The 54412-nt window shown below is 72.8% G+C and carries 47 protein-coding genes and 2 pseudogenes (1 of these 49 cut by a window edge); 12 read left to right on the top strand and 37 right to left on the bottom strand.

The features are described from left to right. Positions 1-12 precede the first annotated feature (12 nt). Positions 13-1227, bottom strand: a complete 1215-nt coding sequence (locus AB0J10_RS07760) for a hypothetical protein (protein ID WP_363058864.1) — start codon at positions 1225-1227, stop codon at positions 13-15. A gap of 150 nt (positions 1228-1377) precedes the next feature. Here AB0J10_RS07760 and AB0J10_RS07755 point away from each other — a divergent pair, with 150 nt between their 5' ends. The 4 genes from AB0J10_RS07755 to AB0J10_RS07740 all read left to right on the top strand — a co-directional run bounded on the left by AB0J10_RS07755 (position 1378) and on the right by AB0J10_RS07740 (position 4571). After that, positions 1378-2367 carry a metal ABC transporter substrate-binding protein gene (locus AB0J10_RS07755; protein ID WP_363058862.1) on the top strand — a complete coding sequence of 330 codons (990 nt, stop codon included), beginning with the start codon at positions 1378-1380 and terminating at the stop codon, positions 2365-2367. A gap of 50 nt (positions 2368-2417) precedes the next feature. Then, entirely contained in the window at positions 2418-3188 is a 771-nt protein-coding gene (locus tag AB0J10_RS07750) for a metal ABC transporter ATP-binding protein (protein WP_363058860.1), read from the top strand. After that, positions 3185-4096, top strand: a complete 912-nt coding sequence (locus tag AB0J10_RS07745; RefSeq protein ID WP_363058858.1) for a metal ABC transporter permease — start codon at positions 3185-3187, stop codon at positions 4094-4096. Before AB0J10_RS07750 ends, AB0J10_RS07745 begins: the two co-directional genes overlap by 4 nt. 64 nt (positions 4097-4160) lie before the next feature. After that, positions 4161-4571: a transcriptional repressor gene (locus AB0J10_RS07740; RefSeq protein WP_363058856.1), complete on the top strand. Its 411-nt coding sequence runs from the start codon at positions 4161-4163 to the stop codon at positions 4569-4571. Positions 4572-4783: 212 nt separating this feature from the next. Here AB0J10_RS07740 and AB0J10_RS07735 read toward each other — a convergent pair whose 3' ends face one another. From AB0J10_RS07735 to leuA, 9 genes are all read right to left on the bottom strand, one after another. Next, on the bottom strand, positions 4784-5623 hold the full coding sequence (locus AB0J10_RS07735; protein WP_363058854.1) for an isoprenyl transferase: 840 nt from the start codon (positions 5621-5623) through the stop codon (positions 4784-4786). Between the two features lie 11 nt (positions 5624-5634). Continuing rightward, entirely contained in the window at positions 5635-6396 is a 762-nt protein-coding gene (gene recO / locus AB0J10_RS07730) for a DNA repair protein RecO (protein ID WP_138055314.1), read from the bottom strand. 90 nt (positions 6397-6486) lie between these two features. Beyond that, on the bottom strand, positions 6487-6819 hold the full coding sequence (locus AB0J10_RS07725) for a metalloregulator ArsR/SmtB family transcription factor (protein WP_363058851.1): 333 nt from the start codon (positions 6817-6819) through the stop codon (positions 6487-6489). A gap of 147 nt (positions 6820-6966) precedes the next feature. Next, positions 6967-7341 (bottom strand): hypothetical protein, encoded by a 375-nt coding sequence (locus tag AB0J10_RS07720; RefSeq protein ID WP_269730475.1) that lies wholly within the window; start codon positions 7339-7341, stop codon positions 6967-6969. A 603-nt stretch (positions 7342-7944) separates the two neighbouring features. Next, positions 7945-9375: a hypothetical protein gene (locus AB0J10_RS07715; protein WP_363058849.1), complete on the bottom strand. Its 1431-nt coding sequence runs from the start codon at positions 9373-9375 to the stop codon at positions 7945-7947. 247 nt (positions 9376-9622) lie between these two features. Beyond that, complete coding sequence (locus tag AB0J10_RS07710; protein ID WP_363058847.1) at positions 9623-11875, bottom strand: tetratricopeptide repeat protein; 2253 nt, start codon at positions 11873-11875, stop codon at positions 9623-9625. Positions 11876-12039: 164 nt separating this feature from the next. Beyond that, a complete protein-coding gene (gene bla / locus AB0J10_RS07705; protein ID WP_363058845.1) occupies positions 12040-13014 on the bottom strand; it encodes a class A beta-lactamase in 975 nt (324 codons plus the stop codon). A gap of 1078 nt (positions 13015-14092) precedes the next feature. Continuing rightward, complete coding sequence (locus tag AB0J10_RS07700) at positions 14093-14812, bottom strand: TerB family tellurite resistance protein (RefSeq protein ID WP_363058843.1); 720 nt, start codon at positions 14810-14812, stop codon at positions 14093-14095. Between the two features lie 158 nt (positions 14813-14970). Beyond that, the gene (gene leuA, locus AB0J10_RS07695) at positions 14971-16734 is read right to left on the bottom strand and encodes a 2-isopropylmalate synthase (protein WP_363058841.1); all 1764 of its coding nucleotides are present in this window, start codon (positions 16732-16734) and stop codon (positions 14971-14973) included. A gap of 321 nt (positions 16735-17055) precedes the next feature. Here leuA and AB0J10_RS07690 point away from each other — a divergent pair, with 321 nt between their 5' ends. Both AB0J10_RS07690 and AB0J10_RS07685 read left to right on the top strand, forming a co-directional pair. Further along, the gene (locus tag AB0J10_RS07690; RefSeq protein WP_363058839.1) at positions 17056-18108 is read left to right on the top strand and encodes a M4 family metallopeptidase; all 1053 of its coding nucleotides are present in this window, start codon (positions 17056-17058) and stop codon (positions 18106-18108) included. A 25-nt stretch (positions 18109-18133) separates the two neighbouring features. Continuing rightward, positions 18134-18400, top strand: coding sequence for a protealysin inhibitor emfourin (locus AB0J10_RS07685; RefSeq protein WP_363058837.1), 267 nt, complete (start codon positions 18134-18136; stop codon positions 18398-18400). 197 nt (positions 18401-18597) lie between these two features. On the opposite strand, the gene era is transcribed toward AB0J10_RS07685, so the two are convergent. The 10 genes from era to AB0J10_RS07635 form a co-directional block, all read right to left on the bottom strand. Next, positions 18598-19545 (bottom strand): GTPase Era, encoded by a 948-nt coding sequence (era, locus tag AB0J10_RS07680; protein WP_363058835.1) that lies wholly within the window; start codon positions 19543-19545, stop codon positions 18598-18600. Positions 19546-19824: 279 nt separating this feature from the next. Then, positions 19825-20808 (bottom strand): DUF916 domain-containing protein, encoded by a 984-nt coding sequence (locus AB0J10_RS07675; RefSeq protein WP_363058833.1) that lies wholly within the window; start codon positions 20806-20808, stop codon positions 19825-19827. 61 nt (positions 20809-20869) lie between these two features. Beyond that, the gene (locus tag AB0J10_RS07670) at positions 20870-22207 is read right to left on the bottom strand and encodes a beta-xylosidase (RefSeq protein WP_363058831.1); all 1338 of its coding nucleotides are present in this window, start codon (positions 22205-22207) and stop codon (positions 20870-20872) included. Between the two features lie 292 nt (positions 22208-22499). Then, complete coding sequence (locus AB0J10_RS07665; RefSeq protein ID WP_363058829.1) at positions 22500-22862, bottom strand: hypothetical protein; 363 nt, start codon at positions 22860-22862, stop codon at positions 22500-22502. A 1-nt stretch (position 22863) separates the two neighbouring features. Beyond that, positions 22864-23217: a cytidine deaminase gene (locus tag AB0J10_RS07660; protein WP_363058827.1), complete on the bottom strand. Its 354-nt coding sequence runs from the start codon at positions 23215-23217 to the stop codon at positions 22864-22866. A 95-nt stretch (positions 23218-23312) separates the two neighbouring features. Then, positions 23313-23666 carry an MmcQ/YjbR family DNA-binding protein gene (locus tag AB0J10_RS07655; protein ID WP_363058899.1) on the bottom strand — a complete coding sequence of 118 codons (354 nt, stop codon included), beginning with the start codon at positions 23664-23666 and terminating at the stop codon, positions 23313-23315. Positions 23667-23674: 8 nt separating this feature from the next. Then, positions 23675-24943: a hemolysin family protein gene (locus AB0J10_RS07650; protein ID WP_363058825.1), complete on the bottom strand. Its 1269-nt coding sequence runs from the start codon at positions 24941-24943 to the stop codon at positions 23675-23677. Continuing rightward, complete coding sequence (ybeY, locus tag AB0J10_RS07645) at positions 24940-25437, bottom strand: rRNA maturation RNase YbeY (RefSeq protein ID WP_269732583.1); 498 nt, start codon at positions 25435-25437, stop codon at positions 24940-24942. Before ybeY ends, AB0J10_RS07650 begins: the two co-directional genes overlap by 4 nt. 14 nt (positions 25438-25451) lie before the next feature. Continuing rightward, positions 25452-26474: a PhoH family protein gene (locus tag AB0J10_RS07640; RefSeq protein ID WP_363058822.1), complete on the bottom strand. Its 1023-nt coding sequence runs from the start codon at positions 26472-26474 to the stop codon at positions 25452-25454. 335 nt (positions 26475-26809) lie between these two features. Beyond that, positions 26810-27916, bottom strand: coding sequence for a PfkB family carbohydrate kinase (locus tag AB0J10_RS07635; protein ID WP_363058820.1), 1107 nt, complete (start codon positions 27914-27916; stop codon positions 26810-26812). A 335-nt stretch (positions 27917-28251) separates the two neighbouring features. Between AB0J10_RS07635 and AB0J10_RS07630 the strand changes: the two genes are divergently transcribed. Then, positions 28252-29538 (top strand): MFS transporter, encoded by a 1287-nt coding sequence (locus AB0J10_RS07630; RefSeq protein WP_363058818.1) that lies wholly within the window; start codon positions 28252-28254, stop codon positions 29536-29538. A gap of 268 nt (positions 29539-29806) precedes the next feature. On the opposite strand, the gene AB0J10_RS07625 is transcribed toward AB0J10_RS07630, so the two are convergent. From AB0J10_RS07625 to hrcA, 8 genes are all read right to left on the bottom strand, one after another. After that, positions 29807-30808 (bottom strand): adenosine deaminase, encoded by a 1002-nt coding sequence (locus AB0J10_RS07625; protein ID WP_363058816.1) that lies wholly within the window; start codon positions 30806-30808, stop codon positions 29807-29809. 29 nt (positions 30809-30837) lie between these two features. Beyond that, on the bottom strand, positions 30838-31746 hold the full coding sequence (locus AB0J10_RS07620) for a ribonuclease Z (RefSeq protein WP_363058814.1): 909 nt from the start codon (positions 31744-31746) through the stop codon (positions 30838-30840). 28 nt (positions 31747-31774) lie between these two features. Continuing rightward, positions 31775-32134 carry a histidine triad nucleotide-binding protein gene (locus AB0J10_RS07615; RefSeq protein WP_363058812.1) on the bottom strand — a complete coding sequence of 120 codons (360 nt, stop codon included), beginning with the start codon at positions 32132-32134 and terminating at the stop codon, positions 31775-31777. A gap of 231 nt (positions 32135-32365) precedes the next feature. Beyond that, the gene (locus tag AB0J10_RS07610; protein ID WP_363058810.1) at positions 32366-32893 is read right to left on the bottom strand and encodes a hypothetical protein; all 528 of its coding nucleotides are present in this window, start codon (positions 32891-32893) and stop codon (positions 32366-32368) included. A gap of 340 nt (positions 32894-33233) precedes the next feature. Continuing rightward, entirely contained in the window at positions 33234-33965 is a 732-nt protein-coding gene (locus AB0J10_RS07605) for a 16S rRNA (uracil(1498)-N(3))-methyltransferase (RefSeq protein WP_363058808.1), read from the bottom strand. After that, the gene (locus AB0J10_RS07600; RefSeq protein WP_363058806.1) at positions 33962-35035 is read right to left on the bottom strand and encodes a nitronate monooxygenase; all 1074 of its coding nucleotides are present in this window, start codon (positions 35033-35035) and stop codon (positions 33962-33964) included. The genes AB0J10_RS07605 and AB0J10_RS07600 overlap by 4 nt, the downstream gene beginning before the upstream one ends. A 217-nt stretch (positions 35036-35252) precedes the next feature. Further along, entirely contained in the window at positions 35253-36389 is a 1137-nt protein-coding gene (gene dnaJ / locus AB0J10_RS07595; protein WP_269730439.1) for a molecular chaperone DnaJ, read from the bottom strand. Further along, positions 36390-37406, bottom strand: a complete 1017-nt coding sequence (hrcA, locus tag AB0J10_RS07590) for a heat-inducible transcriptional repressor HrcA (protein ID WP_363058803.1) — start codon at positions 37404-37406, stop codon at positions 36390-36392. Positions 37407-37595: 189 nt separating this feature from the next. Here hrcA and AB0J10_RS07585 point away from each other — a divergent pair, with 189 nt between their 5' ends. Continuing rightward, positions 37596-38318: an MBL fold metallo-hydrolase gene (locus AB0J10_RS07585; RefSeq protein ID WP_363058801.1), complete on the top strand. Its 723-nt coding sequence runs from the start codon at positions 37596-37598 to the stop codon at positions 38316-38318. Positions 38319-38346: 28 nt separating this feature from the next. Further along, complete coding sequence (locus AB0J10_RS07580; RefSeq protein WP_363058799.1) at positions 38347-39147, top strand: DUF3097 domain-containing protein; 801 nt, start codon at positions 38347-38349, stop codon at positions 39145-39147. A 129-nt stretch (positions 39148-39276) separates the two neighbouring features. On the opposite strand, the gene hemW is transcribed toward AB0J10_RS07580, so the two are convergent. The 4 genes from hemW to lepA form a co-directional block, all read right to left on the bottom strand. Next, complete coding sequence (gene hemW, locus AB0J10_RS07575) at positions 39277-40509, bottom strand: radical SAM family heme chaperone HemW (protein ID WP_363058797.1); 1233 nt, start codon at positions 40507-40509, stop codon at positions 39277-39279. 151 nt (positions 40510-40660) lie between these two features. Further along, on the bottom strand, positions 40661-42583 hold the full coding sequence (locus tag AB0J10_RS07570) for a SpoIIE family protein phosphatase (RefSeq protein ID WP_363058897.1): 1923 nt from the start codon (positions 42581-42583) through the stop codon (positions 40661-40663). A gap of 327 nt (positions 42584-42910) precedes the next feature. Next, entirely contained in the window at positions 42911-44800 is a 1890-nt protein-coding gene (locus AB0J10_RS07565; RefSeq protein WP_363058795.1) for an AMP-binding protein, read from the bottom strand. A gap of 239 nt (positions 44801-45039) precedes the next feature. Then, positions 45040-46911: a translation elongation factor 4 gene (gene lepA / locus AB0J10_RS07560; RefSeq protein ID WP_363058793.1), complete on the bottom strand. Its 1872-nt coding sequence runs from the start codon at positions 46909-46911 to the stop codon at positions 45040-45042. Positions 46912-47194: 283 nt separating this feature from the next. Between lepA and rpsT the strand changes: the two genes are divergently transcribed. Then, entirely contained in the window at positions 47195-47461 is a 267-nt protein-coding gene (gene rpsT, locus AB0J10_RS07555) for a 30S ribosomal protein S20 (protein ID WP_017944951.1), read from the top strand. 421 nt (positions 47462-47882) lie between these two features. On the opposite strand, the pseudogene AB0J10_RS07550 reads toward rpsT, so the two are convergent. Beyond that, positions 47883-48482 (bottom strand): annotated as a pseudogene (locus AB0J10_RS07550) (TetR/AcrR family transcriptional regulator); the annotation flags it as partial. A 31-nt stretch (positions 48483-48513) separates the two neighbouring features. Here AB0J10_RS07550 and AB0J10_RS07545 point away from each other — a divergent pair. Next, the gene (locus tag AB0J10_RS07545) at positions 48514-49065 is read left to right on the top strand and encodes a GNAT family protein (protein WP_363058790.1); all 552 of its coding nucleotides are present in this window, start codon (positions 48514-48516) and stop codon (positions 49063-49065) included. A 502-nt stretch (positions 49066-49567) separates the two neighbouring features. Here the strand turns inward: AB0J10_RS07545 and holA are convergent. The 3 genes from holA to AB0J10_RS07530 all read right to left on the bottom strand — a co-directional run bounded on the left by holA (position 49568) and on the right by AB0J10_RS07530 (position 51992). After that, positions 49568-50554 carry a DNA polymerase III subunit delta gene (gene holA / locus AB0J10_RS07540; RefSeq protein ID WP_363058788.1) on the bottom strand — a complete coding sequence of 329 codons (987 nt, stop codon included), beginning with the start codon at positions 50552-50554 and terminating at the stop codon, positions 49568-49570. Between the two features lie 363 nt (positions 50555-50917). After that, the gene (locus tag AB0J10_RS07535) at positions 50918-51163 is read right to left on the bottom strand and encodes a hypothetical protein (protein ID WP_283296363.1); all 246 of its coding nucleotides are present in this window, start codon (positions 51161-51163) and stop codon (positions 50918-50920) included. Beyond that, positions 51156-51992, bottom strand: a complete 837-nt coding sequence (locus tag AB0J10_RS07530; protein ID WP_363058785.1) for an arylamine N-acetyltransferase — start codon at positions 51990-51992, stop codon at positions 51156-51158. The genes AB0J10_RS07535 and AB0J10_RS07530 overlap by 8 nt, the downstream gene beginning before the upstream one ends. Positions 51993-52116: 124 nt before the next feature. On the opposite strand from AB0J10_RS07530, the pseudogene AB0J10_RS07525 reads away from it, so the two are divergent. Next, positions 52117-52278 (top strand): annotated as a pseudogene (locus AB0J10_RS07525) (pyridoxamine 5'-phosphate oxidase); the annotation flags it as partial. Positions 52279-52585: 307 nt separating this feature from the next. Here AB0J10_RS07525 and AB0J10_RS07520 read toward each other — a convergent pair. Further along, a protein-coding gene (locus AB0J10_RS07520) for a ComEC/Rec2 family competence protein (protein WP_363058783.1) crosses the window boundary here: on the bottom strand, positions 52586-54412 show its 3' portion. Its footprint extends 678 nt past the window's final position; the window shows 1827 of its 2505 coding nt (coding positions 679-2505); the start codon falls outside the window, past its right edge; its stop codon occupies positions 52586-52588.

The following is a 54412-nucleotide window of genomic DNA, read 5'->3' as shown; positions in this document are numbered from 1 at the left end:
CCACCCCCCAGGTCATCCGTTCGACAGGGGGCAACAGTCATGCCGGGCCCGGAGGCCAGCGGCCCTCTTGCAGGACCGCGAAGAAGATAACGGGGTGAGGGGGGTTGCGGGGGTGGGGGCGGTGTGGCGGGGCATGCCGAGCAGGGCTGTGGCGGGGTAGTCGGCGAGGGTGGCGCGGACGGTGTCGGGGGTGAGGGTGTGGAGGAAGGTCCGTAGGGAGTGGATGTCGAGGTGGTCGTGTCCGGCGGTGTGGTCGTCGGCGGTGAAGTCGACGAGGGCGCGGGTGGAGGCGGGGTTGTCGAGGTCTTCGAGGCCGGTGGTGCGGTAGGTGTCGATCTCCTGGGAGGTGGGGCCGTGCTGGGAGAGGGTGCGCAGGGTGGTGTCGAGGGTGGTGGCGGCTGTGGTGGCGCCGCGTTCGTCGGTGGTGGCGGTGATGAGGGCGATGGTGCGGCCGTCTCCGGTGAGGTCGGTGCGGACGCCGAGGTCGCCGAGGCTGCCGTCGCCGGTGTGTTGTTCTCGTGCGATGCGGTCGAGGGCGATCGTGAGGGCGGGGCGGTGGTGTGTGGTGGGCATGACGAAGGAGAGGGAGAGGGTGTGGCCCGCTTCGTGGGAGTGTTCGAACCATTGGCCGCCGATGGAGGGGGCGTGCTGCTGGGGCGGGCGGGTGTGGCGGGGGCCGTCCGGGAGGGGCAGGTGGAGGTTCCGGGGCGGGGGGCCGGTGAGGGAGAGGGCGGCGTTGCCGCGGACGAAGTGGCGGGCGGCCCAGGCGCGTATGTCGTCGGGGGTGTACTGGGCGAGGTGGGGCCGGTCGAATGCCGTTCTGCCGTAGCCGCGGAAGCCGTGGCGGATGTGGTGGTGTTCGGCGGCGGGGTGGGGGGCGGCGCAGTCGAGGGCGGCTTGGAGGCGGCGGGCGACGCGGGGCAGGGCGTCGAGGGGTGGGTCGGCGAGGGTGCGGCACACGCTGGTGAGGAGGGCGGCGACGCGGTCGGGTTCGCCTTCGGCCCAGAAGGCGGTGTCGGTGAGTTCGACGGCGGAGCCCCACTGGAGGCGTGGTGCGGTGTCGGGTGAGGTGAGGGCGTCGACGACGAGGCCGTGGACGAGTTCGGTGAGGCCGCGTCGCGGGAGGGGTTCGTCGGCGTGGCCGGTGTGGAAGGTGATGCGACCCGCGAAGGGGGGCGGTCCTTGGGCCCAGAAGGCGGCTGTGCCGTCGATCTCGGTGCGTTGCATGGCGGCACTGTACGGGGGGTGATCGTCGGGTGGCGGGCTGGTGGCGTGGGTGAGGCGGCGCGGGTGGGGGCGGGGGTGTTCTTGATCGTCGGTGATCGGTAGCGATGATTCAATTGACAATCGTTTCCACATTTGTTGAAAATGACTGTCATGAACGTACGCCGCCTGATACCCACCACCGCCCTCGCGGGAGCGACCGCGCTGGGCCTCGTCACACTCTCGGCCTGCTCGGGTGCGTCCTCGGCCGGAGGCGACAGGGCCGACGGCAAGCTGGACGTGGTGGCGTCGTTCTACCCGATGCAGTATCTGGCCGAGGAGATCGGCGGTGACCACGTGGAGGTCACGACGCTGACGAAGCCGGGTGTGGAGCCGCATGACCTGGAGCTGAAGCCCAGGCAGGTGTCGGAGCTCCGGCAGGCCGACTACGTCCTCTATCTGAAGGGCGTGCAGCCCGCCGTCGACGAGGCGATCGCGCAGTCCGGCGTCGAGCACACGGTGGACGCCACGACCCTGACCGAGCTCGAGGACCACGGCACCGAGGTCGGTCACGACCACGGTCACGAGGGCGAGGAGCACGGGGACGAGGAGCCCGCGGGCGAGGAGCACGGCGCCGGTGCCGGTGCCGATCCTCACGTCTGGCTGGACCCGGTGAAGTACGCCGAGGTCGCCGAGGGCGTCGGGGACTCCCTGGCGAAGGCCGACCCCGCGCATGCCGCGGACTACCGGAAGAACACCGAGACGCTGGTCGGCAAGTTGAAGGCGCTGGACGCGAAGTTCACCGACGGCCTGAGGAACAGCACCACCAGGACCTTCATCACCACTCATTCCGCCTTCGGCTACCTCGCCGAACGGTACGGGCTGGATCAGCACGGCATCGCCGGGCTCGACCCGGAGTCGGAGCCGAGCCCGGCCCGGATCAGGGAGCTCCAGTCGGTCGCGAAGCAGGAGAAGGTGTCCACGGTCTTCTTCGAGACGCTGGCCAGTGACCGCACGGCGAAGACGCTGGCGAAGGACTCGGGGCTGCGGACGGACGTCCTGGACCCGCTGGAGGGCATCACGGACAGGTCCGAGGGCGACGACTACCTGTCGGTGATGGAGTCCAACCTCGCCGCGCTGCAGCAGGCGCTCGGCGCGAAGTGACACTCGTTTCACCGGCCGTTTCGGCCGGATCAGCATCGGAGGTGAAGCCCATGGAGCCCGTCGCAGAGCCCGTCATATCCGTCCGCGGGGCCCGGGCCACGCTGGGTTCGCGTCCCGTGCTGCGCGGCGTCGACCTCACCGTGGAGCGCGGTGAGGTCGTGGCGCTGCTCGGCGCGAACGGCTCCGGGAAGTCGACGGCCGTGCGGTCGGTGATCGGCCAGGTGCCGCTCACCGGTGGTTCGGTGTCGTTGTTCGGTACGGAGCTGCGCCGTTTCCGTGCGTGGTCGCGGGTGGGTTACGTACCGCAGCGCACGACCGCGGTGAGCGGGGTACCGGCGACGGTCCGTGAGGTGGTGGCGTCGGGGCGGCTGTCGCGTACGAGGCTGGGGTGGCCGTCGAAGGGCGACCGTGCGGCGGTGCGGCGGGCGATCGAGCTGGTCGGGCTCGCCGACCGGTCGAGGGATTCGGTGAGCGCGCTGTCCGGCGGGCAGCACCAGCGGGTGCTGATCGCCCGTGCGCTGGCCGCGGAGCCGGAGCTGCTCATCATGGACGAGCCGATGGCGGGTGTGGACCTGGCCAGTCAGGAGGTCCTCGCCGGAACGCTGCGGGAGCAGGTGGCGGCGGGGACGACGGTGCTGCTGGTGCTGCACGAGCTGGGCCCGCTGGAGCCGCTGATCGACCGGGCGGTGGTGCTGCGGGACGGCTGCGTCGTCCATGACGGACCGCCTCCGCGTGCCGTGGGCCAGCATGCGCTGCCCGGTCACGACCACGTTCATCCGCATGCGGCCGACGAGCCGCTCCGCACGGGACTGCTGAGTTGATCATGGAATTTCTCCAGGACCCCTTCATGCAGCGGGCGCTGCTGGCCGCCGTGCTGGTGGGCGTCACGGCTCCGGCCGTGGGCATTCATCTGGTGCAGCGCCGGCAGGCGCTGATGGGCGACGGCATCGGCCATGTGGCGTTGACCGGTGTCGGTCTCGGTTTTCTGCTGTCCACGAACCCGGTGTGGATGGCGGCGCTGGTCGCGGTGGCCGGGTCGGTGGCGATGGAGCTGATCCGGGCGTACGGGCGCACGCGTGGTGACATCGCGCTGGCGATGCTGTTCTACGGCGGTATGGCGGGCGGCGTGATGCTGATGAATCTCAGCGGCACCGGGTCGAACGCCAATCTCACGTCGTATCTGTTCGGTTCGCTGTCCACCGTCTCGGACGAGGACGTCGTCGCGATCTGTCTGCTGGCGGGCTTCGTGCTGCTGGTGACGGTTGGGCTGCGGCGGCAGCTGTTCGCGATCAGCCAGGACGAGGAGTTCGCGCGGGTCACGGGGCTGCCGGTGCGGGCGCTGAATCTGCTGGTGGCGGTGACGGCCGCGGTGACGGTGACGGTCGCGATGCGGGTGGTCGGGCTGCTGCTGGTGAGCGCGCTGATGGTGGTGCCGGTGGCGGCGGCGCAGCAGGTCACGCGTTCGTTCGCGGTGACGTTCGTGGTGGCGGTGGCGATCGGGGTGGCGGTGACGCTGGCCGGTACGGTCACCACGTACTACCGGGACGTGCCGCCGGGTGCGACGATCGTGCTGCTGGCGATCGCGGTGTTCGTGCTGTTCACGGTACTGGCGAAGCCGCTGGCGCGGCGGCGGTCGCGGGCGGTCGAGGCGTTGGCCGGGGTCGCGGGGGCGGAGTGCGACGTGGACGTTCCGGCGACCCGCCGCCCGGCGGGTGACGCCGCGGTCTGACCGGTGCCCGTGCCGGGCCTGGCAGAATGGCCGTCGAGGAGCGGCGGAACGTAAGGAGGCACCTGTGGCGACGGCTGGACCCCCCGTGCGCGGCCGGTCGACCCGTCAGCGGGCCGCGGTGGCGGCGGCGCTGGACGAGGTGGACGAGTTCCGCAGTGCGCAGGAGCTGCACGACATGCTCAAGCACCGCGGCGATTCGGTCGGCCTGACGACGGTCTACCGGACGCTGCAGTCGCTCGCCGAGGCCGGTGAGGTCGATGTGCTGCGCACGAGCGACGGCGAGTCGGTGTACCGGCGTTGTGAGTCGGGCGAGCACCACCATCATCTGGTGTGCCGGGTGTGCGGCAAGGCGGTCGAGGTCGAGGGCCCTGCTGTGGAGCAGTGGGCGGAGACGATCGCGGCGCAGCACGGCTATGTGAACGTGGCGCACACGGTCGAGGTATTCGGTACATGTGCGGAGTGCGCGAAGAAGTGATCCCGTCCGCGTCCCCGTGACCGCGGGGTGCGGTGGGGTGGGTGGAGGGCCCGCACCGGCTGCTCGGGTTACGGGAGCCGGTGCGGGCCCTTCGGCCGTGGGGCCGGCCGGGGCGGCTTCTTCCTCGTTGTGCTCTCGGCCGTACGGTCCCGGCCGGACGTCCGCCCCGTACGGCTGTGGCCGTGTGTGTTTCCTCGTGGGGTGTGTGCCGGTTACGCCTTGTCGAGTTCCTTCTCGATGCGGGCGAGTTCCTCGTTCGGGACGGCGCCGCCGAAGCGGCGGTCGCGCTGGGCGTACTCCAGGCAGGCCCGCCACAGGTCGCGGCGGTCGAAGTCGGGCCAGAGCACGTCCTGGAAGACCATCTCGGCGTAACTGCTCTGCCAGATGAGGTAGTTGGAGGTGCGCTGCTCGCCGCTGGGGCGCAGGAAGAGGTCGACGTCCGGCATGTCCGGGTAGTACAGGTACTTCTGGAACGTCTTCTCGTTGACCTTGGCGGGGTCCAGCCGGCCGGCGGCGACATCCTCGGCGATCTTCTTCGCGGCGTCGGCGATCTCGGCGCGCCCGCCGTAGTTGACGCAGAAGTACAGCGTCATGGCGTCGTTGCCCTTGGTCTGTTCCTGGGCCACCTGGAGTTCCTGGACGACGGACTTCCACATCTTGGGCATTCGGCCGACCCAGCGGATGCGGATGCCGAGTTCGTCCATCTCGTCGCGGCGGCGGCGGATCACGTCCCGGTTGAAGTTCATCAGGAAGCGCACCTCCTCCGGGGAGCGCTTCCAGTTCTCGGTGGAGAAGGCGTACAGGGAGAGGTTCCTGACGCCCATCTCCAGGCAGCCCTTGAGCACGTCGAGGACGACGCCCTCGCCGACCTTGTGTCCCTCGGTGCGCGGCAGTCCGCGTTCCTTGGCCCAGCGCCCGTTGCCGTCCATGACGACGGCGACGTGGTCCGGCACGAGCTCGCCGGGGATCCTCGGCGGTTGCGCTCCGGACGGGTGCGGCTCGGGGACCTTGTACTCGCGGCGGGAACGTCCCAGGATTCCGCGTCGTGCCATGGGGGTCACACTCACTTCTTCTCGACGTGCTTCTCTACGTACCGCAGCGAGCGCAGGCCGCGCTCCAGGTGCCAGTGCAGATAGGCGGACACCAGTCCGCTGCCCTCCCTGACGTGGCGTTCCTCGCACGCCCGTGCCGTGTCCCAGTCTCCGGTCAGCAGCGCGCTGAGCAGGCCGATCGCCTCAGCAGAGGGTACGACGCTGCCGGGGACACGGCAGTCGGCGCAGATGACGCCGCCGGCGGCGACGGAGAAGAACCGGTTCGGCCCGGGCATGCCGCATTTCGCGCAGTCGGAGAACGACGGCGCGTAGCCGTTGACGGCGAGGGAGCGCAGCAGGAACGCGTCGAGGACGAGGTGCGGCGGGTGCTCGCCGCGGGCGAGGGTGCGGAGTCCGCCGACGAGCAGCAGGTACTGCTGGACGGACGGTTCGCCCTCGTGGTCGGTGAACCGTTCCGCGGTCTCCAGCATGGCGGTGCCGGAGGTGTAGCGGGCGTAGTCGGTGACGATGCCGCTGCCGTAGGGGGCAATCGTCTCGCTCTGGGTGCACAGCGGAAGGCCGCGGCCGACGAGGTCGCCGCCGCGGGCGAAGAACTGCACGTCGACGTGTGAGAACGGTTCGAGGCGGGCGCCGAACTTCGATTTGGTGCGGCGTACTCCGCGGGCGACGGCCCGGACGCGTCCGTGTCCGCGGGTGAGGATCGTGATGATGCGGTCCGCTTCACCCAGCTTCTGGGTGCGCAGCACGATGCCGTCGTCGCGGAACAGGGTCATGGGGCCATTCTCTCGCACCGGCCGGGCGGCTCCGGGGCGGGTTCGGTCGGTCCGTCCCGGGGGCGTGCCGGGGGCGGTCCCGGGGACGTCTCACACGTCGGCCTGGCGGAGTTCCTGGAGGAGTTCGTTCTGTCCGACGAGGAGTTCGGTGAGGATGCGGCGGGCGGCGCGGAGCAGTTCCGCGACGTCGCCGCCGGCGAGGGCGTAGCTGACGGTGGAGCCGTCGCGGATCGACACGACGATGCCGGAGCGGCGCAGCACGGCCAGTTGCTGGGAGAGGTTGGACGGTTCGATCTCGATCGCGGTGAGCAGGTCGCGCACCGGTACCGGACCGTTCTGCAGGAGCTCCAGCACCCGGATGCGGACGGGGTGCCCGAGCATGCGGAAGAACTCCGCCTTGGCCTGGTACAGCGGTACCTGCATGTGATCGCTCCCGGTGACTCGACGACTACGGTCCGATCCTCCCCTCTCCGGCTGCCCGCCTCCCAGGGGGTTGATCCCATCGGGATCTGGCGAATTGAAGAAATTTTCAATTCATGGGCAGCCGGAGACGAGGGGACCGTCACGGCACTAGAGCTCGAGATCCACCTCGATGCGCCGCAGCTGGTGGCGGGCCATGGCCAGGTTGGCGTTGCCCTTGTCGAGGACGAGGTAGAGGAAGAGGCCGTTGCCTCCGCGGCCCTTGAGCAGCCGGATCAGGTGGTACTGGGTGCCGAGGGTGATCAGGATGTCGTCGATGTCGTCGGTGAGCCCGAGGTGCTCCATGGTGCGGGTCTTGGCGCGGATCACGTCCGTGTTGCCGGCCGCCGCCACCGCCAGGTCGAGGTCCTTGCCGCCGCCCAGGGTGCCCAGAGCCATCCCGCTGGTGTAGTCCACGAGCGCCACCCCCAGCGCCCCCTCTATCGACGTCATGGACTCTTTCAGGGAGGTCTCCACATTGGCCATCGCTGCGCTCACTCCTCATCAGTGCGTGCTGTCGGATGCCGGCTCGGGCGCGAACGGACTGATCGCACGGCCGACATGTGACGAGGAGGCTACCCACCGTGAAGGGACCGTGGAGGAGTATCGGCGGAATATGCCAACAGCAGGCCGGAAACGGACCCTTGTCCGTAGGATGCGCGCGGCGGATGCCCGGGCGCGCGGGCTACGGCACCTCGCCACGGCTGCGGGCGTTCGCGTAGGCGGTCGCGGGGTCGCGGCACCGAGGCGTCCGGCGGCGGTGGCGGTGCGCGGGTCGTCGGGGGCGCAGACCCGTTCGCGTCCACCGCCGACCGGTCCGTGGCGGACGGTGCGGTCCCGTGCGGTCCCGTGCGGCCGAGGATCCGCCCGCCGCCGGTGCTCGTGTCGACGCCGTCCGCGCCCACGGGCGGCGGCGACCATCGGCCCGTCTCCCTCCGCCGGCGCCGCCGCGGCCGTCGGCCGTGCGGTCCCCGAGTGGATACCGGGTCCGGGGTGCGGTCCGAAGCGGACGGCCGTACTCGGCGGCGTTCGGGGCGGCGGGCGGCCGGTCCCGGGCCGGTCGGCCCGGGACCGTGGATCCGGTGCGGGTCAGGCCGCGAGGGCGCCCCTGCCGCTCGCGAGCGGCCATTCGCGGTGGAGGCTGCCCAGCGGGATCCGGTGCTGGAGGACGGGCGTGCCGAACACCGCCAGCTGGAGCTGGAGGTGTCCGCTCAGGCCGAAGCCGCCGTGCAGCGCCCATGTGCCGGTGAGCGACGCGGCGCCGTCCGTGGCGGCGTCGGCGCGGGCCTGGGCCTCGGCGCGCAGATAGGGCGCGAAGTCGGCGGTGAGGCCGACCATGCCGTACAGACCGACGGACGCCTCGGCGCCGAGGGCCGCCCTGGCCTGGCCCGCGGCGGTGACGGTGGTGCGGACCGGGGTGCTCCTGACGTCGGAGGCGCTGACCGGGGTCCAGCCGTTCCCGGGGGCGTAGCTGCCTCCGACGCGGAAGTCGCCGCGTACGTCCTGCTGTACGTCGAGGGTGATGCGGCCGTCGGCCTCGACCTGGAGGTAGCAGGTGAGGTCGAGGTTGACGACCACGGGGACGGGGCCGACCTGGATCACGGGGTCGGCGTGGAGCTTGGCGAACGGGATGCGCTGGGTGGCCTTGGCCGAGGCGCGGCCCCTGACTGCCCACCGGGCGGTCCAGTCGCCGGTCATGCCGAGGAACGCGGAGCCGGGCCCGGGGCGTCCGGCCTGGCCGTTGGCGCTGCCGTCGTAGGAGAACTCGACCTGGGGGGAGAGCTGCACGAAGCCGGAGAGGGAGGCGGCGGCGGCTGGGGCGTCGTCCGCGGTGGCCAGGGCCGCGCCGACGTCGAGGCGCAGGCTGCCGAGGGGCAGCTTGCTGCCGCTGGGGCCGAAGGTGGCGCCTCCGGTGCGCGCCCAGGAGACCTTGACGCCCTCGACGAGTGGCTCGACGTCGACGGTGGAGGGGTCGACGGGGACCTGCCCGTCGGCCTTGTCGTCGGCGAGGAGGGTGCTGAGGGTGGTGGGTGCGGTGCGGACCTCGGTGCCCCGGTCGGTGGTGCCGAGGACCTCGGTGACCTCGGCGAGGAGACCGTCGGGGGCGCCGGGTGCGGGGGCGCTGGCGATGACGTCGCCGGTCTTGACGGGGGTGTCCGCGGCGGGGCCGGTGGTGGGGGCGGTCGGGCTGCCGGAGCCTGGCGGGTTCGGTTCGGCGGGCGGGGCGGCGATGACGGCGCGCCGGGTGCGTTTGTCGTAGGCGGCGACCTTCAGCGCGCTCTTGGCGGCGGTGGTGGTTCCCTTGGTGGTGCGGCGGGCGACGGCGGTCGGGGCGGTCTCGCCGCGGGGGGTGGCTTCGACGTCGAGCTGCTCGGTTCCGTCGGCCGCCGCGGCGGACGCGTCGGGGGTGGGCCCGGTTCCGGGACGGTCTGAGCTGTCGGGGGCGGCCGAGCATCCGCTCGCGGCGAGCGCGAGGGCGGTCAGCGCGGGGACCAGGAGTCTCCTGGTGGCATGGCGCACGGGGGTGTCCTCCGGCGGGGGAACGTGAGGGGGGTGGTTGCCGAGACCCGCACTTACCGGCGAGTAACAGCGGGGGAATCATGGCATGCACACGCGCCGCCCGCACAATCCCGGTGCGCCCAACACCCGTACGGCGAAGGGTGGTTGTGCTTTGACAGGGCCCGCGAGGCGGCGGGCGGCGGCCCGACTGACCCCGCCTGCCGGTCCTGCGTCCCGTCGCTCCCGCGCGGGGCCCCGACCACCGCGCTCAGCCACCAAGTTTGCGGCGCACCTCGGCCTCACGGACCCGGTCGCCCAGCAGCCGGTGGACGGCGGCGGCCCTGCGGTACTGCTCCTCCGCGCCGAACTGGTCACCCCGCACGAGCAGGTTGTCGCCCACCGCCTCCGCGGCCGCCGCCACCCCCGCGCCGAGGCCCGCGCGTTCGAAGGCGGCGAGCGCTGCGCGGTGCAGCTCCACGCCCTCGCCGTAGGAGCCGCGCCGCTCCTCCAGACGCCCCAGCTCGCAGAGGGTCCAGCCCTCCCCCGTCACGAGGCCGTCGCGGCGGTAGAGGGCGAGGGCGGACCGCAGATGGCGCTCGGCGGGCACGAAACCGCCGGCCTGGGCGTAGGCCGTGCCGAGATGGCGCCGGACGTCGGCGGGGCCGGCCGTGTCACCGATGTGCCGGGCGAGCACGGGCAGCGCGCGCTCCAGGCAGTCGATCGCCTCGTCGGGACGGCGCCGGTCCAGGTGCAGGACGCCGAGGCCGTGCAGGACCTCCGCCTCGCCCACGGTGTCGTTCGCCGTCCGGCAGCCCTCCAGCGCGAACCGCAGCTCCCGCAGGGCCTCCTCGTACCGGCCGGCGCCCCGCAGGACGGAGCCCAGCAGCCTTCGGGTGGTGGTCTGTTCGGCGCGGGCGGCGGCATGCCGCTGGAGGGCGACGGCCATGCCCAGATGGTCCACGGCCCGGTCGAGCCGCCCTTCGTGCGCGTACGCGGAGCCGAGGCCGCGCATGGCGTGCGCCGTCCAGCCCTGTTCGCCGGAGCGGCGTGCCACGTCGAGGACGGCGGTCCACATGGCGACGCGTGGGGACTGCCCGGGCCGCCCCTCCAGCCAGGGATCGGCGGCGAGGGCGAGCGCGTGGGCGTGGGCGTGCAGTCCCTCGCGCACGGCGGTGCGGACGAGACGGGGCACGGCGTGCTGTTCCGTGGCACCCCATGCCCCGCCGCCATGGGCGGAGGCGTCCTCGGTGTAGGCGGTGAGGATCCGTTCGAGGACCGCGCGGCGGTCGTCGGGTGCCGTCTCCTGGTCGAGGCGTTCGGCGGCGAGCAGACGGACCAGGTCGTGCAGCCCGTAGGCGTCGGGGCCCGCCGGCCGGGCTAGTTGGGCGTCGGCGAGCCGGTCGAGGCCGCCTCGGGCCGTTACGGGGTCGTCGGCCGCCGCGGCGGCGGCGATCCGTACGGTCACCCGGGCCGCGGGGCAGGCGCCGAGGACGCGCAGCAGTGCACGGTCGTCGGCGCCGAGTGCGGCGTAGGCGGCTTCGAAGGCCGCGCGGACCGCGAGGTCGTCCATGCGCAGATGGTGGAGACGGTCGCGCTCGGCGGCGAGACGGCCCGCGAGAACCGGTATCCGCCCGGTGGGACGGGAGCGCTGCCCGCCGGCCGCGACACGGACGGCGAGCGGCAGCAGTTCGCAGGAGTGGACGGCGGACCGCGCGTGGTCGGGCTCGGCCGTGGTGTGCCCGGGCCCGGCGACGGCCGAGAGAAGGGCGAGGGCGTCGGGCTCGGTGAGCGGGCCGAGGGCGACGGGCGCGGCCTCGGGCAGGTCCCGGAGCGCGTCGCGGCTGGTGATCAGGGTCAGGCAGTGCTCGCCGGCCGGCAGCAGCGCGCGGACCTGTGCGGCGTCCACCGCGTCGTCGAGGAGCAGCAGGATCCGCCGGCCGGCGGTGCGGCCGCGGAAACGGGCGGCCAGGGCGGCGCCCGTGCCCGACCGCTCCTCGGCCGGGGCCCCGAGGGCGGCGAGCAGTTCGGACAGTACTGCGGAGGGGGCGGACGGTTCGCCGCGGCCGCCGCCGAGGTCGGCGTACAGCCGTCCGTCGGGGAAGAGCGGCAGAAGTTCGTGGGCGAGCCGGACGGCGAGCGCCGACTTGCCGGTGCCCGGCGCGCCGGTCACGGCGATGGCGCGGTGGCCGACGCGGACCATGCGCAGCACCGTCTCCGTCTCGACGGCCCGTCCGGTGAAGTGGTCGGCTGCGGCGGGCAGTTCCGCCGGGTCCGGCGGGACGGGGGCGGGGGGCGGCGGTACGGCGACGGTTCGCCCTGTGCGTGCGCGACGGACGACGGTGTACGCGGCGCCCGCCGCCACGGCGGCGGCGAGCGGCCAGAGGAGCGGGGCGAACGGGACGAGTGGGGCGAGGGCCGGGGGGAGGGTGCCGCAGGCCGCGGTGTGCAGGGCGAGCGCAAGCGGCACCGACAGCAGTGCCGAGCCCGTGACCAGCACGGCAGTCGCATGAGTGCGCAGCACGGTCCCCCCGTCCCGGTCCCGGTTGCCCGTCCCGTCCTGTCCTGTCCGGCGCCCTGGTCCGTGCCCACGCCGTACGTTCGTCACATTCTGGCCCCCTCCGCTTCCGATGCGCCCGATCGGGAGGGGGATTTCGGGAACGGCTGCGTGGGTACGCCCCCGGGGGCTCAGCCGAGCGCGTCGGCGAGCAGTTCCGCGGTCCGTGCGACGAGCCGGTTGTCCACGGCGTCGTCGGGGTGCTGCCGGGTCGTCAGGACGGCCAGGACGACGGGGGTCCCGTCGGGGGTCCAGGCGACGCCGACGTCGTTGTTGGTGCCGTACTCGCCGCCGCCGGTCTTGTCCGCCAGGGTCCAGTCGTCGGGCAGTCCGGCGCGGAAGCGTTCCGTGCTGGTGGTGTTCTTCAGCAGCCAGCCGGTGAGCCGCTGCCTGTCCGGGCGGGAGAGCGCGTCGCCGAGGACGAGCCGGGTGTAGGTCCGTGCGATGTGGCGCGGGTCGGTGGTGTCCTCGACTCGCCAGGGCTCGGCCGAGTTCAGGTGGGGCTCCCACCGGTCGAGCCGGGTGACGCCGTCGCCGACGGAGCGGCAGAAGCGGGTGACGGCGGTGGGGCCGCCGAGCCGGCGCAGCAGGAGGTTGGCCGCGGCGTTGTCGCTGTGGCGGATGGCGGCGTCGCAGAGCTCGGCCACGGTCATGCCGTGGGCGAGGTTCTCCTCCCGGCCGGTGATGACGGCGTAGCCCGACTCCTCGGTGTCCTTCTGGGTGTAGCGGATGCGCTCGGCGAGGAACTCGCCCTTGCGGTCGAGGTCCCTGAGGACGGCCGCGACGGCGAGGGTCTTGAACACCGAGCACATGGGGAAGAGTTCGCCGGCGCGGTGGGCGACGGTCCGGCCCGTCCTCATGTTCCGGGCGAAGACACCGAGCCGGGCGCTGTGCGTCCGTTCGAGCTCGCTCAGGCTGCGGGAGATCCCGTCCGGCCGGGGTGTGCCACGCGGGGCGGCGCCGCGCGGGCCGCCACCGGCGGGCGGGTCGCCGCGGTGCCGCTCCGGGGTCGCCGCCGCGCTCGACGGCAGCCCCGCGGCCAGTGCGGCCCCCGCGCCGGCGGCCAGCAGTGTGCGACGGGTCCGGTGTGCTCGTGACGATTCCAAGGCCGTGCTTCCCTTCCTCTGTGGTGCCCCGGCCCGGGTACGGCCGCGGCGTGTTCGCGGTACGTGTGCGGCAGCGGCGTGTTCGTCGTCCGTGGCGTCCTGGCGGGTCCGGCGCCTCCGCCTGCTCCGGGGCCCGCGCCGTCCGTGTGCGAGCGTGTCCCGCGCTGCGCGTTCCGGTGAGCGTGTACCCGCCCCGCCCATGTGTGCACGAGCGTGCGTCCGCCCGCGCCGAGCGTGGTCGTGGGAGCGTGGGCCTTCCGTGGTCGCGTCCGTCCGGTCCCGCCGGTGCCCGCGGGTACTCCGCCGGACCTGCCGGTGCCCGCTCCGCCCGTCGCCACCGTGCCCCCGACGGTCGTGTCCCCGACCGTGCCCCGGGCGTCTCCGTCCGCCCTCGCTCCGCGGTGTCCCGCCTGCTGCGCCGGTGGTCCTCCCGCCACGGCGATCACTGTTCAGGATGACGGAACGGCCCGATCGGTTCCGGGGCCCGCCGGCTCGCGGGTCGGCCACCGGGCACCTCCCGGCCGGACTCGCAGGCGACGATGACGAGTCGGGGCCGGTCCCGGCCGCGGAGCCGCCCTGTGATCCGGCCGATGTGCGTCTTCGCCGCGAGTGGGCCGGGCCCGGGGTCCCGTCGAGCCTGGCGTCGTCGGTGCCCGCGTTCTCGCCGCGGCCGGGCGACGGCCGGTTCCGTGGTTCCGTGGTGGTCGTGTCCCCGTCTCGGGCCTCCCTCCGGTGAGGTGGTCGGGACGGATCCGGACTCGCGGCGGGAGGAGGGCGGGACGTCGGAGTGGAGATCGTGCAGGGCGCCACTGTCCGGGTGGACTCCGGCGGCGGCTCTCCCCGGGTGTCGGTGGAGCCTCGACGTGGAGGCCGCCGCCGCGCGAGTCCGTCCGGCGCCCGTCAGGCGCGCGAGGCGCGCCAAGAGCACCCGGGGGGCGCGGCGGGTGACGCGCACGCCGCCGCACCACGGCGCGCGGCGGTCTCGGGGAGCGGCGCGCCCCGGGCCGGCTGCGGCTCGCGGCATCGGCATCGGCATCGGCTTCGCACCGTCCGCGGGGCGCCCGCCCTGCCGCTCCGCCTACGGGGACGGGGTGCGTGCCGCGGCGAGCAGACGTGCCGTGTCGTCGGCGCACAGTTGCAGTGCGTTCCCCACCGTGGTCAGCACATCGCGTTCCGCCGGGATGTAAGGCCCGTCGGCGAGGGCGATGCCGGCGCCCTGCAGCAGGATCGATTCGCGCCCGGCCGGGGCGAGATGCGGGGTGAGCGGTTCCAGCGCCTCGTGGAGTTCGATGGCGAGGGCGGCTCCGCAGGGTCCGGCGTCGGTGAGGAAGCGCCCGGTGTCGGCGGCGAGTGCCTCCACCATGGCCGTCAGCTGGTCCTCGGTGCAGTCGCTGATCCCGGCGGCGCGGACGGTGGCGACCGCGGTCCGGCGGACCGTGCGGGAGGAGGTGCCGCCGGCGGCGAGGACGGCGAGCGCGACCGTGTGCACGCCGTCGCGGAGCATCGCGGAGAAGCGGCCCGTGGTGGGGTGGTCCAGCGCCTCGGTGCCGAAGTGGCCGTGGCAGGCTGCGCATTCGACGACCGGTCCGGCCTGGCCGCGCGGGAGGACGGGGACGCCGAGGACGGTGAGGCGGCGGCGGCCGGTACGGCGGCGGTAGTTGCGGTCGCCTCCGCAGTCGGGGCAGAAGAACTCGCCGTCGCCGACGGTGCTCCACGACGTGCGTACCCCGAAGACACGAAGACCACGGCGACCGTGGATGTGCGGTTTTCGGCCGCTCTGTCCGCGGGTTGGCAGCACGTCGCACCTCCGTGACCCTTCGGCAACATTGCCGCTTTGACGTGATGTTAGCCACACGGCGGAGGCCGCGTCAGTACCCGGGCGTCACATCGCCCGGACATGGCCGAACCCCGCCCCTGTGCCGGGGCGGGGTCCGTGGCCGCGGGTGGTGGCGGGCGTCAGCGGGAGGCGCGGTTGACGGCCGACACGACCGCCTTCAGCGAGGCGCGGGTGGTGTTGGCGTCGATGCCGATGCCCCACAGGACCTTTCCGTCGATGGCGCATTCGATGTAGGAGGCGGCCTGCGCGGACGCGCCCTCGCTCATCGTGTGCTCCTGGTAGTCCAGGACGCGCGCGTCGACGCCGATGCCGTTCAGGGCGTCGACGAACGCGGAGATGGGGCCGTTGCCGCTGCCGGTCAGCACGGTGTCGGCGCCGTCCACGACCGCCTCCACCGTCAGGGTGTCGGTGCCGTCGGTGTCCGAGGTGGACTGGCCGGAACGCAGCTGGACGCGGCCCCACGGGTCGACGGGGTTGGGCAGGTACTCGTCCTGGAAGACGGACCAGATCTCCTTCGGCGTGACCTCGCCGCCCTCGGCGTCGGTCTTGGCCTGAATGATGCGGGAGAACTCGATCTGCATCCGGCGCGGCAGGTCCAGCTTGTGGTCGTTCTTCAGGACGTAGGCGATACCGCCCTTGCCGGACTGGGAGTTGACGCGGATGACCGCCTCGTAGGAGCGGCCCACGTCCTTCGGGTCGATGGGCAGGTACGGGACGGCCCACTCGATGTCGTCGGTCGTCACGCCGCGGGCGGCCGCGTCGGCCTCCATGGCGTCGAAGCCCTTCTTGATGGCGTCCTGATGGGAGCCGGAGAAGGCGGTGTAGACGAGGTCGCCCGCGTAGGGGTGGCGCGGGTGGATCTGCATCTGGTTGCAGTACTCGCTGGTGCGGCGGATCTCGTCGATCTGCGAGAAGTCGATCTGCGGGTCGACGCCCTGGGAGAACAGGTTCATGCCCAGCGTGACCAGGTCGACGTTGCCGGTTCGCTCGCCCTGGCCGAACAGGCAGCCCTCGATACGGTCGGCGCCCGCCATGATCGCCAGCTCGGCGGCGGCCACGGCGGTGCCGCGGTCGTTGTGCGGGTGCACGGACAGGCAGACGTGCTCGCGGCGGGTCAGGTGGCGGGACATCCACTCGAAGCGGTCCGCGTGGGTGGAGGGCGTCGAACGCTCCACGGTGGCGGGCAGGTTCAGGATGATCTCGCGGCCGGGGCCGGGCTGCCAGACGTCGCAGACCGCCTCGCAGACCTCCAGGGCGAAGTCGAGTTCGGTGTCGGTGAAGATCTCCGGGCTGTACTGGTAGCCGAAGACGGTCTCGTCGCCCAGCAGCTTCTCGGCGTACTCCATCACCAGCCGGGTGCCGTCGACGGCGATCTGCTTGACGTCGTCCCTCGAGCCGCGGAAGACGACTCGGCGGAACGTCGGCGCCGTCGCGTTGTACAGGTGGACGGTGGCACGCCCGGCGCCGACGATCGACTCGACGGTGCGCTCGATCAGGTCCTCGCGGGCCTGGGTCAGTACGGAGATCGTCACGTCGTCCGGGATCGCGCCCTCTTCGATGATCGAGCGCACGAAGGCGAAGTCCGTCTCGCCGGACGAGGGGAAGCCGACCTCGATCTCCTTGTAGCCGAGGCGGACCAGCAGGTCGAACATCTCGCGCTTGCGGGCCGGCGACATCGGGTCGATCAGCGCCTGGTTGCCGTCCCGCAGGTCGGTGGACAGCCAGCGCGGGGCCTTGGTGATCCGCTTCTCGGGCCAGGTGCGGTCCGGGATGTCCACGGCCTCGTACCGGCCGTACTTGTGGATCGGCATACCGGACGGCTTCTGGGTGTGCGTGGTGTTGGTGATCGGCGTGGGGCGGCCGTTCCACTGCGACTGTGACATTGCGTCGGGCTCCTCGGGGTCCTGCGGGCTGGGGTCCTCCCACGCCCTGGGGCGGTGGGGGAGGCCGACTGTCAACGCAGCACCAGACTCCGCGGGGAGGGGGTCGGCCTACGACTACAGGCCCTCGCCGCGGCGGCTAAGAAGAAGCAGCCCGAAACGCATGATGTGGACGAGCCTAGCCGAGCTTCGGCGCGGGCGCCGGTCCCGTTTCAGTATGCGGGACGACCGATCAGTAACGGTCAAATGTGACAGATCACTCCATTTCACTAATCGTCGTCGCATCCAGTGACAGCCCGAGGACGTAGTGCCACATTGCCAGACATGGACTCCTTCACGCCTGTCTTCTGCGGCATCGTGCCGCCGCATCTGCTCGACAAGCTGGCGCGTGCCGGTGATCCGGCCGTCGCCGCCGCGGCCCGCCGCACCCTCGTCGCGGACGCCGCGCACCGCACGGGCCGCCGGCTGACCACCCTCACCGGCGCCCCGGCCCCGTCCCAGGAGGTCGTCCCCGGCCCACAGCGCACCCTCCACGACGCCGGGAACGGGACTTCGCTGCCCGGCACGAAGGTGCGCTCCGAGGGCGAGGAGCCCGTCCAGGACGCCACCGTCAATCGCGCCTACGCCGGCCTCGGCGCGACGTTCGACCTGCTTCTGACGGCCTACGGACACGACTCGATCGACGGCGCGGGCCTGCCGCTCGACGCGACCGTCCACTACGACGAGAAGTACGGCAACGCCTTCTGGAACGGTGAGCGGATGGTGTTCGGCGACGGTGACGGCGAGATCTTCCTCGACTTCACCGGTCCGGTCGACGTCATCGCCCACGAACTGGCGCACGGCTTCACCCAGTACTCGGCGAACTTCACCTACTTCGGCCAGCCCGGCGCGCTGAACGAGTCGGTGTCGGACGTCCTCGGCTCCCTGGTGAAGCAGCGCATGCTCGACCAGAGCGCGGACCGGGCCGACTGGCTCATCGGTGCCGGGCTGCTCGCGCCGCGGGTCAGCGGGGTGGCGCTGCGGTCGATGAAGGCGCCGGGCACGGCGTACGACGACGACGTGCTCGGCAAGGACCCCCAGCCGGCGACGATGGCCGACTACGTCCGCACGGGACGGGACAACGGGGGCGTCCACATCAACTCGGGCATCCCCAACCACGCCTTCTACCTGCTCGCGACCCAGCTGGGCGGCAAGGCGTGGGAGCGGGCCGGGCAGATCTGGTACGACACGATGACCTCGGGGAGGCTGCGGGTCGACGCGTCGTTCGCCGAGTTCGCCCGGGAGACGGTCGAGGCCGCCACCGCGCGCTACGGCAGGGGCGAGGAGCGCGAGGCCGTGGTGAAGGCGTGGTCCCGGGTCGGTGTGCCTGCCAACTGACCGGGATCCGTACTAGACAGGAGCCATGCGCATCCACGTACGACGCACGGGCGGGTTCGCCGGCATCGAGCGGGTCTCCGAGGTCGACACCGCCGGGCGGCCCGACGCCCAGGAGTGGCAGGCCCTGGCCGAGCAGGCGATGGGCGACGGCAGGGACACCCCGCCGGTGGGGGTACCGGACGGCTTCCAGTACCAGCTCACGGTGGACGGGACCACGGTGTACTGCGCGGACCCCAGGCTGACCGAGGCCCAGCGGAAGCTGATCACCCGGGTGCTGAAGGAAGGCTCCTGAGGCCCAGGCCCGCGCCTGGTACGTGCCTCGCCACGCGCCCCGGGCAGGTGCCGGGCCTGGCCCGCGTGCTCCCGGCGGCCGGCGCGGGCGGGCCGCCGTGCGGCCGGGACGGCGGCCGGCGCGCGGGACGGTGCGGCCGTGGCAGCGCGGCGCCGGACCGGAAGGGGGTCCGGAGTCGACCGGATCGGCCGGGGCCGTCAGAAGCCCAGCCTGCGCAGCTGCTTCGGGTCCCGCTGCCAGTCCTTGGCGACCTTCACGTGCAGATCGAGGAAGACGGGGGTGCCGAGCAGCGCCTCGATGTGCTTGCGGGACTTGGTGCCGACCTCCTTCAGGCGGCTGCCCTTGGGGCCGATGATGATGCCCTTCTGGCTGGGGCGCTCGATGTAGACGTTGGCGTGGATGTCGAGGAGCGGCCGGTCCGCCGGGCGTCCCTCGCGCGGCAGCATCTCCTCGACCACGACGGCGATCGAGTGGGGCAGCTCGTCCCGCACCCCCTCCAGGGCCGCCTCGCGGATCAGCTCGGCGACCATGACCTGCTCCGGCTCGTCCGTGAGGTCGCCCTCCGGGTAGAGCGGGGGGCTCTCCGGGAGCAGCGGGACGAGGAGGTCCCCGAGGAGGGTGACCTGCTTGTCACCGACGGCCGACACCGGGACGATCTCCGCCCACTCGATGCCGAGCTCGCTGCCGAGGCGGTCGACGGCGAGGAGCTGCTCGGCCAGGGTCTTGGAGTCGACCAGGTCGGTCTTGGTCACGATCGCGACCTTGGGGGTCTTCCTGATCCCGGCCAGTTCCTTGGCGATGAAGCGGTCGCCGGGGCCGAGCTTCTGGTCGGCCGGGAGGCAGAAGCCGATCACGTCGACCTCGGCCCAGGTGGTGCGTACGACGTCGTTGAGCCGCTCGCCGAGCAGGGTGCGCGGCTTGTGCAGGCCGGGGGTGTCCACGAGCACGAGCTGGGCGTTCAGATCGGGTCGGTGGACGATTCCACGGACGGTGTGGCGGGTGGTCTGCGGCCGGTTGGAGGTGATGGCCACCTTCTGGCCCACCAGAGCGTTCGTGAGGGTGGACTTGCCCGCGTTGGGGCGGCCGACGAAGCAGGCGAAGCCGGCGCGGTGCGGGGCCTCGGACCGGGGGGTGTGAACGCTCATGCGGGCCATTCTCCCCGATCCTCGGGGCGGTCACGTACCACGTGCCGGCGGGGCTGGACCGGGCGCCGGGCGCCGCATCGGGTCCGGGGCCCGTTGCGGCGGACCCGCGACTGACCCGTCCGGGCCGGGTGGGCGCCCGCCCGAAGGTCCCGCGGGTGGGGGCCGCCGCCGGGCGGGGCGCGGCCTCCTGGGGGGCGCGCTCCCGGCACGGGCGACGTGCCGGCCGGACGGGAGCGGCGCCGGCGTGAGGGGGCCGGTGTACGCGTCCGGGTGGGCGGCTCAGCTTCCGCGTACCGTCCGGCGTCGCGCCCGGAACCACACCAGCGCCCCGGCACCGGCCGCGAAGAGGACGGCCACGAACAGCCAGGGGACGGCGAGGAAGGACACCGCTGCGGATCCGCGGGCGTCGCGTGCGCTCGCCGTGAGGGTCACCTCGCCCCAGTCGAGCTGCGGGGCCCCGGTCCAGCTCGCGGTGAGCCGGATCCGCTGCCGGGGCAGCAGTTCGCCGGGGACACCGCCCAGGTCCCGGGCGAGGAGGGTGCGGCCGAAGAGGCCCTCGGCGCGGAGGGCGACCTTGGGGTCGAGGGTGACGTTGCCGCGGTTGTGCAGGGTGTACGAGACCAGGGCACTGCTGCCGCCGGTGCCCGGCACGAGGGGTTTGTCCGGCGTGTAGCGGACGTCCTCGACGGAGAGCGCGGGCATGGCCGGGCCGTTCACCCGAAGGTACACACGGGCGCCGACCGCCCGCTGGATGCCGACGGCCACCGCTGCCCCCGGCCCGGCGGCGACGCGTTCGTCGAGGGCGACCAGCGCGCCGGGATGGTCGCCGGGCTCCGCGTCGTCGGGGACCGTGAGGGTGTACGGGACGGTGACGGCCGAGCGGGCGGGCACGGTCACCCGCGTCAGGTCCGGCTTCGTCCAGGCACCGACGCCGCGCTGCCTCTCCTGGCGGGTGCGCACGGCGAAACCGCCGTCCCGCTCGGTGTTGTAGGCGTCCGCCCCGTACAGCAGGAACGCCAGCGGGGCGGCGGTCTTGTTGGTCACGGTGACGCTGTCGGTGAGCGTCGTGCCGGGGTCGGCGGAGAGGTAGAAGTACGGTCTCCGGCCCGGGCCGGAGGCCGTGGGCTCGACGGACCACTCGCCGTTGTCGGCTGCGTGCGCGGGCGGGACGGACCACAGCAGTGCCGCCAGCGCGAGGAGAGGAACGAGGAACGTCGCGAGAGGTGCGGGCAGCGGCGGGAGGGGTGCGGGCAGTCTTCGCACGGGTGCGGATCCCCCGGGTCGGGGCGGGCCGACCGGGTGCGCGCCCGGCCCGCCGTGGGTGTCAGGTGAGGGTGAGGGTCAGCACACCGGAGTAGGCGCCGGGTGCGGTGAACGCCGGTACGTCCAGCGTCACCTTCGCGCCCGCGGTGAACTCGCCGCCGGTGAGTGCCCCGTCGGGGGTGGACGCCAGGGTGGCGCCGGCGGTGCCGACGGCGCCTGCGGAGCCCGCCGCGCAGGTGCTGGGGCTGCCGGCCTTGGTGGTGCAGGCAGGGGTCCAGCTCAGCCGGCCGGCGTCGATCTTCCCGCCGGGACCGGTGAAGTCGGTGACCTTGCCGGTCAGGGACCAGCCCGCGGGGCCGCCGCGGAAGTCCTTGACGGTCACCGCGTGGAGGTCGCCGGTGGCGGCGCCGCCCTTGCCGAAGTCGACGGAGGTCAGCTGGACGGCGTCACCGGCTTGGGTCATGGACAGGGTGCCGGCCGCGACGGCCGTGGTGAGCTTCTGGCTGTTCGCGGGTACGGGGGTGTCGTCGACGACGGTGTACGCCGCGGGGCCGGCGCCCTTGTCGTCGCTCCAGGCGGTGCCCTCGTAGGCGACGACTCCGGTGGTGGCCTTGTCGGCGACCGTGAGCCGGGCGGTGAACGTGCCCGCCGCGCTCGCCTTCACGGTCACCTTGTCCGCGGTCTCGGCCGCGCCGGCGCGGCCGGCGACGGTGACGTCCGCGAGGGGGGTGAACTTCGCACCGGTGACGGTCACCTGGTCCCCCGGTTTGCCGGAGGCCGTGCCGAGTTGGACGGACCGTTCGTTGGCGCCGGGCTGTTCGGTGGCGACGATCGTCCGCGAGACGGGCGCGGGCGGGTTCGTCACCGTGCAGGGGGTGTCCAGCTCCATGATGTAGCTGGTGTGGATGTTGTAGTCGCCCGGCGAGAGGGTGATGGAGCCGGGCGCGGTGACCGTGAAGGTGCCGGTCATGGAGAACGCCGGGAACGGTGCCTTGCCGGGGACGGGCGGGTTCTTCTTCGGCCCGGCGACGGTGACGCTGCCGGGCTGTGCTCCCCCGAGGGTCACCTTGCCGGTCGGGGTCATGATGTCGGCGGGCAGCGCCAGGTCGACGGGGTTGCCGGCGGCGGGTTTGGTGACCGTGTAGGTGACGGTGACCGTGTCGCCCACCTTGGGTGCGGCGTTGTCGACGGTGATCTCGGCGCTGGTCGTGCCGTCGATGGGCGGGATGCCGGAGATCGGCGGTGGTACGCAGTGGGTCGGGAAGTCGACCGCCTGGGCCGTCGCGACCCGGGCCGCGGCGGAGGGCGCGAGGAACCCGCCGCCGGTGGCCACGAGCGCGCTCACCCCCAGTAGCGCCGCCCAGCGGCGTCTTCGTGGTGTGGATGGCAGGGACGCCATGCGCTTCCCCCTTCACTCGGCCTTCACTTCGGTGGCCGTCATTGACGGGGTGGGGGAGGGAGAAGTCAATGGAATCGAAAAGCACCGTCTGATGACCCATCAGATCATGTCAAGATCGAGGGCGTTCCCGACTCAAGATCGGCCTTTTCGCAGGTGGTCCCGGCTGACCGTGATGCGGTGCGGTACCGGCCGGCCGGTACCGCACCCGGCCCGGCCGACGAGGGTGCGGCCGAAGGCGGTCGCACGAGGAACGGCGCGCGAGCGGGCCACGGCGGACCGCCGGCGCCCGCCGTCAGGCCGGCGCCGAGCCGTTCGCGCGGCGCCGGGCGAGCAGGGCGACCGTGCCGACCACGGCGTAGAGCACGGTGAGGACGCCGAGGGTCAGGTCCAGCCAGTCGACCGGGGCGCCCGAGACCAGGTCGGCCGCCGCGGGGACGCCGACGGCGAAGCCGACGGTCAGCAGGACGACCGCCGCGGCCGTGCGCAGGGCGCGGCGGCGCGGCCCGGTGCTCAGCTCGGCGCCCGCCGCTGTGGCGAGGAACAGCGGGAACGCGTCGGACCAGGTCACTCGGCCCGATACGGCCCAGTCGACACCGCTGATGACGACGCCGACCAGACCGACCGCCAGGACGACCCGGCCCCAGGTGCGGGACACCTCAGCCCGCCGTCACGGTCGCTCGGAGCATGCCGTCGGGACCGGCGAGCAGCACCGGCGTGCCCGGGCCGCCCAGGTCCCGGACCGCGGCGCGGTCGGCGTCGGCGACCGAGTCGGTGTCGGCGACGACCGCAGCGGCCTCCAGGGAGGTGGCGCCGCTGGCCACGGCCATGGCGACGGCCGTCCGGAGGGCGCTCAGCCGCAGCGACTCGAGCGCCACCGTGCCCGCGACGTACGTCCGTCCGGTCTCGTCCCGCACCGCCGCACCCTCGGGCACCCCGTTGCGCGCACGGGCGCTGCGCGCCAGCGTGATGATCTTGCGGTCTTCGGGATCGAGTTCGGAGCTGTCAGTCATGGGACGAGCATAGTTCGCGACACGGGCCCGCCCGGCAGGCACCGGCTGCGGACCGTCGGGCGGCGGGGCGCCGTGCCCGGCGCGGGCGCAGGGGCTCACGGCCGGTCCAGGCGCAGCCGCTCCGCCTTCGGCAGGCCGGCGACGACGAGGTCGTAGGAGTCCTCGACGAGCTCCCGGATTGTACGGGCCGGGAGCTCCCCCACCGTGACCGTGTTCCAGTGCCGCTTGTTGAGGTGGTAGCCGGGGACGATCGCCGGGTACTCGGCGCGCAGCCGGACGGCTTCGTCCGGGTCGCACTTCAACGACACCTTCAGCGGGGTGGCCGCCAGGTCGGAGAGGGCGAACATCTTCCCGGCGACCTTGAAGACCGAGACCTCGGGGCCGAAGGGGAAGTCCTCCACCGCGGCGTTCTGCTCCAGGCAGAGCTCCTTCAGCCGGCGGGGCGTCAGCGGGCCGCTCACGCCGGCTCCACGAGCACGGTGACGATCTTGTTCCGCCGGCCGGCCGGGGACTCGGCGGTCAGCCGCAGGGCGCGGCCGTCCGGGAGCTCGACCCGGGCGCTGGCGCCGGCGATCGGCACCCGGCCGAGGGACTTGGCCAGCAGCCCGCCGACGGTCTCCACGTCCTCGTCGTCGTAGGCGTCGAGGCCGAACAGCTCACCGAGGTCGCCGATGTCGAGCCGGGCAGTGACCCGGTAGCGCGAGTCGCCGAGCTCCTGCACGGGCGGCAGCTCCCGGTCGTACTCGTCGGTGATCTCACCGACGATCTCCTCCAGGATGTCCTCGATCGTGACGATCCCGGCCGTGCCGCCGTACTCGTCGATGACGACGGCGACGTGGTTGCGCTCCTGCTGCATCTCGCGCAGCAGATCGCCCGCGTTCTTGGTGTCGGGCACGAAGGCGGCCGGGCGCATCGCGGTGGAGACCAGCTCGGCCTCCGCCTCCCGGTTGATGTGCGTCTTGCGGACCAGGTCCTTCAGATACACGATCCCGACGATGTCGTCCTCGTTCTCCCCGGTGACGGGGATACGGGAGAAGCCGGAGCGCAGCGCGAGCGTGAGGGCCTGGCGGATGGTCTTGTAGCGCTCGATGGCCACGAGGTCCGTCCGCGGGACCATCACCTCCCGCACCAGGGTGTCGCCGAGCTCGAAGACGGAGTGCACCATCCTGCGCTCCTCGGCCTCGATCAGCGACTCCTGCTCGGCGAGGTCGACCATGGCCCGCAGCTCGGCCTCGCTGGCGAACGGGCCCTTGCGGAAGCCCTTGCCCGGCGTCAGCGCGTTGCCGATGAGGATCAGCAGCTGCGGGATCGGGCCCATGATCCGGGCGAGCGGCAGCAGGACGTACGCGGCCGCCGTCGCCGTGTTGAGCGGGTGCTGGCGGCCGATGGTGCGCGGTGAGACGCCGACGGCGACGTACGAGACGAGGACCATCACACCGATGGCGACGGCCAGCGCCTGCCAGGTCTCCGCGAACTCCTGCAGACACGCGTAGGTGACGAGCGCTCCGGCCGCCATCTCGCAGGCGACCCGCACGAGCAGGGCGACGTTGAGATAGCGCGTCGGGTCGGACGCGACCTGGACCAGCCGGTCGGCTCCGCGCCGCCCGGAACGCAGCGCCTCGGCGGCGCGGAAGGCGGAGACCCGGGCGATGCCGGCCTCGGCACAGGCGGCGAGCCAGGCCACGACGACGAGGGCGACGGCGCCGATGACGAGCTGGGCGCTCATGAGACGGTCGGCGCCGGGGAAGGACCGGTCAGGCCCTTCTCCGCCCTCCAGCCGTCGACGATCGCCGCCTGCAGACCGAACATCTCCGCGCGCTCGTCGGCCTCCTCGTGGTCGTACCCGAGCAGGTGCAGCACCCCGTGGACGGTGAGCAGTTGGAGCTCCTCGTCCATGGAGTGCCGGGTCGGTGCTTCCTCGCCCTGCTTCTTCGCCACCTCGGGGCAGAGCACGATGTCGCCGAGGAGCCCCTGCGGGGGCTCCTCGTCGTCCTTGACGGGCGGACGCAGCTCGTCCATGGGAAAGGACATGACATCCGTGGGGCCGGGCAGGTCCATCCACTGGATGTGCAACTGCTCCATGGCCTCGGCGTCCACGACGATCACCGAGAGCTCGGAGAGCGGGTGGATGCGCATCCGCGCGAGTGCGTAGCGGGCGACGTCGAGGATCGCCTGCTCGTCGACCTCGGTGCCGGACTCGTTGTTGACGTCGATCGACATGGTGCTGACCGGATTCACTTCCCGTTGCTGCCGTTGCGGCTGTCGTACTTCTCGTAGGCGTCGACGATACGGCCCACGAGCTTGTGCCGGACGACATCCTGCGATGTCAGCAGGGAGAAGTGCACATCCGGGACGCCGTCCAGGATCTCCCGGACCTGGCGCAGACCGCTCCTGGTCCCGCCGGGCAGGTCGACCTGGGTGACGTCACCGGTGATCACGATCTTCGAGTCGAAGCCGAGACGCGTCAGGAACATCTTCATCTGCTCCGGATTCGTGTTCTGCGCCTCGTCGAGGATGATGAACGCGTCGTTGAGCGTACGGCCGCGCATGTACGCCAGCGGCGCCACCTCGATCGTGCCCGCGGCCATCAGGCGCGGGATCGAATCCGGGTCGATCATGTCGTGCAGGGCGTCGTACAGCGGCCGCAGATACGGATCGATCTTCTCGTAGAGCGTGCCGGGCAGGAAGCCCAGGCGTTCGCCCGCCTCGACCGCGGGCCGGGTGAGGATGATCCGGTTGACCTGCTTGGACTGCAGGGCCTGTACGGCCTTGGCCATCGCCAGGTACGTCTTGCCGGTGCCGGCGGGGCCGATGCCGAAGACGACCGTGTGCTTGTCGATGGCGTCGACGTAGCGCTTCTGGTTGAGCGTCTTGGGGCGGATGGTGCGGCCGCGGCTGGACAGGATGTTCTGGGTGAGGACCTCGGAAGGGGTCTCGGCCGCCGCTCCCCCGCCTTCCTCGCGAAGCATGGCGATCGAGCGTTCCACGGCGTCCTCCGTCATCGGCTGTCCGGTGCGGAGCACCAGCATCATCTCGTCGAAAAGGCGCTGGACCAGTGCGACTTGCGGCTCTTCGCCGACGGCACTGATCACATTGCCGCGGACGTGGATGTCCACGGTCGGGAACGCCTGCTCGATCACGCGCAGCAGGGAATCACCAGAACCGAGCACGGTCACCATCGGGTGCTTCGCGGGGACGGTGAAATGGGCTCGTGCCTGCCCCGGCGCGAGGGTCTGGTCTGTGGGTGTCTGAGTCATGGGCCGGCACTCTGGCCTGCGCATACCTCCCGTTGCAGGGTTCTCGCTGCTCGACAACCTCTGGGTTACCAGCGTACGACCCCGCACGGATGGTCCCGAAGCGGATTTCCCCACCGCTGGAGAACCCCCGCCCGGCCCGCCCCGAGACCCGGGCGGCAACGCAGGGGTGGGACGGGGAACGGCACCCGGCACGGGTGACGGGAGGGGGCGGAGGACGGCGGGCGCGGACCAGCGGCGAGGCAGGCACGGAGCCGCCGCGCGGGCCGGTGCGGGAGGGGTCCGGGACGCGTACGGGGTGTTCGGGAGGGGCTCCGGTCCGGGGGCGCGGCAGGGTGTCAGACCGGACGCCGGAAGCCGATCGTGGGCACCGCACGACGCAGCGGCCAGGGGCGGTCGGGGGCGGGGAGGAGACGGGCCAGGAAGGCGTAGCGCTCGAGCGCCTCGGGGTCCTGGTCCTCGCAGCCCTGGACGTACTGCCACCAGGCCGCCACCTCGGACCAGCCGGGCGCGGACAGCGAGCCGCCGAACTCCTGGACGGACAGCGCGGCCGTCAGTCCGGCGAAGGCGAGACGGTCCGCGAGGGGCCAACCGGCGAGGGTTCCGGTGACGAAGCCCGCCACGAAGACGTCACCGGCCCCCGTGGGGTCCAGCGCCTCGACGCCGATCGCCGGAACCTCGGCCGTCTCGCCCGTGGCGCCGTCCACGGCGTACGCGCCGTCCGCGCCGAGCGTGACGACGGCGAGCGGCACCCTCTCGGCCAGTACGCGGGCGGCCGCGCGCGGGCAGTCGGTGCGGGTGTAGCGCATCGCCTCCTCGGCGTTGGGCAGGAACGCCTCGCACAGTCCGAGGTCGTGCAGGGCACGCAGGTCCCAGCGCCCGGTGTCGTCCCAGCCGACATCGGCGAAGATCCGGGTGCCCTGCCCGGCCGCCTCCGCGATCCAGGGCTCGACGCGGCCGGGCACGAGGGAGGCCACCGCTGCCCGCGCCCGGGGGGCGGCCGCGGGGGCGGTCTCGGACAGCGGGGCCTCGTGCCCGTGGGAGACCATCGTGCGCTCGCCCTCGTACGCCATGGAGACCGTCACCGGGGAGTGCCAGCCGGGGACGGTCCGCGACGGGGAGAGATCGATGCCCTCTCCCTGCTCCAGGGCGTCCCAGCAGTAGTCGCCGTAGAAGTCGTCGCCGAACGCCGCGGCGAGGGAGGTGCGCAGGCCGAGCCGCGCCAGCGCGGTGGCCATGTTGGCCACGCCGCCCGGGCTCTGACCCATCCCGCGCGCCCAGGTCTCGGTGCCGCGCACCGGCGCGGTGTCCAGTCCGGTGAAGATGATGTCGAGGAAGACCGTGCCGGTGAGGAACACGTCGCACGCCGGGTCCCCTCCGGAGCGCAGGGCACCCAACGGGTCGACGTGCGCGCTGTGTTGCTGCTCTCCGTCGGTCGTGATCACGGTGGCTCCCGGATTGCCGTGCGGTGCGGTGCAAAGAGCGGTGCGAATCAGGCCAGTGTGCCTGATCCGGACTCCGGCACAGGGCCGGCGGACCGGGTCCGTGGCCGGCCCGGAACCGGGCCCGACCATGGAGAAGGCGCTCTGCTACCCGACCGGTCGCGACACAAACCAAATGTGTCCCGCATCACATCTTCCCGGCTTCTCCGCCGCCGGGGGCGCTTGATACAAATTGGCGCGCGTTCCCGTGCAGAAGACACCGGGCGCTCCTCCCTCCTCCTCGCCCCAGGGGCGTGGTGGATCCCCATGCCTTCACCCCATTGTTCCCGGGAACGCCCATGTCCTCGCGCCTGCGCGCCGCGTGGCCGATCGTCGCCGTCTTCGCGGTCGGCCACCTCGCCGCCTACCTCCTCCCCACCGTCGTCGGCCGGCTCTCCGCCGGGCTCGGCCTCGCCCCCACCCAGGCCGGACTCGTCGGCTCCGTCCTGCTGTTGGCGTCCTCCGCCGCCGGATTCGCGCTGGCGTCGCGGGTCGAGCGGTTCGGGCCGCGCCGCCTCGCCCGCGTCGGACTCCTCCTCGCCTTCACGGGCTACGGCGCGGTCGCGCTGACGTCCGCGGTGCCGGTGGCCGTCACCGGCGTCGCGCTCGGCGGCCTCGGTTCCGGCACGGCGACCGCTGTCGCGGCGGCGGGCATCGCCGCCCAGCACGACCCCCACCGGGTGACCGCGCTCGGGCTGCTCTCGGTGTCTGCCACCGCGGGCGCCCTGTACCTGACGATCCCGCGGCTCGGCGGCGGCCACGCCCTGCCGTTCGCGGCGCTCACGCTCGCGGCGCTCGCGGCATGGCCCGCGACCCGCCGCCTGGACTGCCCCGGCGCCCGGGTGAGGGTGCCGGGCGTCCAGGGCCTGCCGGGCCCCCACCCCTCCCGGAACCCGCTCCCCCACCGCCGCTCCGGGGCGGTCCTCGCGGCGGCCGTGCTCTGCTGGGCGATGGCGCAGAACGCGCTGTGGGGCGTGAGCGGCCGGATAGGCATTACGCAGGCCGGACTGAGCGAGGTCACCGTCGGCGCGGTCTTCGCCGTGGCGCTGGGCGCGGGACTCACCGGGGTCGTCGTCGCCGGGGCCGTGGGCGCGCGGTTCGGGCGGGCGGTCCCGATCGGCGTCGGCACGGCTCTCATCGCCTGCTGCGTCGTGGTCAGTTCGTCCGCGCGCGACCTGGTGGCCTTCGCCGTGGGCGAGATCCTGTGGAACACCTTCTACCCGGTGGTGCTCTCGTACCTGATCGGCCTCGCCGCCTCGCTCGACGCCCGCGGGCGCTGGGCCGTCCTCGTCGGCTCCGCCACCTCGCTGGGCGTGGCGTGCGGCCCGACGGCCGGGAGCCTGCTGTCGGCACACGCCGGCTACCCGGGCATGGGACTCGTGCTCAGCGCGGTCCTGCTGGTCGCGGCCGTACCGATGACCGCGGTCGCCCTGCACACCTCGGGCCGGCGCCTGGTGCCCGTGCCGCTGCCGGTACCCGCCGCGGTCCGGCGCCGCGGCGCGGCGGCACCCGCGGTGCTGGCGGAGATCCCGGTCCCGGTGCCCGACATCGCCCCTGCGGGCACGGCGAAGGTCCTGGCCTCCTGAGGGACCCCGGCGACCGGTGCCCCGTGCTCCGTCCGAAGGGCGCCGATCAGGCGTGGCGCTCCGCGCGGGTGCGCCGGGACCAGCACCCGCCGTGCAGCCCGACGCCGACTCGGCCCGGCCCCGTGGCGGGCCGGCGCAAGAGCCTGGTGGGACGACCGCTCGGGCGGGCCGTCGACCGCTGCCCGGACGGCCGCGGTCGCACCGGCCCGGCGACCGGCGAGTCCGGACCGCCGCCGATGCGCGGGCCCGGGCGCCGGGCAGCCCCGCGTCACTCCCGGTCGAAGTCGTAGCCGGCGACCTCGGCGAGGCAGCGCTCGCGGCGCGCCTCGTCGTGCTCCAGGAAGGCCGCACGGAAGGAATTGCGGGCCAGTTCCCGCAACTGCTCCTGGCTCAACCCGAGCGCCTCGCGCACCGCGTGGAAGGTGTCGCCGACGTAGCCGCCGAAGTAGGAGGGGTCGTCGGAGTTCACGGTGACGAGCAGACCGGCGTCCATCATGGCCCGCAGCGGATGGTCCTCCAGGGTGTCGACGGCACGCAGGCGGACGTTCGACAGCGGGCACAGCGTGAGCGGGACCTGCTCGCGGGCGAGCCGCTCGACCAGTTCGGGGTCCTCCACGGACCGCAGCCCGTGGTCGATCCGTTCGACGCCGAGCACGTCGAGCGCCTCGCGCACGTACGCGGGCGGCCCCTCCTCGCCGGCGTGGGCGACCTTCCGCAGGCCGAGTGACTCGGCCGCCGCGTACACCTCGCGGAACTTCGACGGCGGGTGCCCCACCTCGGCCGAGTCGAGACCCACACCGGTGATGTGGTGCAGATAGGGCTTCGCGGCGTCGAGCGTCTGCATCGCGGACTCCGCCGACCGGTCGCGCAGGAAGCACATGATCAACCGGGTCGAGACGCCGTACCGCTCCTCGGCGCGGTCCAGCGCGTGCGCGAGGCCCTCGATGACCGTGCCGATGGGGACGCCGCGTTCCGTGTGGGCCTGCGGGTCGAAGAAGATCTCGGCGTGCCGCACCCCCTGGGCCGCGGCTCGCGCCAGATACGCGTCGGCCAGTTCCGTGAAGTCGTCCGCGGTGTGCAGGACGGCCATCAGCCCGTAGTACAGGTCCAGGAAGGACTGCAGGTCGCTGAAGAGATAGGCCCTGCGCAGCTCCTCGGTGCCGGCGTACGGCAGGTCGACGCCGTTGCGTTCGGCCAGCGCGAAGGCCAGCTCGGGTTCGAGGGTGCCCTCGATGTGCAGATGCAGTTCGGCCTTGGGGATGAGTGACATCGGTGCTCGCTCGGACGTCGGCGGGTGGATCAGGCCGCGCGTTTGGGGACCGGGACCCGTACGAGGTCCTGGGCCACGGACAGTTCGCCCTCGAAGCCGGCCGCACGGGCCTGCCGCTCGAACTCGTCGGGTTCGCTGTAGCGCTGGGAGAAGTGTGTCAGCACCAGGTGCCGTACGCCCGCATCGCGCGCCAGGCGGGCCGCCTGTCCCGCCGTGAGATGGCCGTGGTCCTCGGCCAGCGAGACGTCCTCGTCGAGGAAAGTCGACTCGATCACCAGCATGTCGCAGCCCTCGGCCAGGTCCTGCGCGCCGTCGCAGAGCCGGGTGTCCATGACGAACGCGAACCGCTGTCCGCGCCGCACCTCGCTGACGTCCTCCAGCGCGACCCCGCCGAGGGCGCCCTCCCGCTGGATGCGGCCCACGTCGGGGCCCTCGATGCCGTGCGCGGCAAGGCGCCCGGGCAGCATGCGGCGGCCGTCGGGCTCGGTCAGCCGGTAGCCGAAGGACTCGACGGGATGGTCCAGGCGGCGCGCCTCCAGCGTGTACGAGGGCGTGGTGGCGAGCACTCCGCCGTCGGCGACCGGGGCCTCCGTGAGCCGGACCGTCTCGCGGTAGGCGGTCGCGTGGCGGAGCCGTTCGAAGAACCGCTGCCCGCTCGCCGGGTAGTGGGCCGTGACCGGGTGCGGCACCTGGTCCAGGTTGATGCGCTGGATCACCCCCGCAAGGCCGAGGGAGTGGTCGCCGTGGAAGTGGGTGACGCAGATCCTGTTGATGTCGTGCGCGGCCACCCCGGCCCTCAGCATCTGCCGCTGGGTGCCCTCACCCGGATCGAAGAGGATGCCCTCGCCGTCCCAGCGCAGCAGATAGCCGTTGTGGTTGCGGTGGCGGGTGGGGACCTGGCTGGCCGTGCCGAGCACGACCAGTTCGCGTACGGACAAGGTGGGCTCCGTGGCTGTCGGTGGCGCTCTACCCGGGCGGCCATTCGAGCCCACGGCCGCCGAGGACGTGGGCGTGCGTGTGGAAGACGGTCTGGCCGGCACCGGCGCCGGTGTTGAAGACGATGCGGAAGCCGGAGGCGTCGACCTTGTCCATCGCCGCGACCTCGGCGGCCTCGCGCAGTATGTCGGCGGCGACGCCGGGCTCGGCCGCGGCGAGCGTGGCGGCGTCCGGGTAGTGGACCTTGGGGATCACCAGCACGTGCGTCGGTGCCTGCGGGTTGATGTCCCGGAAGGCGACGGTCGTGTCCGTCTCCCGGACGACGGTGGCCGGTACCTCCCCCGCCACGATCTTGCAGAACAGGCAGTCGGCTTGCGGTTCTCCCGCCATGGTCCGGGCCCCTTCACGACTCCGACGATCAGTGGAACCGCATCGTATCGGTGCCGGGGTGCGCCTTGGCGGGGTGCTGCCGTGCGGACCGGGCCGCCACCGCTGCCCGGCGCGCCGGGGCACCGCCCGCGATCGGCGGAGGCGCGGGCCTGACCGGGCAAGGGCCCGGCCTCACCCGGCGAAAGGCGCGGCCGGGTCCCGCCCGTTCGGTGCCTGTGGCGGCCACGGGCGCTATGCCAGGGGGGTGCGGGTCTCGGTGACGGTCACGGTCACGGTCACGGTGGGGCGCGGTGCACCGCCGTCACCCGGGACGGGAGGCGGCGCCGGTGTCCTGGCGGGAGTGGGCAGAGGGGCGTTGCAGTCGCCGAGGACGTAGGCGCGGAAGACCCGGCGGCCGTCGGACTTCGCCGTGAGGTCGCCGTGCACGCACCGGCCGCCGATCTCCTGGGTGACCGTGCCGCCGATGGTGATCTTCCCGCCGTCGTCGGTCTCGCCCTCGCAGTCGACGCCGGCCGCCGCGCGGGCCGAAGGGGAGGCGCTCGCGGGGCTGTCGAGCCGCGCCGCGCAACTGAGCCAGCGGACGCGTACACCCTCGTTCTCCAGGGCCCGCGTTCCCGCGATGTCGGTGGTGTACGACACCGCCATGGCACTCAGTCCACCGGACGTACCGGGTTCGCACGCCACGAGGACGGACGCGGTCCCGGCCGCGCAGACGGCGGTGGCGAGCAGGCGGAGGGGGGCACGGAAAGGGGCCGTCATGGGCGGCAGCGTGCCAGGGGCGGGAGGGGCGCGGTAGTCCGTTTGCGGCCAACGGCCCCGTGCCGTGGGCCGTGTGGGTGACGCCCGCGGGCCTGGGCGGACCGGTCGTCCGCGGCCGCCGTCCGGTTCTGGTCATCGCGCGGCGACCGCACCGGGACGGCACCTGCCGCGATGCGGTGCCCCTCACCCGCGAGGGCGCCGGCACCCGGCTGCGGGCCGTCCTCGGGGCGGGTGACGCCGCTCCCGCGGCACGCCGGTGGCGGTAACCCGCCTTCGGGCCCGCGAGACGGGGAGGTGCCTTCGGGCCCGCGGGTCCGGACGCCGGTGGGGGCGTCGTGGCTCAGGACCAGCGGCCGGTGCGGCCGAGCAGCAGGGCGGTCGCCGCCGTGCCCGCGGTGGAGGTCCGCAGGACGCTCGGGCCCAGGCGGCAGGGCTTGGCGCCCGCCTCGGCGAAGGTGGCCAACTCCTCCGGGGAGACTCCCCCTTCCGGCCCCACGACCAGCACGATGTCCCCGGCGGACGGCAGTTGCGCGGTGGCGAGCGGTTCCGCGCCCTCCTCGTGCAGCACGACCGCGAGATCCGCCGTGGCGAGCAGCCCCGCGACCTGCTGCGTGGTGGCGGCCTCCGCGACCTCGGGGAAGCGGAGCCGGCGCGACTGCTTGCCCGCCTCACGGGCCGTGGAGCGCCACTTGGCGAGCGACTTGGCGCCGCGCTCGCCCCTCCACTGCGTGATGCAGCGGGCGGCCGCCCACGGCACGATCGCGTCGACGCCGGTCTCGGTCATCGTCTCGACGGCGAGTTCGCCGCGGTCGCCCTTGGGCAGGGCCTGTACGACCGTGATCCGGGGCGCGGGCTCCGCCTCCTCGCGCACTGCGGTGACCGTGACGTCGAGGCGGTCCTTGCCCTCGACGGCGGCGACGGTGCCGTAGCCTCCCGCGCCCCGGCCGTCGGTCAGGACGACCTCCTCGCCGACGCGCAGCCGGCGCACGGAGACGGCGTGCCGGCCCTCGGGCCCGTCCAGGGTGACGGTACCCGTGCGGACGTGCTCGACCAGGAAGACGGGGGCGGTCATGCGGGGTTCCGGAGCGCGAGGGCGGAGGCGGCCGCGGCCGTCTCGGCGGCGAGGGTCTCGACGAGCCGACCGGCGGGGAGGTCACGGGCCAGTCGGTGGCCCTGGCCGGCCCAGAGGGCCATGGCCTGCGGATCACCGGCCTTGGCGGCGGCCTTGCGGAGGCCGGAGGTGAGGTGGTGCACCTCGGGGTAGGCGGCGGGCGCGTACGGCCCGTGCTCCCTCATGAACCGGTTCACCAGGCCGCGGGCGGGGCGGCCGGAGAACGCCCTCGTCAGCTCGGTCCTGTTGAACAGCGGACTGGTCATGGCCTGTTTGTGCAGCACGTTCGCGCCGGACTCGGGGCAGACGAGGAAGGCGGTGCCGAGCTGTGCGGCCTCGGCCCCGGCGGCCAGGACGGCGGCGATCTGGCTCCCGCGCATGATGCCCCCGGCCGCGACCACCGGCAGCGGCACGACCTCGCGGACCTGCCCGATCAGCGCGAGCAGCCCGATGCCGGCGCCGTCGTTGGCGGGATCGTCACGGTGCGTGCCCTGGTGGCCGCCGGCCTCGACGCCCTGGACGCAGACGGCGTCGGCGCCCGCGTTCTGGGCCGCCAGCGCCTCCTCGGGCGTGGTGACGGTGACGACCGTGAGCGTCCCGGCCCGCTTCAGCCGGGTGACGGCGGCGGGGGTGGGACAGCCGAACGTGAACGACACCAGCGGCACGGGGTCGTCCCGCAGGATGGCCAGCTTGGCCTCGTAGCCGTCGTCCCTGCCCGAGTCGGGGTCCCCGAGCGGTGTGTCGTACCAGCCGGCCTCTCCGGCGAGCTGGTGCCGGTAGACGTCGACGGCCGCCGCGTCGGCGTAGGCGGGCTGCGGCATGAAAAGGTTCACGCCGAACGGCCGCCCGGTGAGACCGCGGAGCTGTTTGATCTCCTGGTACATCCCGTCCGCGGTCTTGTACCCGGCGGCCAGGAACCCGAGCCCTCCGGCCTCGGACACGGCGGCGGCCAGTTCCGGACAGGAGGCGCCACCCGCCATGGGGGCCTGCACGATCGGGTAACGGCAGAGATCGGTCAGCGCGGAGGACATGCCCGCATGGTGCCACGTCCGGCCGCCACGTCCGAATCCCGGCCTCCGCCCCTTCCGGGGGTTCTGCCACGCGCGCCGCGACGGACCGCGGGGACGGGCGAGCGGGGCCCCGGCCCGCCGGACCGCGGCCCCGCCCCGGATGCGGACGGGGCCCCACACCGCCCGGCCTCCGGGCGGGACGCGGCCCGCCGGGGCCGCTGCGCGGGGCACGCCCGGCTCACCTGCCGTTGAACGCGTCCTTGAGGCGGGAGAACAGCCCCTGCTGACCCGGCTGGAACTGGCCCGTCGGCCGCTCCTCGCCGCGCAGTTTCGCCAGCTCCCGCAGCAGGTGCTCCTGCTCCGGGTCGAGCTTCGAGGGGGTCTGCACCTCGACGTGGACGATCAGGTCGCCACGTCCTCCGCCGCGCAGATGCGTGACACCGCGGCCGTGCAGCGGGATCGACTGGCCGGACTGGGTGCCCGGGCGGATGTCGACCTCCTCCATGCCGTCGAGCGTCTCCAGCGGAACCTTCGTGCCGAGCGCACCCGCGGTCATGGGAATGGTCACCGTGCAGTGCAGATCGTCGCCGCGGCGCTGGAAGACCGGGTGCGGCAGTTCGTGGATCTCGACGTACAGGTCGCCGGCGGGGCCGCCGCCCGGGCCGACCTCGCCCTCCCCGGCGAGCTGGATGCGGGTGCCGTTGTCGACACCCGCCGGGATCTTCACGGTCAGGGTGCGACGCGACCGGACCCGCCCGTCGCCCGCGCACTCCGGGCACGGGGTCGGGACGACGGTTCCGAAGCCCTGGCACTGGGGGCACGGCCGCGAGGTCATGACCTGGCCCAGGAAGGACCGGGTGACCTGCGACACCTCACCGCGGCCGCGGCACATGTCGCACGTCTGAGCCGACGTGCCCGGTGCGGCGCCCTCGCCCGAGCAGGTCGTGCAGACGACGGCGGTGTCGACCTGGATGTCCTTCGTGGTGCCGAACGCCGCCTCGTTGAGTTCGACCTCCAGCCGGATCATGGCGTCCTGACCGCGCCGCGTCCGCGACCGCGGCCCGCGCTGGGAGGCGGTCCCGAAGAACGCGTCCATGATGTCGGAGAAGTTGCCGAAGCCACCGGCACCGAAGCCTCCCGCACCGCCGCCTCCGGCGCCGGACAGCGGGTCGCCGCCGAGGTCGTAGACCTGCTTCTTCTGCGGGTCCGACAGCACCTCGTAGGCGGCGTTGATCTCCTTGAAGCGCTCCTGCGTCTTCGGATCCGGATTCACGTCCGGGTGGAGTTCGCGTGCGAGCCGCCGGAATGCCTTCTTGATCTCGTCCTGCGACGCGTCGCGGCGTACGCCCAGTACGGCGTAGTAGTCCGTGGCCACTTACGACTCCGCCAGGATCTGTCCGACGTAACGTGCCACTGCGCGTACCGCTCCCATCGTTCCGGGGTAGTCCATGCGGGTCGGTCCGACCACGCCGAGTTTGGCGACTGCCTCGTCGCCCGAACCGTAGCCGACCGCGACGACGGATGTGGAAGTGAGTCCCTCATGGAGGTTCTCGTGCCCGATCCGTACGGTCATGCCCGAGTCCTTGGCCTCACCGAGCAGCTTCAGCAGCACGACCTGCTCCTCCAGCGCCTCCAGCACGGGCCGGATGGTGAGGGGGAAGTCGTGCGCGAAACGCGTCAGATTGGCGGTGCCGCCGATCATCAGCCGTTCCTCGGTGTCCTCGACCAGGGTCTCGAGGAGGGTCGAGAGCACGGTGGAGACCGTGCCGCGGTCCTCCAGGTCGAAGGACTCGGGAAGGTCCTGCACCAGTTGCGGCACATCGGTGAACCGCCGTCCGACGACGCGGCTGTTGAGTCGGGCCCGCAGGTCGGCGAGCGACGTGTCGGAGAAGGGCGCGGGGCAGTCGACGTGCCGCTGCTCGACCCGTCCGGTGTCCGTGATCAGCACCAGCATCAGCCGGGCCGGCGCGAGCGCCAGAAGCTCCACGTGCCGCACGGTGGAGCGGGTGAGCGACGGGTACTGGACGACGGCGACCTGCCGGGTCAGCTGCGCAAGCAGCCGCACCGTGCGGGCGACGACGTCGTCGAGGTCGACCGCGCCCTCGAGGAAGTTCTGGATCGCCCGGCGCTCCGGGGACGACAGCGGCTTGACGCCCGCGAGCCTGTCCACGAAGAGGCGGTAGCCCTTGTCCGTGGGAATGCGGCCCGCGCTGGTGTGGGGCTGGGCGATGAAGCCCTCCTCCTCCAGCACCGCCATGTCGTTGCGCACGGTCGCCGGCGAGACCCCGAGGCTGTGCCGCTCGGTGAGGGCCTTGGAGCCGACGGGCTCCTCGGTGCCCACGTAGTCCTGGACGATGGCGCGCAGCACCTCGAGTCTGCGTTCGCTGAGCATGGCGCACACCTCCAGCTGTGGTTCCTCGGCGGTCCTTCGGCCCTGGCCTGGCACTCGGCCTCACTGAGTGCCAGTTTTACCGGGCCCAGTGTACGGCCGGGAGGTACGTCCCTAGCAAGGGCGGCCGGGCACCCTACCCCGTCGCGACGAGCCATGACGCCACTGCTCGCTCCGGGATAGCGTCGCCGTATGGACGTCCGTTGGGAAGACTTCGGCTGGGAACGGCTCGGCGTCGGCGTCGGGCGGCGGCGCCTGCCCGGCTGGGACGCGACCGTGGGCCTGGTGGCCGGCGAGAGTGCGGTGCTCCTGTACGACACGGGCTCGACGCTCCGCGAGGGGGCGGAGCTCCGGACCCAGGCCGAGTCCCTCCTCGGCGGCCGGCGTGTGACGCATATCGCGCTCAGCCATCCCCATTTCGACCACGTGCTCGGCACGGCCGCGTTCCCCGGGGCCGAGGTGTACGGCGCGGTCGGCGTCGACAGCCAGCTGCTCCGGGACCGGGCCGTGCTGCGCGACGACGCGATCCGCCACGGGATGCCGCCGGAGGACGCGGCCCGTGCCACCGACGCCCTGGTCGTCCCGCGGCACGTCGTGTCCGGCGAGTGGACGCTCGACCTCGGCGGCCGCCAGGTGATGCTGGCGAACGTCGGGCCGGGCCACAGCCGTCACGACCTGGTGTTGCTGGTGCCCGGCGACCACGAGGTCGTCTTCTGCGGCGATCTGGTGGAGGAGTCCGGCGACCCGCAGGCCGGACCGGACGCCGTCCCGTCCCGCTGGCCGGCGGCGCTGGACCGGCTGCTCGCGCTGGGCGGGGAGGACGCGGTGTACGTCCCGGGGCACGGTGCGGCGGTGGACGCCGCGTTCGTACGCGCCCAACGCGATGAACTGGCCCGGCGGTTCGGGGTGTCGTAGCGCTTCGGGGTGTCGTAGCGTCTGGCGGATGCGCAGCTACAGTCCCGATCTGACGCCCCCGTGGAAGCGGTCAGCCCCGGTTCCTGAGGTACCCGCCGAGCCCGACCTGGTGGTCGAGGAGGTCTCCACGGGCTTCTGCGGTGCGGTGATCCGGTGCGAGGCGGGGACGGTGACGCTGGAGGACCGCTTCGGCAAGCATCGGGTGTTCCCGATGGAGCCGCGGGGCTTCCTGCTGGAGGGCAGGCTGGTCACCCTCGTGCGGCCCTCGTCCGGTACGCCCGCGCGGCCCACCCGCACGGCCTCCGGATCGGTCGCGGTGCCCGGCTCCCGGGCCCGGGTCGCCCGCGCGGGCCGCATCTACGTGGAGGGCCGCCACGACGCGGAGCTGGTGGAGAAGGTCTGGGGCGACGACCTGCGCATCGAGGGCGTGGTCGTCGAGTACCTGGAGGGCGTCGACGACCTGCCCGCCGTCGTCGCCGAGTTCGCACCGGCCGCAGACGCCAGGCTGGGTGTGCTCGTGGACCATCTGGTGCCGGGTTCCAAGGAGACCCGAATCGCGGAGTCGGTGACGGACCCGCACGTCCTGGTGGTCGGGCACCCGTACATCGACGTGTGGGAGGCCGTGAAACCGTCGTCGCTGGGCATCCCCGCCTGGCCGTCGGTGCCGCGGGGGCAGGACTGGAAGACGGGGGTCTGCCGAGCGCTCGGCTGGCCGCCGAACACGGGAGCGGCCTGGCAGCACATCCTGTCCCGGGTGAACAGCTACAAGGACCTGGAACCGGCGCTGCTGGGGCGGGTCGAGGAACTGATCGACTTCGTCACGGCCTGAGGGGCCGGACCGGGCCGCACCGGGCCGGACGCCGGGACACATGCCGGGAGCCGGGCCGGGCCGGGACACAGGCCGGGAGCCGGGCCGGGCCGGGGCACGCCCCAGGGCCGTGACGTACGCCGGGGCCGGTCAGTCCACCAGGTCCCGGACCACCGCGTCCGCCAGGAGCCGGCCGCGGAGCGTGAGCACCGCCCGGCCCGCCTCGTACGGCCCCGGCTCCAGCAGGCCGTCCTCCAGGGCCCGGCGTGCGGCCGTGAGGCCCGGCGGCCGCAGCAGGTCCAGCGGGCAGCCCTCGCGCAGCCGCAGTTCGAGGAGCACCCGCTCCACCCGCCGGTCCTCGCCCGGCAGGATCTCGCGCCCGGCACCCGGCGAACGGCCCTCCGCCAGTGCCGCCGCGTACGCGCCGGGGTGCTTGACGTTCCACCACCGCACCCCGCCGACGTGGCTGTGCGCACCCGGACCCGCCCCCCACCAGTCGGCACCGCGCCAGTACAGCTCGTTGTGCAGACAGCGGCCGGACTCCGAGCCGGCCCAGTTGGAGACCTCGTACCACTCGTACCCGGCGCCGGCCAGCACCTCGTCGGCGATCAGATAGCGGTCGGCGTGGACGTCGTCGTCCGTCATCGGCACCTCGCCCCGCCGGATCCGGCGGGCCAGCCGGGTGCCCTCCTCCACGATCAGGGCGTACGCGCTCACATGGTCGGGGCCCGCGCCGATGGCCGCGTCGAGGGAGGCGCGCCAGTCGTCGTCGCTCTCGCCGGGCGTGCCGTAGATGAGGTCGAGGTTCACGTGCTCGAAGCCGGCCGCCCGGGCCTCCGCGACACAGACCTCGGGCCGGCCGGGCGTGTGGGTGCGGTCGAGCACCTCCAGCACGTGCCTCCGGGCGCTCTGCATGCCGAAGGACACCCGGTTGAAGCCGCCGGCGCGCAGCTCCGCCAGGTAGGTCGGGTCGACGGACTCCGGGTTGGCTTCCGTGGTGATCTCCGCGTCGTCGGCGAGGCCGAACTCCTCGCGGACGACGCCCAGCATCCGGACGAGGTCGGCGGCGGGCAGCAGCGTGGGGGTCCCGCCGCCCACGAACACGGTCCTGACCTGCCTCGGGTCGTCGCCGAGGACCTTGCGGGCGAGCCGGATCTCCTCGGCGAGCGTGTCCGCGTAGTTGTCGCGGGAGGCCAGGACGCCGCCGGTGCCGCGCAGCTCGCTCGCCGTGTACGTGTTGAAGTCGCAGTAGCCGCAGCGCGTGGCGCAGTACGGGACGTGCAGGTAGAACCCGAGGGGCCGGCCGGCCGCGCCCGCGAGGGCATGCGGGGGCAGCGCCCCGTCGACGGGCATGGGCTCACCATCAGGCAGTGCGGAAGGCATGCATCCCATTGTCCGGTACGCGCGCGGTGGCCCGGCCGCGGCCGGCGATGCCCGGCTGTGGCCGCGGGCCGGGAGGTCAACGGGCCGGGAGGTCAACGGGCCGAAGGTCAACCGACCGGAGATCAACCGACGGAGGTCACCGGGCCGGGGATCAACGCGCCTGGAGCACCAGCAGCGCGAGGTCGTCGTCGGGCGGGGCCTCCGCGAACTCGTGCACCGCCCGGCGTATCCGGTCCGCCACTCCCTCCGCGGTGAGGCCGGTGCAGCCGGCGAGCGCCTGGGCGAGCCCGTCCGAGTCGTCGAACATCCGCTGTCCGGACCGTCGTTCCGTGACCCCGTCGGTGACGCACAGCAGGGTGTCGCCGGGCATGAGCTCGAAGGTCTGGCTCTCGTACGCGACGTCCTCGACGACACCGAGGAGGAGCTGCGACGCGGCGGCGGGGCGGACGGTGCCGTCGGGGCGCAGCAGCAGGGGAAGAGGGTGGCCGGCGCAGGCGAGGGCACAGCGGACCCCGCCCTCCGGCAACGGTGTCAGCTCGCCGTAGAGCAGTGACAAAAACCGGGACTGGGGACCCTCGTGGCCGGTGCCGGAGCCGGCACCGGCCGTACCGGCCACCGCAGGACCGGCCACCGCAGGACCGGCCACCGCAGGACCGGCCGCCATCAGCGCCGCCGCCTCGGCCGCCTCCAGCGCGTCGTCGAGGAGCAGGCCGTTCAGCCGGTCGAGGACGCCGGCGACCTGGTAGCCCTCACGGGCGAGCAGCCGCAGCCAGGGCCGGGCGAGGCCGGTCACGACGGCGGCCTCCGGCCCGCTGCCCTGGACGTCGCCGAGCATGAAGCACCAGCGCCCGCCGCTGCCCGCCGGGAAGATGTCGTAGAAGTCGCCCCCGGCCAGTCCCTCGTCGCTCGGCTCGTACACCAGGGAGCTGTCGACCCCGGGGATGCGGGCGACCTGGGCGGGCAGGAGACCGCGCTGCAGGACCCGGCTGATCGTGGCCTGCCGGCTGTACTGGCGGGCCGCGCCGATCGCGAGGCCGACGCGGCGGGCGAAGTCCTCCAGCAGCGCGACGGCCTCGTCGGGGACGCCCGGTGCCGCCTCACGGCCGAGCAGCAGGGTGCCGAGCGGCCGGGCGCCGACGGTCAGCCGGAACGCGACCGCGCTGCCCGCGCCGCCGGGCGGCCAGGCGACGGAAACCGGTACGGCGGCCCCTCGCGGCTCGACCGGTAACCGGGGCGGGTCGCCGGCCAGTGCCTCCCGCAGGCCCTCGATGGCGGACTCGTCCGCGTGCCAGACCCGGGCGGGCCGGGGCGCCGGGCCCGTCTCGCCGTCCAGCCAGACCGCGCACCAGTCGGCGAGCCTGGGCACCAGCAGCTGTCCGGCGAGGGCGGCGACCATGTCCTGATCGAGCTGCCCGGCGAGCAGGTCGGACGCCTCGGCGAGGAAGGAGAGCGCGCCGCGGCCGACCCACTCGCGGTCGTCGCGGACACCTCCGCGCGGGGAGGGGGCCAGGATCTCGGCCGCCCGGACCCCGCGCTGCCGGGGGGCCTCGACACCCTGAGGCGGGGCCGCACCGTCGAAGCCGTCGAGCGGAAGCCGCGCCCAGACCGTCTTGAGGCCCGGTCGGTAGGTGATCCCCCAGGACGCGGCGAGCGTGGCGACGAGATGGAGCCCTCGCCCGTGTTCCGGTTCCCCCGGGTCCGCGCCCTCCTGCTCGTGGCCGTCGCCGCGCACCGCCCGCGCCGGGTGGTGGTCGGAGACCTCGATCACCAGGGCCGCCGGGTCGTCGTCGGTGGCCGGGTCGAGCCGGGCGAGCACCTCGACTCCGGTTCCCGCGTGGACGAGGGCGTTGGTGGCGAGCTCGCTGACGACCAGTACGGCGTCGTCGGCGAGCCGGTCCGTACCGCGCGGGGTGACCGTACCGAGTCCGGTCCAGTCGGCCAGCGCGGCCCGGACGAAGCGGCGGGCGGCGGACGCGGCGAGGGGGTTCCCGGGCAGGCTGGTGCGGGCCACCAGGCGTACGTCGCCACGCCGCGGGAGCATCCGCACCGAACGGTGAGTGGTCTCCTGCTGCATCGGAACGGACCCCACGCGGCGACTCCTGTCCGGTCTGTCTGGCTGCCCGGTCTGTGCCCTCTGCCTTTCCGCCGCACCGCCCGACGGGCAGTGACGACACGGACAGCGTGACAGACCGGGCGCGCCCATAAGCGCGGAGTCACCGAAGTGGGACTGTTCGGGGGAGCGGGGAGCGGAAGCGGTCGCGAACATGCGGTGGACCGGAGGGGCCCGGCGCGGCCGCGAGCCGGCGGTGTGCGGGCCGTCGGGCCGTTACGGAGGCCGCGGAACGGCTCGGCGGCCCGTCGCGCGGCGCGGTGCCGGGCGACGGGCCGCCGAGCGGTGGTGTCACGCCTCGCGGGCGCCCTCGTACATGCCCTCGATCAGGTCCTTGTACTCGCGCTCGACCACCGGGCGCTTCAGCTTCAGGCTCGGCGTCAGCTCGCCGTGCTCGATGTCGAGGTCGCGCGGCAGCAGGCGGAACTTCTTGATGGTCTGCCAGCGCTGGAGCGTTCCGTTGAGCCGCTGCACATAGCCGTCGACGAGTCGCTCGGTCTGCGGTGCGGCGACGACCTCCGCGTACGACTTGCCCTCGAGGCCGTTCTCCTCGGCCCAGCCGAGGATGGCGGCCTCGTCGAGCGCGATGAGCGCCGTGCAGTAGTTGCGGTCGGCTCCGTGCACCAGGATGTTCGAGACGAACGGGCACACCGCCTTGAACTGGCCCTCGACCTCGGCCGGCGCGATGTACTTGCCGCCGGAGGTCTTGATCAGGTCCTTCTTGCGGTCCGTGATCTTGAGGTAGCCGTCGGGGGAGAGTTCGCCGATGTCGCCGGTGTGGAACCAGCCGTCGGACTCCAGGACCTCGGCGGTCTTCTCGGGCAGCCCGTGGTAGCCCTCCATGATGCCGGGACCGCGCAGCAGGATCTCGCCGTCGTCCGCGATGCGCACCTCGCAGCCGGGCAGCGGCTTGCCGACGGTGCCGGTGCGGTACGCCTCGCCGGGGTTCACGAAGGAGGCGGCGCTGGACTCCGTGAGGCCGTAGCCCTCCAGGATGTGGATGCCGGCGCCGGCGAAGAAGAAGCCGATCTCGGGCGAGAGGGCGGCGGATCCGGAGACGGCGGCGCGCAGTCGTCCGCCGAAGGCCTCGCGGAGCTTGGAGTAGACGAGCGCGTCGGCGACCTTGTGCTTCGCGGTGAGGCCGAAGGAGGCGGAGGCGGTGCCGGTGCGGCGGTAGTTGTCCTGGGACTCCTTGGCGTAGGCGCGCGCGACACCGGCGGCCCACTGGAAGATCTTGTACTTGGCCGCGCCGCCGGCCCGCGCCTTGGCGGCCACGCCGTTGTAGACCTTCTCGAAGATGCGGGGCACGGCCGCCATGTACGTCGGCTGGACCACCGGAAGGTTTTCGATGATCTTGTCGACCCGGCCGTCTACGGCCGTGACGTGCCCGACCTCGATCTGGCCGGAGGTCAGCACCTTGCCGAAGACGTGCGCGAGCGGCAGCCACAGGTACTGGACGTCCTCCTGGGTGACCAGACCCGTCGAGGCGATCGCCTTGGCCATGTAGGACCAGTTGTCGTGCGGCAGCCGGACGCCCTTGGGGCGGCCCGTGGTGCCCGAGGTGTAGATGAGGGTGGCGAGCTGGTCGGAGGTGATCGCCTCCACCCGTTCCTTGACCGCGGCGGGGTTCTTGGTGAGGTACTCGGCACCGCGCGCCTCGAGGGCGGAGAGCGAGAGGACCCAGCCGTCGGGGTCGCCCTCGGCCGGCTGGGCGCCCGCCTCGTCGATCACGATCACGTGCTTCAGATGCGGCAGCTCGGCGCGCCGCTCACGCGCCTTGGCCACCTGCGCGGCGTCCTCGGCGATCAGCACCCTGCTCTCGGAGTCGGCCAGGATGTACGCGGACTCCTCCGCGTTGGTCTGCGGGTACACCGTCGTCGTGGCGGCGCCCGCGCAGAGGATGCCGAGGTCCGCGAGGATCCACTCGACCCTGGTGGAGGAGGCGAGAGCCACCCGCTCCTCGGCACGCACACCCAGTTCGACCAGTCCGGCCGCGATGGCGTAGACCCGCTCGGCGGCCTCCTGCCAGCTCAGCGACTTCCAGTCGTCGGGCCCCTGCCCGGAGGCCGCGGGGACGGGGTAGCGGTAGGCCTCCGCGTCGGGAGTGGCCGCCACGCGCTGGACGAAGAGCGTCGCCACGGAGGGCGGTCGGTTCTCGATCAGGTTCTGTGTGTCGCTCACGACATCCTCCGGGCCTGCTGCGGCATTGCTGCATGACTGGCTGATTGCCCGACTGGTCACAGTTGTTTAACTCGCGAGTAACCATCGGGGCCTGATCAGGGTAGAGCGCCACGCTGCGCCACGTAAGGGGCCGCGGGCTGCCGCTTGATAACGAACAGGCCCGTGCACCGGAAGCGCACGGGCCTGTGGGACGCGGCAGGCGAACGGGGACGACTGGTGCGTTCGCGTGACCCTCCGGACTACTTCTTCGCCTTGCCGCCCGCGGAGTCGTCACTGGACAGCACGGCGATGAACGCCTCCTGCGGCACCTCCACCGAGCCGACCATCTTCATCCGCTTCTTGCCCTCCTTCTGCTTCTCCAGCAGCTTCCGCTTACGGGAGATGTCACCGCCGTAGCACTTGGCCAGCACGTCCTTGCGGATGGCCCGGATCGTCTCGCGGGCGATCACCCGGGAGCCGATGGCCGCCTGGACGGGCACCTCGAAGGCCTGCCGGGGGATGAGCTCCTTCAGCTTGGCGACGAGCCGCACGCCGTACGCGTAGGCCTGGTCCTTGTGGGTGATCGCCGAGAAGGCGTCGACCTTGTCGCCGTGGAGGAGGATGTCGACCTTCACCAGCTGGGCGCCCTGCTCGCCGGTGGGCTCGTAGTCGAGCGAGGCGTAGCCGCGGGTCTTGGACTTCAGCTGGTCGAAGAAGTCGAAGACGATCTCGGCGAGGGGCAGGGTGTAGCGGATCTCGACCCGGTCCTCGGAGAGGTAGTCCATGCCGAGGAGCACACCGCGGCGGTTCTGGCAGAGCTCCATGATCGAGCCGATGAACTCGCTCGGCGCGAGGATCGTCGCGCGCACGACCGGCTCGTACACTTCGGCGATCTTGCCCTCGGGGAACTCGCTGGGGTTGGTGACGGTGTGCTCGGTGCCGTCCTCCATGACCACCCGGTAGACCACGTTCGGGGCGGTCGCGATCAGGTCGAGGCCGAACTCGCGCTCAAGGCGCTCCCGGATCACGTCGAGGTGGAGCAGTCCGAGGAAACCGACGCGGAAGCCGAAGCCCAGGGCGGCGCTCGTCTCCGGCTCGTAGACCAGCGCGGCGTCGTTGAGCTGCAGCTTGTCGAGCGCGTCGCGCAGCTCGGGGTAGTCCGAGCCGTCGAGGGGGTACAGGCCGGAGAACACCATCGGCTTCGGGTCCTTGTAGCCGCCGAGCGGCTCCGTGGCGCCCTTGGTCTGCTGGGTGATCGTGTCACCCACCTTCGACTGACGGACGTCCTTCACACCCGTGATGAGATAGCCGACCTCGCCGACGCCGAGGCCGTCGGCCGCCAGCATCTCCGGGGAGTTGGTGCCGATCTCCAGCAGTTCGTGGGTCGCGCCGGTGGACATCATCCGGATGCGCTCGCGCTTGTTGAGCTGACCGTCGACGACGCGTACGTAGGTCACGACGCCGCGGTAGGAGTCGTAGACCGAGTCGAAGATCATCGCGCGGGCGGGGGCGTCCTTGACGCCGACCGGGGCCGGCACGTCCTTCACCACCCGGTCCAGCAGCGCCTCCACACCCAGGCCCGTCTTGGCCGACACCTTCAGGACGTCCGAGGGGTCGCAGCCGATGAGGTTGGCCAGCTCCTCGGAGAACTTCTCGGGCTGTGCGGCCGGCAGGTCGATCTTGTTGAGCACCGGGACGATGGTGAGGTCGTTCTCCATCGCCAGGTAGAGGTTGGCGAGGGTCTGCGCCTCGATGCCCTGGGCCGCGTCCACCAGGAGGACCGTGCCCTCGCACGCGGCGAGCGAACGGGAGACCTCGTAGGTGAAGTCGACATGGCCCGGGGTGTCGATCATGTTGAGGATGTGGGTCCGGCTCTGCCCCTCACCCGTGGTGGGCGCCCAGGGCAGACGCACGGCCTGGGACTTGATCGTGATACCGCGCTCACGCTCGATGTCCATGCGGTCGAGGTACTGGGCGCGCATCTGCCGCTGCTCGACCACGCCGGTCAGCTGGAGCATCCGGTCGGCAAGGGTGGACTTGCCGTGGTCGATGTGCGCGATGATGCAGAAGTTGCGGATCAGCGCCGGGTCGGTACGGCTCGGCTCGGGCACATTGGTAGGGGTCGCGGGCACGCAGGGTCCTGATTCTTGAGCGCCGAGCGCTCGTCTCGGGTCGATGTCGGATCGATACGCAGCCTCCATGCTCCCACGGCTGCGGGGCTTCGCTCGGTTTGGGCCGGTCGGAGAGGCTCTGGTAGTCTGGCCAGCTGTGTCTCGTGTGTCCTCTCCGGAGGCACCTCCCGTGCCCGGAAGGGTCATGCGCTCCGAAGAGTCGTGTCCTCGGAAGGGCCGTCCCCCGAAGGTCATGGGTGCGGGACACGCCTTCAAAGATCATCAATCCTGAAAAGGCTCTTTCGTGGCGAACATCAAGTCCCAGATCAAGCGGAACAAGACGAACGAGAAGGCGCGCCTGCGCAACAAGGCCGTCAAGTCCTCGCTCAAGACCGCGATCCGCAAGGCCCGCGAGGCTGTCGCCGCCGGCGACGTCGAGAAGGCCACCGTGGCCGCTCGTGAGGCGTCCCGCAAGCTCGACAAGGCCGTCTCGAAGGGTGTCATCCACAAGAACGCCGCCGCCAACAAGAAGTCGGCGCTGGCGTCCAAGGTTGCCTCCCTCCAGGGCTGAGCTCCCGCCCCGGGGATGACCCCGGGACCTCCGGCAGCGACCCCCTCGGGGTGACCCGCCGGACGACTTGATCGCCGGACCGGACCAGACGGGCCCTCTCTCATCCGTCCCCGGACCGGCACCCCGGATTCGCACGCGGCCTGCGTTCGCCACGCGGGTGCGAATCCACCGGCTTCCCGGCTCCGGCCGGACCCGAGGACCCCGCCTCCCCGTTCTTCCCCAGATCGGGAGGGCGGGGTTTTCGGCTTGGGGTGACGACGACCGGTCAGCCCGCCGACCGCCCGTCACTCAGTGGGGCTGCACCGGCATCGCGCCGAGCCGCCGACGGGGTCGCCGCTGTCGATGTTGCCGTCGGCGTCGAGGGGGTCGCCGCCCATGCCGTTGCCGTCGAACCAGCCGTGCCTGGCGCGTCGGGGCGCATGCTCAGGCCGGCCAGGTAGTCGTCCAGAAGCTCGACCTGCCGCTGCGGGGGAAACCCCGCCGGATCGAGCAGAGCCTGGACCACCAGACCGAGGACGAAGGACTGAGCACCGGCCGCGATGCGCGCGGGGCTGCCGGGTGACAGTTCACCGAGTTCCTGAGCCGCGGCCACCCGCTCCGTCAACCTGTCCCGGCCCTGGGCGTACTTGCGGGCGTAGTCGGCGCTGAGGCCGGGGTCGGAGAGCGCGGCGTCCCAGGAACAGACCCAGATCCGATTGCCGTCGACGGCCTCCGGGGTCAACGGCAGGATGTCCAGCAGCGCGTCCCTGAAGGCTGCCGACCCCTTGCCCGACTGACGGCGAGGGCGGGAGAGGGTGCGCTGTTCGAGCAGGTCCAGGGCGTACTCCACCAGGGCCTGCTTGGTGGGGAAGTAGTGCGTGACCAGGCCGGTCGTCGCACCGAGTTCGGCCGCGACGGCGCGCAGCGTCAGGCCGGCGAAGCCACGCGCGGACATGACCTGCCAGACCGCCGCGGAGACGTCGCGTCGGCGGCCCTCATGATCTCCCTTGGTACGTGGCATGCCGCCACGGTACGTTCCCATAACGCTTGTTGTGTGAATGGGGAGGCCTCTCATGTTCTCGCTGCCGCTGCGAGACGGTGTCCGCCTCGGTCCGCTGGAGATCCGGCATGCCGAGGAGTTCGCCGACCATCTGGACCGGGCTCGCGAGCACATTCGTCCGTGGGTCGGGGCGTCGTTCGTCACCGACGACGTCGACGGGGCGCGGGCCACGCTCAAGCGCTACGCCGAACGTCAGGCGGACGACGGTGCCCGTCTCTACGGCATCCGGCGGGACGGGGTACTGGTCGGCGGCGTGATGTTCACCGAGTTCCACGCCGCCCGCGGCTCGTGCGAGATCGGTTGCTGGCTCGAGCCGTCGGCCGAGGGCCACGGTCTGGTCACCCGGGCGTGCGGCGCGTTGCTGGACTGGGCCTTCGTGTCCCGGGGGCTGCACCGGGCCGAGTGGCACTGCCGCGCGGACAACGACCGCAGCTCGGCTGTGGCCAAGCGGCTCGGTATGACTCTGGAGGGCGTGCGCCGGGAGGCATGGCCTTACGAGGGCGTGCGCTACGACAAGCAGCTCTGGGCCGTCCTGGCGCCCGAGTGGCGGGCTCCGAAGCACTGAGGAGAGCGGCGACGGGTCCGGCGGAGGGCAGACCCTCGCTCCCCGACCCCGCGCATCGGGAGTCTTATCCGGTGTCCGGCCCGGGAGCCACGGCACCGCCCCGCCCGTCCCACGTCGCACATCGCCACACGGGTTCACGGTCTCACTGGCTCACCGGCTCACCGGCTCACCGGCATGCCTGATGCCTGGGCCGTCCCCCTGCTGAGGCGAGCCGAGCCCGCTGCCCGAGGGTGGGGGGCTGGGTGAGGTTCGGGCGGGGGTGAGCTGGGTCCAGGCCGCGAAGGTGTGGCCGCGGAACCTACGACACCGTCAGCGGTGCCGCACAGTGGCGGACGGGGCCGGAGCCGGCGAGGCCAGGTCCGAGGAGCGCGGCTCGCGAGTTCTTGGGCAAGGGCAGGGGCGCGGAACGGGGCCGCGGCGGGGCACGGGGCAGCGACCGCGAGGCGTTCGACGGCGCAGGCCGGCGGACGGGAGCGGCGGACGCAAACCGGCGCCAGGCAGGTCAGCGGCGCAGGCGGGCCGCACGGGCGACCGTGACCACCGCCTTCTCCAGCGCGTACTCCGGGTCGTCGCCGCCGCCCTTCACTCCCGCGTCAGCCTCGGCGACGGCGCGCAGGGCGAGGGCCACGCCGTCGGGGGTCCAGCCGCGCATCTGCTGGCGGACCCGGTCGATCTTCCAGGGCGGCATGCCCAGCTCGCGCGCGAGATCGGCGGGTCGGCCGCCGCGCGCCGACGAGAGCTTGCCGATCGCCCGCACCCCCTGGGCCAGCGCGCTGGTGATCAGGACCGGTGCGACGCCGGTCGAGAGCGACCAGCGCAGCGCCTCCAGGGCCTCGGCCGCACGGCCCTCGACCGCACGGTCGGCGACGGTGAAGCTGGAGGCCTCCGCGCGCCCGGTGTAGTAGCGGCCGACGACGGCCTCGTCGATCGTGCCCTCGACATCCGCGACCAGTTGCGAGACCGCGCTCGCCAGCTCCCTGAGATCGCTGCCGATGGCGTCGACGAGCGCCTGGCACGCCTCGGGGGTCGCCGACCGCCCCAGTGTGCGGAACTCGGAGCGCACGAACGTCAGTCGCTCAGCGGGCTTGGTCGTCCTGGGACACGCCACCTCACGCGCGCCGGCCTTGCGTGCCGCGTCCAGCAGGCCCTTCCCCTTGGCGCCGCCCGCATGCAGCAGGACGAGCGTGATCTCCTCGACCGGTGTGGCGAGATAGGCCTTGACGTCCTTGATCGTGTCGGCGGACAGATCCTGTGCGTTCCGCACGACGACGACCTTGCGCTCGGCGAAGAGCGAGGGACTCGTCAGTTCGGCGAGCGTGCCGGGCTGGAGCTGGTCGGGGGCGAGATCGCGGACGTCCGTGTCGGCGTCGGCGGCCCGGGCTGCCGCCACCACCTGCTGCACGGCGCGGTCCAGCAGCAGATCCTCCTGGCCCACCGCGATCGTGACGGGGGCGAGGGGGTCGTCGTTCGTGTTCTTCCTGGTGGCCATCGTGGTCCAGCATCCCACGGGCCACCGACACCGCTGCCTGCCCTGCGGCCCGGAGGCGGCGGGGCGCGCAAGCCCGTGCACACGGATCGGCGCGGAGAGGCGGAAGGGCCGCAGGGGCCGGAGGAACTGGAAGGTCCGAGGGCAGCGGAGGGGCCGGAGGAAACACAGGGAGCGCAGGAAACACAGGGGGCAGGAACGGCCCGGGAAGGACCGGAAGGTCTCAGGGTTCGCCGGGGTCAGAAGGGACCGGTGGGGTTCAGCGACTCAGGTGCGTTCAGCGACTCGGGTGCGTTCAGCGACTCGGGTGCGGGTTCAGGCACCCGCTTGCCCACCTCCGGCCGAAGGGACGCCCGTAGGGCGGGATCAGGGCTCCTCCCTCCAGCCGTCCCAGTCGGCCACGAAGTCGTCCAGTTCCACGGGGCTCAGGCGGCCTTCCGGGTCCTCGACGACCACCAGCCACTGTGCGTCCTCGGCGTCGTCCTCCCCCGCCAGGGCGTCCCGCACCAACTGGGGTTCGTCGTCCACGCCGAAGTGGTCCCCGATCGCCTCTATGACCTCTTCGGCGGCGTCGCGGTCGGGCAGGACGAGCACATGTCTCACATCACTCACCGTCACATTGTGCCGTGTCCCTCGTACGGGGTTTCCGGATCTCCGGCACCCGGTCCAGCTCAAGCCCGAAGTGCTCCCGGTACGCGGCCAGGATCTCTGCGTCGTCACCGAGTTGCCGCTCCTCGCGCTGCCCGTGCGCCGTGGTGACGAGTTTGCGTCCGGACAGGGTGATCCGGCCGTCGTCCGTGAGCCGGGAGCAGACGAGCTTCTGGGTGAAGTGGGAGGCGGGCGAGGTGCGGTGGTACCAGGCACCGGCCTCGAAATCCTCCAGTTCCCGCGGCCGCGGCTCGAGCCGCAACTGCGGCTCCCCGTCCCGCAGCACGTCCAGGTCGCCGTCCGGCGCCTCGGCGATGCGGAAGGTGCCGGCCGGATCGCTCTGGTCGCCCCGTTCGTCGAGCAGGAGCGGGTAGTGGCAGTGATCGCCGAAGCCCACGTCGGCGAGCCAGGGCCCGCTGCCGTCGACGGTCTCCACCCGCAGGGCGAGGTGGTCGTACGGGATGCCGAGCTGCCCGTCCCCCGTGAAGACCCGGGCCTGGAACAGGGTGACACCGAAGCCGAGGCTGCGCAGCAACGCGGCGAACGCGCCGTTGAGTTCGTAGCAGAACCCGCCCCTGCGCGCCCCGACGACCTTGTCCAGCAGCGGCTTGTCCTCCAGAACCACGTCCTCCCCCAGGTGGATCGAGAGGTTCTCGAACGGTACGGAGCGCAGATGCCGCTGCTGCAACTCGCGCAGGGCCTCCCCGTCCGCCCGGTAGGGACGCTCGGCCCCGATACGGCGGAGATATGCGTCGGCGGTCTCTGTCGGCAAGGGCTGTGATGGGGTGTCCATGCAAGCAGTCTGTGCCGACTGCGGGCCGCCCCGCCATGCGCCAGGGGTCCTAGGACGCGGGGCTGAGGCAGATCGGTCCCCGGCCCGACGCACCGCAAGTGGCCCGCCGCGTACGTTCCGGGCCGTGACGAACCCCGAACCGGCGCGGAGCCGGGCACAGCGCAGAACGGACGCCCTCGACCGGCTGGCAGGCGACCGCGACGCCTGGGTGGCCACGGCATCGGCGGACGGCGTGCCCACCCTCGTGCCCCTGTGGTTCCTGTGGGACCGGGGACAGCTGCTGATGCGCGAGGGCCGCTGGCTGGACTGACGGGAACAGCCTCACCGGACGGGGCCGCCCGGATCGGCCGAGGGCGGTACCCGGCCAGGGCCGGACCGAGCCGACCCGCTGGATCCGACCTGCTGGACCCGCCCCCGAACCGAACCAGTCGAAGGCCGGACCCCACCACCAAGGACCGGACCGGCCCGCCCCGAGGCGGGCCCGGGCAGGCGCCTGGTCGGTGCGGGCCCATGGCCGGACTGACCGACCGCACAGCCGGGACCCTCCGGGACGGCGCACCGTGCTGCGCACCTGCCGGTCCGCGGTGAGGCGCTCACGGCGCCCTGGCGCCGCGGGCCACGCCACGCAGACCCCGGCCGGAGCCCGTGACGGCGATCGAACCCTCCGTGTCTGTGCGTATCACCAGCGCGCCCTGCGACCGCAGTGCGGAGACGGTCCGGGGCGACGGATGCCCGTACGGGTTGTCCCGGCCACAGGAGATCAACGCCAGCCTCGGCCGGGCAGCGGCGAGCAGGGCGGGGTGCTGGTACGCCGAGCCGTGGTGGGCGACCTTGAGGACGTCGACGCGTGGCAGGGCCGGGTGGGCCCGTATCAGCCCTCGCTGCGCCGGAGGTTCGAGATCCCCGAGAAGCAGCAGCGACACACCGCTGTCCGTGCGCACGAGCAGGGTGACACTCGCGTCGTTCGGCTCCAGCGGCTTCGCGCCGAGGCCCGGTGCGGAGCCGGGGGCAGGCCACAGCACCTGCCAGGTCAGCCCTCCCGCACGCCGTCGCTCCCCCCGCCCGGGCCGGATCAACGGAACTCCCGCGGCTGTCGCGGTCCGGCGCACGAACTCGGCCTGGTCACGCGGTTCTTCGAGGGACGTCGTCTGAATCGCACCGACGGTCCTGCCCCGCAGCGCGCCGGGCAGCCCCGCCACATGGTCGGCGTGGAAGTGGGTGAGCAGCAGCAGCGGCACGCTTCTGACTCCCAGTTCTTGCAGGCACCGGTCCGTGAGCGCCGGGTCCGGCCCGGCGTCCACGACGACGGCCGAACCCTCGCCCGCGGCGAGCACGGTGGCGTCGCCCTGCCCGACGTCGCACATGGCGAACGACCAGCGCGGCGGCGGCCAGCCGGTGACGATCCTGGTCAGCGGGGGCGGCCGCAGCACGGCGAGTACGAGCAGCAGGGCGCATCCCACGGCCGGCCAGGGGCGCCGGGCCAGGGCACGGACCAACAGCACCCCCGCGGCGGTGGCGGCGGCCAGCAGTAGAGCGCCCCACCAGCCGCCGGGCCACTCCGCCTGCGCCCCGGGCAGGCCGGCCCCGGTGCGGGCGACTCCGGCGATCCACCCGGCCGGCCAGCCGGCGCAGCGCGCAAGCACCTCCGCGGCCGTTGCCGAGACGGGTGCCGCGGCAAGCACCGCGAACCCCAGCACCGTGGCGGGCGCCACCGCGGGCTCGGCGAGGAGATTGCACGGAATCGCCACCAGGCTGATCCGCTCGGCGAACACGACCACGACCGGCGCGCACACCGCCTGCGCCGCCGCGGCCGCGGCGAGAGCCTCCGCGATTCGTCCCGGTACCCCCCGCCGGCGCAGCGTCGCGCTCCAGCGCGGGGCGATGGTGAGCAGGGAGCCCGTCGCCAGCACCGAGAGCAGGAACCCGTAGGTGCGGGCCGACCAGGGGTCCCAGAGCACCAGCAGCAACACGGCCGCTGCCAGCGCCGGGAGCAGGGATCTGCGCCGGCCGGTGCCCACGGCCAGCAAGGTGATCGCCCCGCAGGCCGCGGCACGCAACACGCTCGGTTCCGGCCGGCACACGACGACGAAACCGAGGGTGAGCGCGCCGCCGGACAGTGCTGTGGCGCGCAGTGAGATGCCCAACCGGGGTGCCAGACCGCCTCGTTCCGCTCTCAGGGCGCGGCTCGGTGGGCCGATGAGCAGGAACAGGACGATCGCCAGATTGCTGCCGGACACAGCCAGCAGATGCGTCAGATCAGTCGCCTTGAACGCCTCGTGCAGTTCGGTGCCGATGCGGGAGGTGTCCCCGACGACGAGCCCCGGCAGCAGTGCGCGTGCGTCCGGTCGTAGCTCTTCGGTCGCCCTCCGCAGCCCCGCGCGCAGGTCCCCCGCCGTGCGCTGCGCCGGAGTGGGCGGCCC

The sequence above is a fragment of the Streptomyces sp. NPDC049887 genome, assembly GCF_040656535.1.
Taxonomy (GTDB): Bacteria; Actinomycetota; Actinomycetes; order Streptomycetales; family Streptomycetaceae; genus Streptomyces.
This window is presented reverse-complemented; position numbering and strand designations above follow the sequence as displayed.

What these genes read in the sequence shown, in the direction of transcription:
- AB0J10_RS07760 (WP_363058864.1), bottom strand. Translation starts at nt 1,227, where the DNA reads ATGCAACGCACCGAGATCGACGGCACAGCCGCCTTCTGGGCCCAAGGA.
- AB0J10_RS07755 (WP_363058862.1), top strand. Translation starts at nt 1,378, where the DNA reads ATGAACGTACGCCGCCTGATACCCACCACCGCCCTCGCGGGAGCGACC.
- AB0J10_RS07750 (WP_363058860.1), top strand. Translation starts at nt 2,418, where the DNA reads ATGGAGCCCGTCGCAGAGCCCGTCATATCCGTCCGCGGGGCCCGGGCC.
- AB0J10_RS07735 (WP_363058854.1), bottom strand. Translation starts at nt 5,623, where the DNA reads ATGGCACGACGCGGAATCCTGGGACGTTCCCGCCGCGAGTACAAGGTC.
- recO (WP_138055314.1), bottom strand. Translation starts at nt 6,396, where the DNA reads ATGACCCTGTTCCGCGACGACGGCATCGTGCTGCGCACCCAGAAGCTG.
- AB0J10_RS07725 (WP_363058851.1), bottom strand. Translation starts at nt 6,819, where the DNA reads ATGCAGGTACCGCTGTACCAGGCCAAGGCGGAGTTCTTCCGCATGCTC.
- AB0J10_RS07720 (WP_269730475.1), bottom strand. Translation starts at nt 7,341, where the DNA reads ATGGCCAATGTGGAGACCTCCCTGAAAGAGTCCATGACGTCGATAGAG.
- leuA (WP_363058841.1), bottom strand. Translation starts at nt 16,734, where the DNA reads ATGTCACAGTCGCAGTGGAACGGCCGCCCCACGCCGATCACCAACACC.
- AB0J10_RS07690 (WP_363058839.1), top strand. Translation starts at nt 17,056, where the DNA reads ATGGACTCCTTCACGCCTGTCTTCTGCGGCATCGTGCCGCCGCATCTG.
- AB0J10_RS07685 (WP_363058837.1), top strand. Translation starts at nt 18,134, where the DNA reads ATGCGCATCCACGTACGACGCACGGGCGGGTTCGCCGGCATCGAGCGG.
- era (WP_363058835.1), bottom strand. Translation starts at nt 19,545, where the DNA reads ATGAGCGTTCACACCCCCCGGTCCGAGGCCCCGCACCGCGCCGGCTTC.
- AB0J10_RS07670 (WP_363058831.1), bottom strand. Translation starts at nt 22,207, where the DNA reads ATGGCGTCCCTGCCATCCACACCACGAAGACGCCGCTGGGCGGCGCTA.
- AB0J10_RS07660 (WP_363058827.1), bottom strand. Translation starts at nt 23,217, where the DNA reads ATGACTGACAGCTCCGAACTCGATCCCGAAGACCGCAAGATCATCACG.
- AB0J10_RS07650 (WP_363058825.1), bottom strand. Translation starts at nt 24,943, where the DNA reads ATGAGCGCCCAGCTCGTCATCGGCGCCGTCGCCCTCGTCGTCGTGGCC.
- ybeY (WP_269732583.1), bottom strand. Translation starts at nt 25,437, where the DNA reads ATGTCGATCGACGTCAACAACGAGTCCGGCACCGAGGTCGACGAGCAG.
- AB0J10_RS07640 (WP_363058822.1), bottom strand. Translation starts at nt 26,474, where the DNA reads ATGACTCAGACACCCACAGACCAGACCCTCGCGCCGGGGCAGGCACGA.
- AB0J10_RS07630 (WP_363058818.1), top strand. Translation starts at nt 28,252, where the DNA reads ATGTCCTCGCGCCTGCGCGCCGCGTGGCCGATCGTCGCCGTCTTCGCG.
- AB0J10_RS07625 (WP_363058816.1), bottom strand. Translation starts at nt 30,808, where the DNA reads ATGTCACTCATCCCCAAGGCCGAACTGCATCTGCACATCGAGGGCACC.
- AB0J10_RS07615 (WP_363058812.1), bottom strand. Translation starts at nt 32,134, where the DNA reads ATGGCGGGAGAACCGCAAGCCGACTGCCTGTTCTGCAAGATCGTGGCG.
- AB0J10_RS07610 (WP_363058810.1), bottom strand. Translation starts at nt 32,893, where the DNA reads ATGACGGCCCCTTTCCGTGCCCCCCTCCGCCTGCTCGCCACCGCCGTC.
- AB0J10_RS07605 (WP_363058808.1), bottom strand. Translation starts at nt 33,965, where the DNA reads ATGACCGCCCCCGTCTTCCTGGTCGAGCACGTCCGCACGGGTACCGTC.
- AB0J10_RS07600 (WP_363058806.1), bottom strand. Translation starts at nt 35,035, where the DNA reads ATGTCCTCCGCGCTGACCGATCTCTGCCGTTACCCGATCGTGCAGGCC.
- hrcA (WP_363058803.1), bottom strand. Translation starts at nt 37,406, where the DNA reads ATGCTCAGCGAACGCAGACTCGAGGTGCTGCGCGCCATCGTCCAGGAC.
- AB0J10_RS07585 (WP_363058801.1), top strand. Translation starts at nt 37,596, where the DNA reads ATGGACGTCCGTTGGGAAGACTTCGGCTGGGAACGGCTCGGCGTCGGC.
- AB0J10_RS07580 (WP_363058799.1), top strand. Translation starts at nt 38,347, where the DNA reads ATGCGCAGCTACAGTCCCGATCTGACGCCCCCGTGGAAGCGGTCAGCC.
- hemW (WP_363058797.1), bottom strand. Translation starts at nt 40,509, where the DNA reads ATGCCTTCCGCACTGCCTGATGGTGAGCCCATGCCCGTCGACGGGGCG.
- AB0J10_RS07570 (WP_363058897.1), bottom strand. Translation starts at nt 42,583, where the DNA reads ATGCAGCAGGAGACCACTCACCGTTCGGTGCGGATGCTCCCGCGGCGT.
- AB0J10_RS07545 (WP_363058790.1), top strand. Translation starts at nt 48,514, where the DNA reads ATGTTCTCGCTGCCGCTGCGAGACGGTGTCCGCCTCGGTCCGCTGGAG.
- holA (WP_363058788.1), bottom strand. Translation starts at nt 50,554, where the DNA reads ATGGCCACCAGGAAGAACACGAACGACGACCCCCTCGCCCCCGTCACG.
- AB0J10_RS07530 (WP_363058785.1), bottom strand. Translation starts at nt 51,992, where the DNA reads ATGGACACCCCATCACAGCCCTTGCCGACAGAGACCGCCGACGCATAT.